At 72.6% G+C, this 57523-nt stretch carries 57 protein-coding genes (2 of these 57 only partly in view); 28 read left to right on the forward strand and 29 right to left on the reverse strand.

From position 1 onward, the window contains the following. The 10 genes from HC031_RS20740 to HC031_RS20785 form a co-directional block, all read left to right on the forward strand. A protein-coding gene (locus tag HC031_RS20740; RefSeq protein ID WP_167927032.1) for an HNH endonuclease crosses the window boundary here: on the forward strand, positions 1-327 show its 3' portion. 168 nt of this gene lie to the left of the window's left edge; 327 of the gene's 495 nt are visible here — the last part of the coding sequence; its start codon lies beyond the left edge, outside the window; it ends in the stop codon at positions 325-327. Positions 328-527: 200 nt separating this feature from the next. Beyond that, the gene (locus HC031_RS20745) at positions 528-845 is read left to right on the forward strand and encodes an SAV_915 family protein (RefSeq protein ID WP_167927033.1); all 318 of its coding nucleotides are present in this window, start codon (positions 528-530) and stop codon (positions 843-845) included. Continuing rightward, entirely contained in the window at positions 838-1155 is a 318-nt protein-coding gene (locus HC031_RS20750) for a DUF6317 family protein (protein WP_167927034.1), read from the forward strand. The genes HC031_RS20745 and HC031_RS20750 overlap by 8 nt, the downstream gene beginning before the upstream one ends. An 11-nt stretch (positions 1156-1166) precedes the next feature. After that, positions 1167-2471: a hypothetical protein gene (locus HC031_RS20755; protein ID WP_167927035.1), complete on the forward strand. Its 1305-nt coding sequence runs from the start codon at positions 1167-1169 to the stop codon at positions 2469-2471. Between the two features lie 167 nt (positions 2472-2638). Beyond that, positions 2639-3061, forward strand: coding sequence for a hypothetical protein (locus HC031_RS20760; RefSeq protein WP_205863015.1), 423 nt, complete (start codon positions 2639-2641; stop codon positions 3059-3061). Between the two features lie 931 nt (positions 3062-3992). Further along, the gene (locus HC031_RS20765) at positions 3993-4454 is read left to right on the forward strand and encodes a GntR family transcriptional regulator (protein ID WP_167927037.1); all 462 of its coding nucleotides are present in this window, start codon (positions 3993-3995) and stop codon (positions 4452-4454) included. Beyond that, positions 4451-5371 carry an ABC transporter ATP-binding protein gene (locus HC031_RS20770; RefSeq protein ID WP_167927038.1) on the forward strand — a complete coding sequence of 307 codons (921 nt, stop codon included), beginning with the start codon at positions 4451-4453 and terminating at the stop codon, positions 5369-5371. Before HC031_RS20765 ends, HC031_RS20770 begins: the two co-directional genes overlap by 4 nt. After that, entirely contained in the window at positions 5368-6435 is a 1068-nt protein-coding gene (locus tag HC031_RS20775) for an ABC transporter permease (RefSeq protein ID WP_167927039.1), read from the forward strand. The genes HC031_RS20770 and HC031_RS20775 overlap by 4 nt, the downstream gene beginning before the upstream one ends. 47 nt (positions 6436-6482) lie before the next feature. Then, on the forward strand, positions 6483-6761 hold the full coding sequence (locus HC031_RS20780) for a hypothetical protein (RefSeq protein WP_167926986.1): 279 nt from the start codon (positions 6483-6485) through the stop codon (positions 6759-6761). A gap of 47 nt (positions 6762-6808) precedes the next feature. Further along, positions 6809-7738 carry a hypothetical protein gene (locus tag HC031_RS20785; protein WP_167927040.1) on the forward strand — a complete coding sequence of 310 codons (930 nt, stop codon included), beginning with the start codon at positions 6809-6811 and terminating at the stop codon, positions 7736-7738. Positions 7739-7877: 139 nt separating this feature from the next. Here the strand turns inward: HC031_RS20785 and HC031_RS20790 are convergent, their stop codons facing one another. After that, the gene (locus HC031_RS20790; protein ID WP_167927041.1) at positions 7878-8495 is read right to left on the reverse strand and encodes a MerR family transcriptional regulator; all 618 of its coding nucleotides are present in this window, start codon (positions 8493-8495) and stop codon (positions 7878-7880) included. 73 nt (positions 8496-8568) lie between these two features. On the opposite strand from HC031_RS20790, the gene HC031_RS20795 reads away from it, so the two are divergent. From HC031_RS20795 to HC031_RS20810, 4 genes are all read left to right on the forward strand, one after another. Then, complete coding sequence (locus HC031_RS20795) at positions 8569-8823, forward strand: hypothetical protein (RefSeq protein ID WP_167927042.1); 255 nt, start codon at positions 8569-8571, stop codon at positions 8821-8823. A gap of 58 nt (positions 8824-8881) precedes the next feature. Next, the gene (locus tag HC031_RS20800; protein WP_167927043.1) at positions 8882-9313 is read left to right on the forward strand and encodes a hypothetical protein; all 432 of its coding nucleotides are present in this window, start codon (positions 8882-8884) and stop codon (positions 9311-9313) included. Between the two features lie 63 nt (positions 9314-9376). Beyond that, a complete protein-coding gene (locus HC031_RS20805) occupies positions 9377-10534 on the forward strand; it encodes a hypothetical protein (protein WP_167927044.1) in 1158 nt (385 codons plus the stop codon). A gap of 198 nt (positions 10535-10732) precedes the next feature. Then, complete coding sequence (locus HC031_RS20810; protein ID WP_167927045.1) at positions 10733-11071, forward strand: RNA polymerase-binding protein RbpA; 339 nt, start codon at positions 10733-10735, stop codon at positions 11069-11071. A gap of 92 nt (positions 11072-11163) precedes the next feature. On the opposite strand, the gene HC031_RS20815 is transcribed toward HC031_RS20810, so the two are convergent. The 9 genes from HC031_RS20815 to kdd form a co-directional block, all read right to left on the reverse strand. Beyond that, on the reverse strand, positions 11164-11682 hold the full coding sequence (locus HC031_RS20815; protein WP_167927046.1) for an FxsA family protein: 519 nt from the start codon (positions 11680-11682) through the stop codon (positions 11164-11166). Between the two features lie 16 nt (positions 11683-11698). Then, positions 11699-12499 carry a polyprenol monophosphomannose synthase gene (locus HC031_RS20820; protein WP_338090761.1) on the reverse strand — a complete coding sequence of 267 codons (801 nt, stop codon included), beginning with the start codon at positions 12497-12499 and terminating at the stop codon, positions 11699-11701. Further along, the gene (lnt, locus tag HC031_RS20825) at positions 12496-14136 is read right to left on the reverse strand and encodes an apolipoprotein N-acyltransferase (RefSeq protein WP_167927047.1); all 1641 of its coding nucleotides are present in this window, start codon (positions 14134-14136) and stop codon (positions 12496-12498) included. The genes HC031_RS20820 and lnt overlap by 4 nt, the downstream gene beginning before the upstream one ends. Before the next feature lie 496 nt (positions 14137-14632). Beyond that, positions 14633-16003 (reverse strand): glutamate mutase L, encoded by a 1371-nt coding sequence (locus tag HC031_RS20830; protein WP_167927048.1) that lies wholly within the window; start codon positions 16001-16003, stop codon positions 14633-14635. After that, positions 16000-16383: a 3-aminobutyryl-CoA ammonia lyase gene (gene kal, locus HC031_RS20835; RefSeq protein ID WP_167927049.1), complete on the reverse strand. Its 384-nt coding sequence runs from the start codon at positions 16381-16383 to the stop codon at positions 16000-16002. Before kal ends, HC031_RS20830 begins: the two co-directional genes overlap by 4 nt. Further along, positions 16380-17129, reverse strand: a complete 750-nt coding sequence (gene kamE / locus HC031_RS20840; RefSeq protein WP_167927050.1) for a lysine 5,6-aminomutase subunit beta — start codon at positions 17127-17129, stop codon at positions 16380-16382. Before kamE ends, kal begins: the two co-directional genes overlap by 4 nt. Before the next feature lie 106 nt (positions 17130-17235). Further along, on the reverse strand, positions 17236-18846 hold the full coding sequence (gene kamD / locus HC031_RS20845) for a lysine 5,6-aminomutase subunit alpha (RefSeq protein WP_167927051.1): 1611 nt from the start codon (positions 18844-18846) through the stop codon (positions 17236-17238). Continuing rightward, positions 18843-20375 carry an amidohydrolase gene (locus HC031_RS20850; protein WP_167927052.1) on the reverse strand — a complete coding sequence of 511 codons (1533 nt, stop codon included), beginning with the start codon at positions 20373-20375 and terminating at the stop codon, positions 18843-18845. Before HC031_RS20850 ends, kamD begins: the two co-directional genes overlap by 4 nt. Before the next feature lie 4 nt (positions 20376-20379). Further along, entirely contained in the window at positions 20380-21408 is a 1029-nt protein-coding gene (kdd, locus tag HC031_RS20855) for an L-erythro-3,5-diaminohexanoate dehydrogenase (RefSeq protein WP_167927053.1), read from the reverse strand. Positions 21409-21507: 99 nt separating this feature from the next. Here kdd and HC031_RS20860 point away from each other — a divergent pair, with 99 nt between their 5' ends. Both HC031_RS20860 and HC031_RS20865 read left to right on the forward strand, forming a co-directional pair. Then, positions 21508-22881 carry a KamA family radical SAM protein gene (locus tag HC031_RS20860; protein WP_420813658.1) on the forward strand — a complete coding sequence of 458 codons (1374 nt, stop codon included), beginning with the start codon at positions 21508-21510 and terminating at the stop codon, positions 22879-22881. A 311-nt stretch (positions 22882-23192) separates the two neighbouring features. After that, positions 23193-23450 (forward strand): hypothetical protein, encoded by a 258-nt coding sequence (locus HC031_RS20865; protein WP_167927055.1) that lies wholly within the window; start codon positions 23193-23195, stop codon positions 23448-23450. Here the strand turns inward: HC031_RS20865 and HC031_RS20870 are convergent. After that, positions 23420-24106, reverse strand: a complete 687-nt coding sequence (locus tag HC031_RS20870) for a Pr6Pr family membrane protein (protein ID WP_167927056.1) — start codon at positions 24104-24106, stop codon at positions 23420-23422. The two genes, HC031_RS20865 and HC031_RS20870, sit on opposite strands and share 31 nt — an antisense overlap. Positions 24107-24186: 80 nt before the next feature. Further along, a complete protein-coding gene (locus HC031_RS20875) occupies positions 24187-24906 on the reverse strand; it encodes an HAD family hydrolase (protein WP_167927057.1) in 720 nt (239 codons plus the stop codon). An 88-nt stretch (positions 24907-24994) separates the two neighbouring features. Between HC031_RS20875 and HC031_RS20880 the strand changes: the two genes are divergently transcribed. Continuing rightward, a complete protein-coding gene (locus HC031_RS20880) occupies positions 24995-25657 on the forward strand; it encodes a hypothetical protein (RefSeq protein WP_167927058.1) in 663 nt (220 codons plus the stop codon). A gap of 22 nt (positions 25658-25679) precedes the next feature. Here HC031_RS20880 and HC031_RS20885 read toward each other — a convergent pair whose 3' ends face one another. Continuing rightward, complete coding sequence (locus HC031_RS20885; protein ID WP_338090762.1) at positions 25680-26246, reverse strand: GNAT family N-acetyltransferase; 567 nt, start codon at positions 26244-26246, stop codon at positions 25680-25682. Between the two features lie 65 nt (positions 26247-26311). Here HC031_RS20885 and HC031_RS20890 point away from each other — a divergent pair, with 65 nt between their 5' ends. Beyond that, positions 26312-26884: a histidine phosphatase family protein gene (locus HC031_RS20890; RefSeq protein WP_167927059.1), complete on the forward strand. Its 573-nt coding sequence runs from the start codon at positions 26312-26314 to the stop codon at positions 26882-26884. On the opposite strand, the gene HC031_RS20895 is transcribed toward HC031_RS20890, so the two are convergent. After that, positions 26877-27320: a winged helix-turn-helix transcriptional regulator gene (locus HC031_RS20895; RefSeq protein ID WP_167927060.1), complete on the reverse strand. Its 444-nt coding sequence runs from the start codon at positions 27318-27320 to the stop codon at positions 26877-26879. The two genes, HC031_RS20890 and HC031_RS20895, sit on opposite strands and share 8 nt — an antisense overlap. 36 nt (positions 27321-27356) lie before the next feature. Then, positions 27357-28514 (reverse strand): acyl-CoA dehydrogenase family protein, encoded by a 1158-nt coding sequence (locus HC031_RS20900; protein ID WP_167927061.1) that lies wholly within the window; start codon positions 28512-28514, stop codon positions 27357-27359. 1048 nt (positions 28515-29562) lie between these two features. Here HC031_RS20900 and HC031_RS34460 point away from each other — a divergent pair. From HC031_RS34460 to HC031_RS20915, 3 genes are all read left to right on the forward strand, one after another. Next, positions 29563-32223: a winged helix-turn-helix domain-containing protein gene (locus tag HC031_RS34460; RefSeq protein WP_167927062.1), complete on the forward strand. Its 2661-nt coding sequence runs from the start codon at positions 29563-29565 to the stop codon at positions 32221-32223. Positions 32224-32428: 205 nt separating this feature from the next. Then, positions 32429-33592 (forward strand): PP2C family protein-serine/threonine phosphatase, encoded by a 1164-nt coding sequence (locus HC031_RS20910; protein ID WP_167927063.1) that lies wholly within the window; start codon positions 32429-32431, stop codon positions 33590-33592. 394 nt (positions 33593-33986) lie between these two features. Further along, on the forward strand, positions 33987-34814 hold the full coding sequence (locus HC031_RS20915) for a DUF7144 family membrane protein (RefSeq protein ID WP_167927064.1): 828 nt from the start codon (positions 33987-33989) through the stop codon (positions 34812-34814). 25 nt (positions 34815-34839) lie between these two features. Here the strand turns inward: HC031_RS20915 and HC031_RS20920 are convergent, their stop codons facing one another. The 3 genes from HC031_RS20920 to HC031_RS20930 all read right to left on the reverse strand — a co-directional run bounded on the left by HC031_RS20920 (position 34840) and on the right by HC031_RS20930 (position 38900). Further along, on the reverse strand, positions 34840-37503 hold the full coding sequence (locus HC031_RS20920; RefSeq protein ID WP_205863016.1) for a winged helix-turn-helix domain-containing protein: 2664 nt from the start codon (positions 37501-37503) through the stop codon (positions 34840-34842). A 616-nt stretch (positions 37504-38119) separates the two neighbouring features. Continuing rightward, positions 38120-38413 carry a hypothetical protein gene (locus HC031_RS20925; RefSeq protein ID WP_167927066.1) on the reverse strand — a complete coding sequence of 98 codons (294 nt, stop codon included), beginning with the start codon at positions 38411-38413 and terminating at the stop codon, positions 38120-38122. Between the two features lie 40 nt (positions 38414-38453). Further along, a complete protein-coding gene (locus HC031_RS20930) occupies positions 38454-38900 on the reverse strand; it encodes a DUF6325 family protein (RefSeq protein ID WP_167927067.1) in 447 nt (148 codons plus the stop codon). Positions 38901-39130: 230 nt separating this feature from the next. Between HC031_RS20930 and HC031_RS20935 the strand changes: the two genes are divergently transcribed. Continuing rightward, entirely contained in the window at positions 39131-40069 is a 939-nt protein-coding gene (locus HC031_RS20935) for a 5'-3' exonuclease H3TH domain-containing protein (RefSeq protein ID WP_167927068.1), read from the forward strand. A gap of 46 nt (positions 40070-40115) precedes the next feature. Here HC031_RS20935 and HC031_RS33990 read toward each other — a convergent pair whose 3' ends face one another. Both HC031_RS33990 and HC031_RS20945 read right to left on the reverse strand, forming a co-directional pair. Beyond that, entirely contained in the window at positions 40116-41561 is a 1446-nt protein-coding gene (locus HC031_RS33990) for a hypothetical protein (protein WP_167927069.1), read from the reverse strand. A gap of 527 nt (positions 41562-42088) precedes the next feature. After that, a complete protein-coding gene (locus HC031_RS20945) occupies positions 42089-44854 on the reverse strand; it encodes a DEAD/DEAH box helicase (protein WP_167927070.1) in 2766 nt (921 codons plus the stop codon). A 117-nt stretch (positions 44855-44971) separates the two neighbouring features. On the opposite strand from HC031_RS20945, the gene HC031_RS20950 reads away from it, so the two are divergent. Then, a complete protein-coding gene (locus HC031_RS20950; RefSeq protein ID WP_420813660.1) occupies positions 44972-45760 on the forward strand; it encodes an HAD family hydrolase in 789 nt (262 codons plus the stop codon). A gap of 15 nt (positions 45761-45775) precedes the next feature. Here HC031_RS20950 and HC031_RS20955 read toward each other — a convergent pair whose 3' ends face one another. The 4 genes from HC031_RS20955 to HC031_RS20970 form a co-directional block, all read right to left on the reverse strand. Continuing rightward, complete coding sequence (locus HC031_RS20955) at positions 45776-46711, reverse strand: diacylglycerol kinase (protein ID WP_167927072.1); 936 nt, start codon at positions 46709-46711, stop codon at positions 45776-45778. Between the two features lie 27 nt (positions 46712-46738). After that, complete coding sequence (tatC, locus tag HC031_RS20960) at positions 46739-47719, reverse strand: twin-arginine translocase subunit TatC (RefSeq protein WP_167927073.1); 981 nt, start codon at positions 47717-47719, stop codon at positions 46739-46741. A 10-nt stretch (positions 47720-47729) separates the two neighbouring features. Further along, entirely contained in the window at positions 47730-47984 is a 255-nt protein-coding gene (tatA, locus tag HC031_RS20965; RefSeq protein ID WP_167927074.1) for a Sec-independent protein translocase subunit TatA, read from the reverse strand. A gap of 117 nt (positions 47985-48101) precedes the next feature. Further along, positions 48102-48380, reverse strand: coding sequence for a hypothetical protein (locus HC031_RS20970; RefSeq protein ID WP_167927075.1), 279 nt, complete (start codon positions 48378-48380; stop codon positions 48102-48104). 140 nt (positions 48381-48520) lie between these two features. On the opposite strand from HC031_RS20970, the gene HC031_RS20975 reads away from it, so the two are divergent. The 4 genes from HC031_RS20975 to HC031_RS20990 all read left to right on the forward strand — a co-directional run bounded on the left by HC031_RS20975 (position 48521) and on the right by HC031_RS20990 (position 51535). After that, a complete protein-coding gene (locus tag HC031_RS20975; RefSeq protein WP_167927076.1) occupies positions 48521-50272 on the forward strand; it encodes an ADP-ribosyltransferase in 1752 nt (583 codons plus the stop codon). Positions 50273-50393: 121 nt separating this feature from the next. Beyond that, positions 50394-50675, forward strand: a complete 282-nt coding sequence (locus HC031_RS20980) for a hypothetical protein (protein ID WP_167927077.1) — start codon at positions 50394-50396, stop codon at positions 50673-50675. Positions 50676-50862: 187 nt separating this feature from the next. Then, positions 50863-51144, forward strand: a complete 282-nt coding sequence (locus HC031_RS20985; RefSeq protein ID WP_167927078.1) for a hypothetical protein — start codon at positions 50863-50865, stop codon at positions 51142-51144. Between the two features lie 25 nt (positions 51145-51169). Further along, entirely contained in the window at positions 51170-51535 is a 366-nt protein-coding gene (locus tag HC031_RS20990) for a hypothetical protein (RefSeq protein WP_167927079.1), read from the forward strand. A gap of 19 nt (positions 51536-51554) precedes the next feature. Here the strand turns inward: HC031_RS20990 and HC031_RS20995 are convergent, their stop codons facing one another. Next, positions 51555-52511 (reverse strand): WYL domain-containing protein, encoded by a 957-nt coding sequence (locus HC031_RS20995; protein WP_167927080.1) that lies wholly within the window; start codon positions 52509-52511, stop codon positions 51555-51557. Continuing rightward, positions 52508-53539: a WYL domain-containing protein gene (locus tag HC031_RS21000; RefSeq protein WP_167927081.1), complete on the reverse strand. Its 1032-nt coding sequence runs from the start codon at positions 53537-53539 to the stop codon at positions 52508-52510. Before HC031_RS21000 ends, HC031_RS20995 begins: the two co-directional genes overlap by 4 nt. A gap of 117 nt (positions 53540-53656) precedes the next feature. On the opposite strand from HC031_RS21000, the gene HC031_RS21005 reads away from it, so the two are divergent. After that, positions 53657-54730 (forward strand): DUF3866 family protein, encoded by a 1074-nt coding sequence (locus tag HC031_RS21005; protein ID WP_167927082.1) that lies wholly within the window; start codon positions 53657-53659, stop codon positions 54728-54730. A 32-nt stretch (positions 54731-54762) separates the two neighbouring features. On the opposite strand, the gene HC031_RS21010 is transcribed toward HC031_RS21005, so the two are convergent. The 3 genes from HC031_RS21010 to pafA all read right to left on the reverse strand — a co-directional run. Next, entirely contained in the window at positions 54763-55998 is a 1236-nt protein-coding gene (locus tag HC031_RS21010) for a Bcr/CflA family efflux MFS transporter (protein WP_167927083.1), read from the reverse strand. Between the two features lie 13 nt (positions 55999-56011). Then, positions 56012-56260 carry a hypothetical protein gene (locus HC031_RS33300; RefSeq protein ID WP_240942782.1) on the reverse strand — a complete coding sequence of 83 codons (249 nt, stop codon included), beginning with the start codon at positions 56258-56260 and terminating at the stop codon, positions 56012-56014. Positions 56261-56372: 112 nt separating this feature from the next. Continuing rightward, positions 56373-57523 carry the 3' portion of a Pup--protein ligase gene (pafA, locus tag HC031_RS21020; RefSeq protein WP_167927084.1) on the reverse strand. 208 nt of this gene lie beyond the right edge of the window, so the window shows 1151 of its 1359 coding nt (coding positions 209-1359); its start codon lies beyond the right edge, outside the window; its stop codon occupies positions 56373-56375.

The raw sequence follows: 57523 nt of genomic DNA on the forward strand, positions 1-57523 counted from the left end.
GCCGCGTACGTGGTGTTCGTCGGCGGATACGACCCCGCTCTCGACATCGACCACACCTGCGGGGTGAAGGACTGCATCGAGCCGACGCATCTGCGGCAGGTGACCCACGCCGAGCGCTGCCGTGACCGCCGGCAGCGGCCGTACTGCCGCAACGGCCACGTTCGCGAGTTCGACGAGACGACCGGCCGGTACCGGCGCGGCTGCCGCGCGTGCAATCGGGAGGCACAGCGGCGCTGGCGGCAGCGGCAGGCCGCCGAGGTCGCGCACGCCCGCGCCACCGCAGGCTGGCGACGAGGGGCCGACGTACCGCCTACCGGCACCCCCTGACGCTACGGCGAACTGCACAGTAGAGGTCTTGGCCGGTTCTCCATGGGCACAGCGCTTCGGCGGCGGTCCCCCGGCGGGCAATCAATGATCGCGGGTGGGTCGTGTCGGCACGCGAGCGAGAAGCGGACCTCATCGATCGGGCACGATATTCGTCAAGATCGCTGCTACCATGCGGGTCGCAACAGATCGTGGGGGGTGACGTGGACCTGCCTGAGGTGGTGTACGTGCCGGCGTACCCGGACCCGGAGGCGGGGCGTACCGGTGTGCGGTTCGAGACCCGCCTACTGAGCACCGGCGAGCCGGTCGGCGTCGGGTTTCGCAGCCGGGAGGGGTTGGTCGCCGCACTCGGGCCGGCACAGCCGTGGTTGGCGATCCGGCTGGACCGCCTGCAAGACATTTTCGGCGCGGCGAGGATCGGGCGGATTCTGATTGATCCGCCGGTGGACGAGGCGGCGGGCCGGTGGACGCCGGTCCACCTGAACGCTCTGGCCGGCGTGTTGGAGGGGCATCGTGGGTGACGGTTTCCAGGTGACGCTGCGCGACCTGGCCAACGCGGCGGGTTCGTTCCACGACGGCGCCGACCAGTTTTCCTGTGCCTTGGGCGATGTCAAAGGCCTGCGGGTCGACTCCGGTGACGGCGCGCTCAACAAGACGATTCACGCCACGTTGGAGACTTTGGACGCCCTGCACGTCAAAGTGGTCCAGGCGCTGCACCAGACCGGGAACAAGCTGACCGAGGTACACGACAACTACCAGCGCACCAACCTCACCGCCCGCGAGCTCTTCGACAGTGTCATGAACGTCGACCCGATCGACACGAAGAAGTAGAGGGGCCATCGATGGGCGATAGTTGGCTGGGCGGCGACATCGGCAGCCTGCACACAGCGGTCGAGGTGCTGGAACCGTGCCAGGCCAAGACCAAGACTGCGCTCACGTACATCGACCAGGACGTGCGCAAAATCTCGCAGGACGCGGGCTGGTCCGGCGACGCGGCCACCGGGTTCGCCGCGCACTGGGAGATCGCCTCGGTCGCCGCCAGTGCGGTAGGCACCTTCTGCTCGGCCGCCGCTACGACCCTGTCGACCCTCGCTGACCAGCTCACCCGCACGGAGAACGCCCTGCGGCAGGCTGCGGCCGCGGCCCGCGCCCAGGGGGCGCTCATCGGCGTCGACGGCCGGCCGCAGGCCGGGCCGATCAACCCCGCCGACCCGGCCCACGAGGCCATCACCGCCTACCAGATCGAGTGGCAGCAGGCCCACCAGCTGGCGCAGGGCTTCCGGGTCGAGGCCGACCGGGCCCTGCTGGAACTGCTGACCGAAATGATGAAGATCATCGACCACGGCGGCGACAGCGCCGGCCTGGCCAGCGCCGACAAGGTCGCCCTCGCCGACTACCTGCGCGGCATCGGCGCCGTCCCCGCCGCGGTCCGTGACCACCTCGACAAGCTGATCGGCGACGCCCGCGCCGACTACAACGAGGCGAAGGCGGAATGGAAGAAGGTCCGCGACGCGACCCCGCCCGGCCAGCGCATGCCGGACGACGTGAAGGCACCCCTGCGTGAGGCGATGAAGGAAATGCAGGGCCTGCAAACCGAGCTGGACGCGCTCGACCACGCCGCCCACCCGATGGCCAAGCTGCTCAACGTCGACGTCGGCGACGTGGTCGGCCAGTTGCCCCGCGTCGGCGGGGCGTTCGCCGACGCCGCCGACGGCTCGAAAGCCGTCAGGTTCCTCAGCGACGTGCCGGTCATCGACGTCGCGGCCGCCGGCCTGGGCACCTACTTCCAGGCCAAAGACGACATCGCCAAGGGCGAACACCCCACCAGGGCCATCGCCGAGGACGCCACCGCCAACGTCACCGGACTGGCTGTCGGCGCCGCCGTCGGCGGGGTCGCCATCGGCGCTGCCACCTTCTTGGGCGCCGCTCCCGTTGCGGCGGTGGCTGCCGGAGCGCTAATCGGCGGCACTGTTGCGGTCGGCGTGGGCGACATGGTGTACGAAGGCTTCCACGAACACTGGGACGAAGACTTCAAAAAGCACGGCGTCCTCGGCGGGCTCGCCACCGGCACCGGACACGTCGTCAGCAATACCGGCAAGGACCTGGCGAACCTGGGCAAGGGCATCTGGCACGGTGTCTTCGGCTGACACGATCGACGGCCAGAGGTGGTGAGATGGGACGCAGAGGACGACGGCGGGCTCTCGCGGAGGCGGTCGCGTCAAGTCCACATATCCGGTCGTTGCCGATCGTGGGCACGACCTGGTACGAGCGAGGCCCGGCGTACTGGTGCCGTCGGGCAGTCCTGTCATTGCTGATGTTCGGGATGCTCGCGGTCGATGTGCTCTTCGCCGGCCTGCTCCTCAAAGGGATCCGGGAGGAATCCCGTACCGGCTTCAACGTCATCGTCATCGTGTTCGGCATCCTTGGCGTCGTCACTGGCGTCCTGACGTGGCGGCGAGCTGGCAGGATCGACAAACCCAACCGGGTCTCGGCATCCCAGGCCCGCTGGGCCGGCCGGTCCGGCGCGGTCCTCGGCACCATGGCCCGCGCCGGCTCGACCCTGGCCGCCGCAGTTCTGTTCATCGGTTCGCTGGTGATGGTCGGCCCGTTCGTCGCCTTGTTCCTGCGCAGCTTCGACCGCGAACCGTACGCCGAACGGCGAGCCAGGGCGCGGCTGGGCCTGCACGCCAACGACGACCGGACGTCCGGGAAGACCGGCCGTCCAGCCCCGACATAAGTCCGATCGAATCCATCGCCTCACCGACGCATTCTTGGCCGGGGTGGATGCGCGGTTACGGGTCCGCTAGCCAGCAGTTGGGTCCACGTTGAGCGCGGCGCAGCCGTACGCTCCCCACCGGTCGGCTCGGTCCTGGTCCTGACGTACCGCCGGCCGGCGTTGGGTTCGCCCGGTGGCCGGACGCAGCCTCTCGCCTGATCGTGCCTGACCTGTTGCCGCGGTCCAGCACGTCGACGTCCGGCACACCGACCTCGCCGTGGCCGGCGGCCCGCCTCAGCGCGCGGTGTACCACGCCGAGCACCAACCCGTGGTGCGAGTGAGCCACCCGTACGCCCACACGACGCCACTACACCATGCTTATGCATTACGCACAATAACTGGCATTATGGTGTACTCGATTAATGGATTACCGATATTCCTAATCGACTTAATCGCGAGAGCTGCGCCGTGCGACGACGCGTGAGGACCGCGCGGGAGAACGGCACGCTGGGCCCGCCGGCCGACGCGGTACAGGAGGCGTGGCTGCGGCTCAGCGCCGGCTGGCTCCCGACGGTCGTGGTCGGGATCGGCGCGTGCGGGTCCTGGCCGTGGCCTCGGGCGACGGCCGCACCGCGACGATCGACCCGCAGATGTGCGGTGCCGTACCGGGACGAGACCGGCCGTGACCACAGAGGAACTGAGGTGGCGGGCGGTGCCCGCCGACCGGCCGTGCCGCTGCTCCGGCCCCTGTCCCCACGGCGAGGCGTGCGGGTCACAGACAACCCGGGAGTTCCTGATCGGGACCTGCGTGCGACCGCCGGCCGGGCGGACAAAGGGACGAGCGCTTCGATGCCGCCAGCTACTCGGGCACGTCCTTGCCATGCTGGTTAACTGGTGTTCTACTTTACCCAAACAATCTGCGGTGTCCGACGTGGATAGGGAGAGGCCACTAGTGATCAACTTTCGTGTCGACCGGTCCAGCAGCGTCCCCGCATACGCCCAACTGGTGCGGCAGGTGCGCGAAGGGCTGCGGGTCGGGACGCTACAGCCCGGGGACCAACTGCCCACCGTGCGCAGCGTGGTGACCTCGTGCACGGTCAACCCGACCACGGTGCTGAAGGCCTACCGGGAACTGGAGCTGTCCGGTCTGGTGGAGGCGCGGCAGGGGGCGGGCACCTTCGTCAGCGGAACGCTCGGCCACACGGATCCCCATGTCATGGCCCGCCTGCGCAGCGGCCTGGCCCGGTGGCTCGGCCAGGCCCGCGAGGCCGGTCTGGAAGACGAGGACGTCCAGGCGCTGCTCGCCTCGGTGATCGTGGAGAACTCGGCGCGCAGGGCCCAGGCCGGCGGCGACCGGCCGCAGGGAGAGCCGGCATCGGGCGCTGGCTTCCAGAAGAAGGAGGGTGCCGCATGAGCGAGCAGTCCATCGCCGTGGAAGCCCGCGACGTGAGCAGGCGCTACGGCAACGTTTGGGCGCTGCGGGAATGCGGCTTCCAACTGCCCGCCAACCGCATCATCGCGCTGGTCGGCGCCAACGGCGCAGGCAAGTCGACGCTGATGAGCATCATCGCCGGCACGTTGCCGGCCACCTCCGGCTCACTGCTGGTCCACGGCCGACCGGTGGTGAAGGGCAGGTCCATCGACAGGGGTGGTTCTGCCGCGAGCCGGGTCGCGATCCTGGCCCAGGACAAGCCGCTGTACCGGGACTTCAGTGTGACGGACATGCTCCGCTTCGGAAGGTCCATGAACCGCGTATGGGACCAGCGGCGGGCGCTGTCGTGGCTGGAGCGCTTCGACATCCCCCTGGACCGCCGCTGCGGCAAGCTTTCCGGCGGCCAGCGGGCGCAGGTCGCGCTCGCGGTCGCCCTGGGCTCCCGCCCCGCGGTGCTGCTGCTGGACGAGCCCCTGGCGAACCTGGACCCGGTGGCCCGCACCGACGTGACCGGCGAGCTCATGGCCGAGGCCGCCGACAGCGACATGACCGTCATGCTGTCGACCCACATCATCGCCGAGCTCAGCGGTGTCGGTGACCACCTGCTGCTGCTCGACGCGGGCCGGCCCGTGCTCACCGGCGACGTCGAGGAGCTGCTCGACAGCCACGTGCGGCTGACCGGACCCCGCGCGGACCAGCCACCGGGCCCGGGCGCGATCGTCCAGGCGCAGCACACCGACCGACAGTCCACGTTCGTCGTCCGGCAGCCCGCCGCACCGACGGCGAACGCCGTCGTCGCCCCCGGCTGGACCGCCCAACCCATCACCCTGGACGAGCTGATCCTGACCTACCTCAAGGCGTCGGCCAAGGCACACCATGATCTGGAGGCAGCAGCATGAGCCCGGTCACCGACGCGCCGGCCACCACGAACCGCGGGGACGATCTCGGGTCCGCCGGGGGCGTCCGCGGTCTGCTGTGGCTGACCTGGCGTCAGCACCGCTGGGCCCTGCTCGGCACGCTCGTCCTGGCCGCGGTCCTGGTGGGCTGGATGGTGTACCTGTCCGCCGAGATGACGGATCTGTATCACCAGTGCCACAACATGAGGTGCCCGCAAAACTCCCCGCAGGACCAGCGGCTCAGCGCGAATCCTTTCGGCCTGTTCCGGCAAGCCAGCTACACGGAGCGGCTGGTGCAGTACATGCCGCTGCTGATCGGCATGTTCATCGGCGTCCCGGTGTTGTCCAGGGAGCACGAGCAGCGGACCCTGCTGCTGGCCTGGAGCCAGGACGTCTCCCCGGCGCGCTGGCTGTGGACCAAGCTGGGCCTGCTCGGCCTGTTCGTGGCGGCCGTGACCGCGGCCGTCGCCGGCGTCAGCGACCACCTGGAGCACGTGTGGACCAACGTCGGCACCGAAGACCTGTTCAGGTACGAGGCATTCCTGGCCACCGGGATGCTCCCGGTCGCGATCAGCATCGGCTGGTTCGCGGTCGGCGTCGCACTCGGTGCCGCCATCCGGCGCACGCTCCCCGCCGCGTTCGGCGTCATCGTGGGCTTCATCGGCCTGATGCTGTTCGTGCAGTTCCGGTACCCCACCCTCATGAAGCCGCTGTCCGCGCACCTGCAAATGGGCGGGCCGGACAGCGGCCTGCTGCGCCACAACGCCCTGGTCGTCACGGGCGGCATGATCCGCTTCGGCATCGAAGGTCCGTCCGGCGCGTTCGACACCTCCGGGCGTCAGCTCAGCGGCGTCGACCTGCAACGCCTCTGCCCGCCCGTCAATGATTTCGGCAAGATGCTCTCCTGCTTCTCCACCAACCATCTCCAGCAGCACCTGCAGTACCAGCCCGGCAGCCGGATCCCCGACTTCCATCTGATCGTCGCGACCGGTTACCTGGGCCTCACCGCGATGGCCCTCGCCGCCGTCTGGTGGCTCGTCCGTCGCACCGACCTCAGCGCGGGCTGACTCCAGCCGCCAAGGTGTAACCAACAATTCCGGGAGTTCCTGATCCGGTGTTTGAGGTCGTCGATCCCCTGGAGTTGCGGCACAACGTCGAGATCCACAACCTGACCGGGCGGGTCGTCGAATGCCTGATCGACGAGCTCAGCCGGCCACGCGGTGCTGGCAAGGCGATGCTGCGCATACCGCCGAGCGCCGCCGAGGTCGCGGCGGCGGGGTACCGGGTCGGTCGTGTGATCTATCAAGGTGTCCGAGCGTGTGGTGTGTCGCGCTGTTTGCCCTTGGTAGGCGTGACGACGAAGTCTTGTCACCTACCGGGCAGTGTCGGATAGCCGCAAAGCGCCTCCCAGGTCCCGGAATTCCTTGGGACGCTGGGCGCATGTCCATCACCGAACAGATCACCGACGACGAACTCGTGGCGCGCGCGGTTGCGGCCGCGACGCGGCCGGCGCCGGACCCGTTCGTCGACGCAGCGCAGGAGGAGGTCCTCGCGTCCCTCGCAGCGGTCGAGGCACTCGCCGGTCGCGGTGAGCTGGTCGGCGACGAACTGAACGCACGCCGATCCGCGCTGGTGGACGCGTTGCGCGGCTCGGTCGTGCGCAAGGACCCAGCGTTCCGCTGGTACGTCGGGTCGGTGGAACGGCTCGGCGCGGCGCGCTTCTTCCAATGGATCTACCTGCCGTCGGACCTGCCGCCGGAGCCCGTCCCGGGCACCGGCCACCGGTACGAACTGGCCGCGACCGACCCGGATCCGTTGGACTTCACCCAGGTCAAGGTCGCCGACCTGGGGACAGGCAAGCTGTTCGCGCAGAACACGTTCCGGTCGGTGCCCGGCGCTACGTCGGGGACGGCCCGCGCCGGCCTCGGCGTGCTCGTGCGGCCGAACCACCAGTACACCCGGCTAGTCTTCCAGCCCGAGGTGCACTACGCGTTCGGCCACCGCGTGGACGTACCCACCGCGCAGGGCAAGGTGAACTCCGCGCACAGCCGGGGCGAGTTCGAACTACTCGCCCTCCGGCTCAACAGCTTCGGCGACTTCGAGTCGTACGCCGGCCGGTCGGTGCCGCTGTGGGACAAGTACACCGGCACGGGCACCGGCTACGGCTGGCAGAACGGCAAGGGCCAGTTCCCCGGCGGCGACCCCGGCCTGTCGTTCGTCGGGACGAGTGCGGACGTCTTCGCGATCTGGGTGTTCGTGAAGGTCACGATGTCCAAGCAAGACTACGACCCGACGTGGTTCACCACCGGCCAGGCGTACCTCGACTGCGAGGTCCCGCTGATGTGGGTCGAGCAGTCCGCGCTCCTGTGATGCGGGTGTGGCGGACGCGGCCGTCGGACTGGCGGGGTCAGGTCCACGCCGAGCACGACGGTGGTCCACTGCGCAGCCGCCGAACCGTGGTGCGACCGTCGGGCGCGGAAGCCTTTCCGCGCCCGACGGCGACGGTGGGTCAGCCCTCCTGGCCACCGGGCGCCGGAAGGCCACGCCGCTGCCGCAGCTCGGCGACCTGTTCGGGCGACAGGGTGTCGAAGTACGCCTGGCGCCGCTGCGACAGCTCGGCCAGCTGCTGTGGGGAGAGCTGTGCTGTCATCGCGCGGCGGTTGTCGGCCATCTTCTGCAGTTCCTCCGGGATGTAGGAGCGTTCCACGGCGGTCATCACCTCAATCAGTTGGATGAGCATGGGTGCGGACGGTTCGGCGGCGCTGTCCAGCGCGGTGAGCACGCTGTTCAGGCCGTCACGTAGCCGGTGTGCCCGGGCGATGCGGTCGTGCACCTGGTCGAGCTGCCGGCGCACGAGCTCGCGGACGTCGAGGTCGGCATCGTCGAGTACCTGTCCGATCTGGGCCAGGGTGAAGCCGAATCCACGCAGCGCGGTCACCCGGTGCAGCCGCCGTACGTCGGCTGCGGTGTACCGGCGGTGCCCGGCGCTGCTGCGCAGCGTCGGGGTCAACAGGCCGACCTCGTCGTAGTGGTGCAGGGCGCGGACGGTCAGGCCGGTGGCCGCGGCCAGCTCCCCGACGCTCCACGTCCGGACCGCTCCGGCGGGCGCCTGTTCATGAGCGCTCATGTCCGCCGACGCTAGGCCCTCCCGTCGCGTGAGGCGCAAGCGCTGACGGAGCCGACGCCCGTACAGTCCCGGCGTGACCCACCGGCGAACGCCGATCCGTGGGGTGCTCCTCGACCTCGACGGGACGCTGGGCGACCACACCTGGCCGCGTGGCGTGACGGCCGGGTCGGCTTCCCGCGGCAGCGACACCGACCGGCTGCGGGTCTTCCTGCCGGCGGTCGGTGTCGCGTACACCGACGACGACGCTTACCTCGATCCGCTGTTCGGCGGCTACCTGCGCCGGTACGAGGCGAGCTGGCGCGCTTCCTGGAATGACAGTGGGGATTGATAAACACCGTTACCTGCCGGTAACTTCTGCGGTACCCCCACCGAGCCCCGGAGGCGTCATGCGTACCGTCATCCTGCTGCTCGCCGCGACCGCCACGGTCGTGGAGGCGCTCGTCGTCGGCGGGGTGCTGTACGTGCTGGGCGTGGTGATCGGTGACTACTCGATGTCGATGGGTGGTCTGCCCGCGACCGGCGGACAGGTCGCGCTGTGGATCCTGGCGGTGGCGCTGACGGCGTTGCTCGCCGCTCCGGCGGTCCCCCTGGTGCGGGCCGCGGTACGCCACCGGCCGCTCGGCCGCCGGGCCCGCGCGCTCATCGTCGGCGCCCTCGCCTTGCAGGCCGTCCTCGGTCTGGTCGTCGGGCTCGCCTCCAGCGAACTGGCGGTGCTCGCGGTGCTGGCGGTGTTCAGCCTGCTGCTGTCGACGCTGGTGGTCGCCGCGGCGCCGGCGGGCGCCGACCGTCGCCCGGCCGGGCCGGCAACCGCCGGGTGACGCGCCGACGGCCCGCGTGTCCACGCCGCGGCCCGGCCGGCTTCACCCAGTAGATTCGCCCGGGTGACCGATCAGGCTGAGTCGACCCGACCCTGCGCGCACTGCGGGCGGCCGGTGCCGCAGCGCGGCAGCGCGGGGCGCCCGTTCCGGTACTGCCGCGACAACGACGGCGCCTGCCAGTCGGCGGCGCGGGCCGCGCGGATGCGCCAGCGCAACTCCCCGGGCCTGACCGGCCAGGTGGCGCGCGCGTTCGAGGTGGTCGACCGGCTGGAGCAGGTGGCCGAGACGCTCGCGCAGGCGCTGTACGACGAACTGTCGCCGGCCGGCGTGGAGCGGCAGGTGGCGGCGGTACGGGCGGAGACGGCCACCGCGGTGGCCGCCGCGCACGCCGAACGTGACGAGGCGCGCGAGGACGCGCAGGCGGCGCGCCGGCAGGCCCGCACGGCCCGGGAGGCCGCCGACGCGGCGCGGGCGGTCGCCGAACGCGCCCGGGCGGAAGCCGAGGAGGCCCTGGAGTCGGCCCGCGCCGAGGCCGCGCAGACGGTCGCGGCGGTCCGCGCCGAAACCCAGGCGTCGATCGAGGCCGCCCGGGCCGACGCGGACGCGGCGGTCACGGCCGCGCACACCGCGGCGCAGGCCCTGATCGACGGCGCCCGGGCGGAGGCCGACCAGGCGGCACGGCAGGCGGCCGCGGCCTCGGAGGCGCAGCAGCGGGCGCTCGCCGAGGCCCGGCGGGCCGCCGCCGAACGCGACGAGGCGCGCGACCGGGCCACCGCCGCGGAGGCGCTGCGGGCCGAGGCCCACCGCGACCGTGACGCCGCCCGCCAACGGGCAGCTGACGCGGAGGCCGCCCACGCTGCCGCGCTCCGCGACGCCGACGGCGCCGCCCGGGACCGGGACGCCGCGCTGCGGGACCGCGACGAAGCCCGCGCGCGGGCCGACCGGGACGCCGCGACCCGCGACCAGGCCCTCACCCGGGCACAAGACGCCGAATCCGAGGTCACCCGGCTGCGCGAGGAGCTGTCGGCGGCGCAGCGCCAGCTCGCCGCGATGACCGCCGAGCTGGCCGCGGCCAAGGGCCAGGCCGACGATCTGCGCCACCGGCTGGGCGCCGCGGAGCGGGAGCGCGACGCCGTCCGCGCCGAGCTGTCGGCGGCGAACGCGCAGGTCAGCCGCCTCGGCGAGCAGGTCGCGACGCTCGCGGCGGCCCTCGCGCCCTGATGTTGCCCGCCAAGGTCACAGGGCGTACGATTCGCCGCCACTAATGAATCATGAGTAGACTGGAGCAACCGACTCGCGTGCCAGCGGCCCCGGACAGCCATCGTGCGGCCCCGCGGCTCGTCGGCCCGGGAATCGTCGGACCGACCCGTGTCGTTGAACTGAACGAACCGCACACTACCCGAAGGGGAAGATCCGATCATGGGCGAGCGCATGTTGCGCGGAAGCCGCCTCGGAGCCGTCAGCTACGAGTCCGACCGCAATACCGAGCTGGCGCCGCGACAGACCCGCGAGTACCTGTGCGCCAAGGGCCACCAGTTCGAGGTGCCCTTCGCCGTCGACGCCGAGGTCCCGATGACCTGGGAATGCAAGTTCGACGGCAGCGTCGCACGGCTGGTCGACGGCAGCGAGCCGGAGCAGAAGCGGGCCAAGCCGCCGCGCACGCACTGGGACATGCTGCTGGAGCGGCGTTCGATCGCCGAACTGGAAGACATCCTCGCCGAACGGCTGCAGGAGATCCGCGCCCGGCGCGGACGCTGAGCCGCATCTGAAACGACAGACAGCCGCCCCGACGTCACGTCGGGGCGGCTGTCTGTCGTTTCGGCCGGAATCTCTGTCCGGTGTCGTCGACGTCAGGTGTCGTCGACGATCTCACCTTCGATGGCCGGCGGCGGCTGCTGCGGCGGAGGGGGCGGGGGTGGAGGTGGCGGTGTCGCCCGGCGGCCGCGGCGCACCCGTACGCGGACCCGGCGCGGGCCGAACAGGTGCCCGGCGAGCGCCGGTGACGTGAGCCGCTCCACGGAGCGCTCCACCCGGCCACGGGCGAACCGGCGCAGCGGCGGCGTCAGGAGCGCCACACCCGCCAGGCCGGTCACGAAACCAGGCACGGCCAGCAGCAGCGCCCCGATTAACCCGACCAGCCCGTCGGTGGCCTGCCGGCCCGGTGCGCGACCATCGACCGCGGCGGCGCGGAACCGGCGCCACGCCCGCACGCCCTGCCGGGGCACCAGCCACGCGCCGACCGCCGATACCGCCAGCAGCGCCACGAACGCCCACACCCAGCCGACGAGCTTCGCCACCGCCACGAACACGGCGATCTCCACCACGAACGTCACGATCATGGCGAGACCGATCATGGGCGCGCGTCGCATGCTGCCGGTTCTCCCGCTAGCCGGTGCGCCTACGGCCGCCGAAGGCCCGCTTCGCCGTCTCCAGCCGGGCCTGCACACCCCAGGTGGCCACCCGCCACAGCGCCTCGGCCACGATGTTGGTGCCCATCTTGCTCGCACCGTGCTCGCGTTCGGTGAAGGTGATCGGCACCTCGACGATGCGGAACCCCTGCCGGTAGGCCCGCCACCCCAGGTCGATCTGGAAGCAGTACCCCTGGGAGGCCACCTGGTCGAGCTCGAGCTTGTCGAGCACCGGCATCCGGTACACCCGGTAACCTGCGGTGGCGTCCCGTACCGGCAGCCCCAGCGCGATCCGGGTGTACAGCGACGCCCCGCGCGACAACAGCAGCCGGTGCGCCGGCCAGTTGACCAACTTGCCGCCGCGCACGTACCGCGAGCCGATCACCACGTCGGCGTCGCGGGCGGCGTCGAGCAGCCGGGGCAGCTCCTCCGGCGCGTGCGAACCGTCGGCGTCCATTTCGACCGCCGCGTCGTAGCCGTGCTCACGCGCCCACCGGAACCCCGCGATGTACGCCGCGCCCAGGCCCTGCTTGCCGGGCCGGTGCAGCACCCGCACCTGCGGGTCGGCGGCGGCGAGCTCGTCGGCGATCGCGCCGGTGCCGTCGGGGCTGTTGTCGTCGGCGATGAGCACGTCGACGGCCGGCGCGGACCGGCGCACCCGCCCGACGATCGACCGGATGTTGGCGGACTCGTTGTAGGTGGGGATCACGACGAGCACCCGGCCCACACCGGGGTAACCCTCCGCCGACCGGTCCGGCGTCTTGGCGCCCTCGCTCACACTTCCCCCTTGTTGTGCACGGTGGTGTCGGCCTCGGCGGGCCGCGGTCGTCGTCTGATGAGCGCCGCGCCGGCGATCGCGATGCCGGCGCCGACCAGCAGCACGTACTCCGGCACCGCGCCGAGCCCGGTTGCAAGCGTACGGTTCCGGCTCAACGTCACTTCGCGTGCCTCCACCGCCGGGGCGTTGAACGAGGTAGCGCCCTGCACCCGCCCGTCGGCCCCGACGAAGCCGGAGATGCCGACCGTCGACACCATCATCGCGTCCCGGCCGTGCTCGACCGCCCGCAGCCGCACCATCGCCAGCTGCTGGGCCGCCTCGTCCGCGTCGAACGTCGCGTTGTTGGTCTGGGTGACGATGAGCTCGCCGCCGCCGGTGACGGTGTCACGCACGATGTCGTCGTAGGCGATCTCGAAGCAGATGACGTCGCCGACGGTCGCCGGGCCGACCCGCAGCACCCCCGGCCGGTCGCCGGGCAGGAAGTCCTCCCGCACCAGGTCGACCTTGGTGGTGACCTTGCGGGCGAGGGACCGCATCGGCACGTACTCGGCGAACGGCACCGGATGGCGTTTGACGTACGTGTCGACCGGGCCGCCCTGCGGCGTCCACACCAGGCCCACGTTGCGCACGTGGTCGCCGGGGCCCTCCAGCAGCGCGCCGACGAGGATCGGCACACCGACGCTGCGGGCCGCCTGGGTGATCAGCTCACCCGCGTCAGGGTTGGCGACCGGGTCGACGTCGCTGGCGTTCTCCGGCCACACCACCAGATCGGGCCGGCGCAGCTCGCCGGCGGCGACCTTGCGCGCCAGCGCCTCGGTGCCCTCGACGTGGTTGCGCAGCACCTGTTCGCGCTGGGCGTTGAAGTCCAGTCCGAGCCGGGGCACGTTGCCCTGCACGAACGCGACCGTCACGCCGGTCCCGGACGGCCGCGCCGTCGGCACGGCCGCGGCGAGGGCCACCAGCGCGACCGCGGCCACGACGGGCCCGCCGACCGCCCGCAGCAGCCGCCGGCGGCCGGGCGTCCCGGCGGCCCGCACCCCGCTCAGCACCGCGGCGGCCAGCAGGCCGCCGATGAGCGCGACCATGAACGTGACGGCCGGCGCGCCGCCCAGCGCGGCCAGCCGCAGCAGCGGCGAGTCCGCTTGAGCGAACGCCAGCCGCGCCCACGGGAAGCCACCGAACGGCACCCGGTCGCGCAGCGCCTCCTGCGCCACCCACAGCACCCCGGTCACCGGCGCCACCAGCCCCGGCACCCGCCGGGTCAGCCGCCCGGTGTACGCGAGCGCCGCGCCGAGCAGCGCCAGGTACAGGGCCTCGAACCCCGACAGCAGCAGCCACGGCATCCAGCCGACCTGCATGTTGGTCCAGTGCAGCAGCGGCGGGAAGAACGCGACCCCGGTCACGGCGCCCACCCCGAGGCCGCCTACGACCCGCCGGCCGGTGGCCGCGAGGGTCAGCAGCGCCACCCCGACCGGGGCGAGCCACCACAGCCCGTACGGCGGGAACGACACCAGCAGCGCCAGCCCGGCGGCGACGGCCGCCACCACCGCGCCGGCCAGCCGGACCGCGCGCCCCGCGGGGACGTCCCGGCGCGCGGCAGCCGCCTCCACGGGTGCCGGGCGTGCCGCTGCGTCCATGCCTACCGCCGTCACGAGGGCCTCTCTCTACCGGGCTCTGGGCTGCCCATTCTGCCCGCAACAGCTGGGAAAACGCTGATAGGCCCCGACGGATGGTCCCGCAGACATGGAAATCGGGGCGCGGCCATGGCCGCGCCCCGTGCTCCCAGGCCCTCCTCCGCCGGGGAGGCAGCATGGCCTCCACCCGACCTTCGTTCCGGCCAGGAGTGGACCGGCTGCCCACCGCTGGCTCGTTGTCTACTGGCCGTGCGTGACCCGCTGCCCGTACCGGAACGCGACCGGTTCGCGCCGCCTCGCCGACCCCCGCCCACTGGACCTGGCCCACGCGTACCGGTTGGTACGGCGTACTGCCAGTGGGCGAAGAGGCGAAGCGAACAACAGCCGCTTGCCGAAGTAGGACTCAAAGAAGGTACGCGATCCGCCCCTGCCGCTGTCAACAGGTCAGGGGGGTGTCGCCCGAACGATACGGCGTGTCGTTCCGGCGTGTCCGCGCCTGTCACTGACCGTACAGTTCCCGTCGCGCCAAGGCTATGGCGGCGTCGGGAAAGTCACCCGCCAGTAGCCCCACCGCGGCCAGCACGTACGTCCGGTCCACCCGCCCGGCGGCCGCTCTCGGCAGCCGCCACCCACCGGCGTGGTCGGCCAGCACCGCGTCGAGGACCGTCGCCGACCGGTCGGCCGACGCGTGCCGCAGCACCCCGCCCGACCCGATCAGCAGCCGGACGCCACCGAGGTCCTTGCCGCCCCGGCGGGGCCCGCCGCCCGGCCCGCCGGCGGGCTCGCCCCGGGCGTGCCGGCGCACCGCCACCACCGCGGCGAGCTGCGCCAGCCGCAGATCCACGGTGACGTCGTCGGCCAGCAGGTCCGGCCGCTCGGCGCGGGCCGCCGCCGCGACGGCCAGGCGGTCGGCCTCGGCGTCGTCGATGAGCTTCTCGGCGCGCGCCGCGACCACCACGCCCGGCGCGCTCCAGCGCACCCCCAGGTCGCCCTCGACGGTACGGCTGCGCCACAGCGCCCCGGCCACCTCGCGGGCGGGCCCGTCGGCGCGTTCGGCGTCGGGCGTCACCACCGAGTACACGTCGGTCGTCGCGCCGCCCACGTCGACGACGGCGAAGTCCCCGGCGCCGGTGTCGGCCAGCAGCTCCACGGCGGTCAGCACGACGTCCGGGGTCGCCCCGCGCACCGCCGCCGCGAACCGGCGGTCCCGCGACAGCCGCTTCCCGCCGATGACGTGCCGCAGGAACACCTCCCGGATCGCCGCCCGCGCACGGGCCGGCGCCAGCACTCCGATGCGGGGCAGCACGTTGTCGGTCGCCACCACCGGCACGCCGCCCGCGGTCAACGCCGCCGCCACGTCGTCGCGGGCCTCGACGTTGCCGGCCACGACCACCGGCACCCGCAGCCGGGCGGCGGCCAGGCGACCGGCGTTGTGCCGGATCGTGTCGGCGTCGCCGCCGTCGGTGCCGCCGACCAGCAGCACCACGTCGGGCTCGGCCGCCCGCAGCGCCGCCACCGCCGCCCCGTCGAGCCGGCCGGCCGCCACGTGCACCACCCGCGCCCCCGCGCTGGTGGCGACCCGAGCTGCTGCCTCCGCGCTCACCAGGGCCTCGTACCCGACGACCGCGAGCCGCAGCCCGCCACCGGCGCTCGAACACATGTACACGGTCGACAGGTCGTGCCCGGGCAGCCGCCCGGCGAGCGCGCCGACGGCCGCGTCGACCCCGCGCATCACGTCCGTGCCGACCGTGGTCGGATGCTCGGCCCGGGCCACCAGCGCCCCGTCGGACACGTCGACCGCCGCCGCCTTCGTGTACGTCGACCCGACGTCGACGCAGACCGCCAGGGGCCCGCGCGGACCGGTGGTCACGGACGCGCGGGTACGACGACCGTGCCGGTGGCCGTCACGGCGACGATCGGCTGATCGAGCACGTCCGCGGCCGATTCGCCCTTGTCGGGCCGGCCCCGGCACACGACCGCGCAGGTGAAGTCGATGGTGCGGCTGCGGGTGCCCATCCGGGCCACCGTGGCGGTCACTTCGAGGACGTCGCCGGCCCGCACCGGCGCCTTGAACTGCACGTCCGAGTACGACGCGAACAGCCCCTCGTCGCCGTCGAGCCGGATGCACACCTCGGTGGCCACGTCACCGAACAGCCCCAGCGCGTACGCGCCGTCGACGAGGTCGCCGGCGTAGTGGGCGTGCGAGTAGGGCACGTACCGGCGGTGGGTGACGGTCAGACCGACGCTCATGCTGCCTTCGCTTTCTGCGTGATCAACGCGTGGACCAGGTAGCTGGCCACCTCACGGGGCGTGGTGCCCCGGCCGAAGATCCGGTCCACGCCCAGCTCGACGGCCATCAGCTCGTCGAACCGGGGGCCGCCCACGACCAGCAGCGGCCGCCGGTCGGCCGGCATGGCCTCCCGGAACGCCGCCGACATCTCCCGCGTGTTGTGCAGGTGCGCGTCGCGCTGCGTGACCACCTGGCTGACCAGCACCGCGTCGGCCTTCTCCGCCCGGGCGGCCTCGACGAGGTCGGGCACCGCCACCTGCGCGCCCAGGTTCACCACCCGCAGCTCCCGGTAGTACTCCAGGCCCTTCTCACCCGCGATGCCCTTGACGTTGAGGATCGCGTCGATGCCGACGGTGTGCGCGTCGGTGCCGATACACGCCCCGACGACCACGAGCTTGCGCCGCAGCCGCCGCTTGATCAGCGCGTTGACGTCCTTGGCCGACAGCAGCGGGAAGTCCCGCTCCACGACCTGCACCGCCGACAGGTCCACCAGATGGTTGACCCGCCCGTACACGACGAAGAAGGTGAACCGCTCACCCATCTGCTTGGCGTGCACCACCATCGCCGGGTCCAGGCCCATCTTGCCGGCCAGCTGCAGCGCCGCGCCCTCGGCGCGCTTGTCACACGGCACCGGCAGCGTGAACGACAGCTGCACCATTCCGTCGCCGGTGGTGTCGCCGTACGGGCGCACGATGTCGCCGCTCACGCCTCACCCCCCATCAAGATCCCTACAAGAAGTGACTTGTTGCCGTCATCCGCGGTGCTGAGCCAGCAAAGAATGACTCTTTGCCCGGATCTTGGAAGCGCGTGCCTCACGCTGCCGCCTCCAGGATCTCGGTCGCCGGGTTGTAGTAGTCCGCCTCGTGGCGCGCCACCCCGTCCAGGCCCTTGCCCCGGTCCGCCGGGCGCTTCATGATCCCGAACGTGCCGTCGGCAATCGCGTTGAGCAGCCCGTCGTCGACGATGCGCTCCAACAGCTCCACCGCCTCACCGAGGACCTGCCGCGCCCGCGACTGGATGAACCCGCCCGGCGCCGGCACGAAGTCCTCGCGCAGGCCACCGGCGGCGTTCAGCACGTACCGCACGTTCTGCAGCGCGATGTCCCGGTCGGACAGCCACGGCGTCACCACCGCCTCGGTCATCATCCCCACCAGCAGAATGCCCTGGCCGGTCATCGCACCGACGAGGTTGAAGAACCCGTCGAGCAGGTTGCCGCGGAACACGTCCCCGGTCATGTGCTTCGTCGGCGGCATCCATTTCAGCGGCGCGTCCGGGAACAGCTCCCGCGCCAGCAGCGCGTGCGCCAGCTCCAGGCGGAACGACTCCGGCAGATCCGGGTTGATCTCGAACGCGTGACCCAGCCCGAGCTGCCAGTCCGCCAACCCCGCCTCATGGGCGAAGTACTCGTTGAGCAGCTGCGACACCGTCACCGTGTGCGCGGCCTCCACCGCGTCCGCGGTGGTCAGGTAGTTGTCCTCGCCGGTGTTGATGATGATCCCGGCCCGGGCGTGGATCTGCCGCGAGAACCGCTGGTCGACGAAGGTCCGGATCGGGTTGATGTCGCGGAACAGGATCCCGTACATCGAGTCGTTGAGCATCATGTCCAGCCGCTCCAGGCCGGCCAGGGTCGCGATCTCGGGCATGCACAGCCCGGACGCGTAGTTGGTCAGCCGGATGTAGCGGCCCAGCTCCCTGGACGACTCGTCGAGCGCCGCCCGCATCAGCCGGAAGTTCTCCTGCGTGGCGTACGTGCCGGCGAACCCCTCACGCGTCGCGCCCTCCGGCACGTAGTCCAACAGGGACTGTCCGGTCGACCGGATCACCGCGATGATGTCGGCGCCCTCCCGCGCCGCCGCCTGCGCCTGCGGAATGTCCTCGTAGATGTCGCCGGTCGCCACGATGATGTAGATCCACGGCCGCTTACGATCAGTCTCGCTCGGCGCGTCTGACGCCGCGCCGCGACCGAGACCAATCGCCGGATCCCCGTGGCGCTTGATCAACCGGTCGCGTTCGGCGCGGCGCCGGTCGATACGCCGGATGCCCGCCGCGACCGCCCGCCGGGACGCCCGCTTCGCGGCCGTGGCCGCCTTCCCGGCCGGCACCTCGAACCGCACCGACCCCGCCGCCGCCTTCTGCGCCAGCAACGTCACGTCGTCGAGGCCTTCCCGGGCCAGCGCGTCGAAGACCGGCAGCGCCGCCCCGTGGCCCAGCCCGACGTCGGCGACCACCGCGTCGACGAGGCGGTTGACCCACGGGATGCCGTCGGCGTCCGCCCCGGTCACCCCGGCCAACCGCAGCACGGCCCGCTCCACCGACATCGTCGTGTGGCTACGCGCCAGGTCCACCACCGGCCGGCCGGCCTTCTGGGCCAGTCGCCGCGCCCGGCGCACCACCACCGGGTCCAGGTCGAGTTTTCCGCTCACGCGTCCTCCACGTCGTAGATCACCTCGCCGCGCAGCACCGTACGCCGGCACATCGGCAGCGGGTCGTCCTCCCTGAGCGCGGGCAGACCGCCGTCCAGCGACCCGGTCACGTCCCACACCGCGAACGTCGCCGCCGTCCCCGGCGCCAACCGCCCGTCGTCGTCCCGGCCGACCGCCCGCCACCCGCCCCGCGTGTGCGCCGCGAACGCCGTCCGCGCGCTCACCCGGTACACCGGGTTGTGGTGGCACATCGCCGCCCGGATCGTCCCCCACGGGTCCAACGGCGTCACCGGCGAATCGGAGCCGAACGCCAGCGCCACCCCGACCCCGGCCAGCGCACCGAGGGGGTTGGCCGCAAGGGACCGCGCCACGCCGAGGCGCTGGGCGTACATGCCGTGCTCACCGCCCCACAGCCGGTCGAACGCCGGCTGCATGCTCGCCGTCACCCCGTACTCGACCAGGCCGCGGATCAGCTCCCGGTCGAGGATCTCCAGATGCTCGATGCGGTGCCGCCCGGCCCGCAACGCGTCGAGCCCGACGACCGCCGCGGCCTGCGCGAACCCGTCGAGGACCGTCGCGATAGCCGCGTCACCGATGGCGTGGAACCCGCCCTGCACGCCCGCGCGCACACAGCCCACCAGATGGTCGGCCACCTGCTCGGCCGTCACGTACCCGTGCCCGGACGTGTCCGCGTCCAGGTACGGCTCCCGCAGGTGCGCCGTGTGCGAACCGAGCGCCCCGTCGGCGTACAGATCCCCACCGGCCCCGACCGCGCCCAACTCGCGGGCCTTCGCCGCCGCGCCCAGCTCACCCCAGTACCCGTACACCTCCGGCAGGCCACCCTCGCGCGCGGTCGCCAGCAGCGCCTGGAACCCCTCCTCGTCGGAGGTTCCCGGCCCGCCGCACTCGTGCACCGCCGCGATCCCCAGGCTCGCGGCGTGCCGCAGCGCGGCCTCCTGCGCCCGGCGCCGCTGAGCCGCGGTGACCGACCCGTGGGCGACGGCCCGCACCACGTGGTGCGCACTGCGCCGCAGCCACCCGTCGGCCGCGTAACCCGGCTCGTCCGGCGACACCCGCGCCAGCAGCGGCGACGACACGAGGGCCGAGTGCACCGACGCCTGCGACAGGTACACCGCCCGGCCGCCGGCGGCCCGGTCCAGCTCGGCCGCGGTCGGCGGCCGCTGGTCGGCCCAGCCCGACTCGTCCCAGCCGTGCCCCACCACCACCGCGTCGCCCGGCAGGTCCGCCACGTACCGCGCGACCGAATCCAGCACGTCCTCCCGGGACCGGGTACCGGCCAGGTCCAGACCCAGCAGCGTGATCCCGGTGTCGAGAGTGTGCACGTGCGCGTCGACGAACGCCGGCGCGATCAGCGCGCCGCCCACGTCGACGACCCGGTCGGCGGCGGGAGCGGCGTCGTCGGCGCCCAGCCAGCCGACCCGGCCCTCGTCGGTGACGAGAAGGGCGGTCGAAGCGGGGACCGAGGCGCTGTAGATCCGGCCGTTGCGGTAAAGGGTGGCGGGAGTCATGGCCTCAGTCTGCCGAAAGCCGCGCCTCGAACAGACCGCGCACCGCCGGCTCACCGCGCAGCAGGTCCAGCGCGAAGTCGGCGTGCCCCGGCGCGTACCCGTTGCCGATCAGCATCGTCACGTCCGCCGCCAGGCCCTCCGCGCCGAGCGCCGCGGCCGGGAACGACGTGGCCATCGAGAAGAAGATCACGGTGCCGCCTTCGGCGGTCGACAGGATCGCCCCGTGCTCACAGCCGGGCACGTCGACGCAGACGACCGTCACGTCCGCCGGGCCGCCGAGACTCTCGCTCACGGCCGTGCTCAGCGCGACCGGGTCGCGGGCGTCGGCGAGGGCCACCGCGTCCGCCACGCCGGCGTGCGACAGCAGGTCGCGCTCCGCGGCCGTGGGGACCACCCCGACGGTACGGGCGCCGGCGCGCCGCGCGGCTGCCAGGGACAGCGACCCGCTCTTGCCCGCACCGCCGATGACGGCGACCCTCGGACTGTCGTAGCGGCGTACGACCCGGTCGGTGAGCGCCGGCGCGCCGCACACGTCGAACACGGCCAGGGCGAGCTCCGCCGGAAGGTCATCGGGCAGCACCGCCGCGATCGACCGGCCGAACAGGATGGCATGCCCGTCGCAGGGGACCTGCTCGCTCAGGCCGTCCCAGCGCGCCAGTCCGTCGGTCACCGCGAGCGGGGTCAGGGTCAGCGACACGAGCGTCGCGACCCGGTCGCCGACCTTCAGCCCCAGCGTCGAGGCCGGGCCGACCGCGTCGACGGTGCCGATGAGCATCCCGCCGGAGCCGGTCACCGGGTTGTGCATCTTGCCCCGCGCCTCGATGATCCCCAGCACTTCGGCCCGCACCGCCGCGCCGTCGCCGCCGTGCTTGGTGGCCAGCTGGCGGAAGCTCGCCGCGTCCAGGTTGAGCCGCTCAACCTGGACCCGCACCTCGTCGGCGCCGATCTCCGGCCGGTTGTCCAGCCGCTGCGCGGCCTGGGGCAACACACCGTGCGGGGCGAGTACCCGATGCAACCCGACGGGCGAGGTCATGAAAACTCCTACGTTTGATACGGGTGATGACGACAAATCCTATGGCAGGTTAGTCTATCTGCCGGATATTTTCATCGTCATCGTGTTGTCGACGTCGTCGTGAAGGAGCCCGCCGTGAACGAGACCGGCCAGCCCTACCAGTACCAGCGCCGCGAGCTGGTCGAACCGGACTGGACGCGACTGCCCGGTTGGCGCCACGTCACCCGCGAGCAGTGGGAGTCCGCGCAGTGGCAACGCGCCAACTGCGTCAAGAACCTCAAACAGCTCCGCGCCGTCCTCGGCGACCTCATCGACGAGCGCTTCTACGCCGACCTCGCCGAAGACCAGCAACAGCACGCCACCATGTCCATGCTGGTACCACCGCAGATGCTCAACACGATGGTCCCGCACGAGGCACCCACCACCGAGGCGCTCTACGCCGACCCGGTCCGCCGCTACATGATCCCCGTCGCCTCCGACCGGCGCCCCGACTGGCCGTCCCACCCCTACGCCACCCGCGACTCACTCCACGAGCACGACATGTGGGTCGCCGAAGGACTCACCCACCGCTACCCCACCAAGGTCCTCGCCGAGCTGCTCCCCACCTGCCCCCAGTACTGCGGCCACTGCACCCGCATGGACCTCGTCGGCAACTCCACCCCGACCGTCGACAAGCTCAAGCTGACATTGAAGCCGGTGGACCGCTACGAAGGCATGATCGCCTACTTGAAGACCCACCCCGGCGTCCGCGACGTCGTCGTCTCCGGTGGCGACGTCGCCAACGTGCCGTGGAAGAACCTCGAGTCGTTCCTCATGCGCCTGCTCGACATCGAGACCATCCGCGACATCCGCCTGGCCACCAAAGCCCTCATGGGCCTCCCCCAGCACTGGCTGCAGCCCGACGTCGTCGAAGGCATGGAGCGCGTCGCCCGCACCGCCGCCCGCCGCGGCGTCAACCTCGCCATCCACACCCACGTCAACCACGCCAACTCCCTGACGCCCCTGGTCGCGAAGGCCGCGCAGACCGCCCTCGAAGTCGGCGTCCGCGATGTCCGCAACCAGGGCGTCCTCATGCGGGGCGTCAACGCCACCTCCGCCGACCTGCTCGACCTGTGCTTCGCCCTGCAAGGCGAGGCCGGCATCCTGCCGTACTACTTCTACATGTGCGACATGATCCCCAACGCCGAGCACTGGCGCGTCGCCGTCTGGCAAGCCCAGCAGCTCCAGCACGACATCATGGGCTACCTGCCCGGCTACGCCACCCCGCGGATCGTGTGCGACGTGCCGTTCGTGGGCAAACGCTGGGTCCACATGCTCACCGAGTACGACCGCGAGCACGGCATCTCGTACTGGACCAAGAACTACCGCACCTCGATCGAGGCCGACGACGCCGAGGCGCTGTCGCGCCGGTACCCCTACTACGACCCGATCGACACCCTCCCCGAGTCCGGCCAGAAGTGGTGGCGCAAGCAGGAGGCGACGGTAGCCGTCTGACCCTCACCCCGCCGTCAGGAATCGGTGCGGCCCCGAGTGTCGGGGCCGCACCGATTCTTTTTGCCCACGGTCGACCGGGCGCGTGGGAAAACCGGGAGATCCGCCGCGTAGCGGCGTTTTCGTGTGATGTGGCGGTAGCCACATCCGCTCAGGGCGTCCTAGGACGCTAGGTTGTAGGTCGGAGCGCCCGTCCGGGCTGTCCCATGATCGTGCCCGGGTCCGCGTTGCTGAGGTCTGCCGGCCGCTGACACCTCGACAACACGGACATCGGCAGGATCTTGCGAACCACGCTCTGCCGGTAGGGTCCTGCCATGCCGCTGCCATCGCGTCCGACCGCGCCCCTGGGGGTTCGTGAGATCGCCGGGTGGAGTCTGAAGGTCTACGGCATCGCCGCCCATGACCCCGTTCCGCGCTCGAGCCTGGTCGCGGCCGCGCTCGAGCACGCCGCCGACGTGCTGCCGGCCACACAACCAGGACACGGGTTCGTCATCGCGCACGAGGCGCGGGCCTGGGCGCGACACACCGATGACCCGGCCGCCTACCTCGCCGACGTCTTCAGCTCCCGGTAGGGCGCCACCTCGTCCCCGGCCGTCCCTCTCCCCCGGCGCGCCAGCCACCGGTCCACCCCGTTCACGCCCAGCGCGACGAGCACGAACAGGACCGCGATCACCAGCGAGTTGAGCAGGACGCGAGCGTATCCGAGGTGGGCGACGTCGAGGAACGGATACGGGTACCAGTCGATCAGCCGGCCCCGGATCAACGTGACCGCCAGGAACAGCGCCGGGTACACCAGCGACAGCAGCGCCGTCCGCCACGAGGCAAGCCGCCGCGGGCCCGCGAACACCCAGCCGGCGACCGCCAGTACGGGCACCACGGTGTGCAGGAACAGGTCGGTCACCACCCACCAGCCCGTGAGGTGCGCCAGCCGGGCCAGCACCACGTGGTACACGACCGCGGTGATCACGATCCCGACGATCGCCGCCCGCCACAGCACGCCGAACGCCGTCGAGGCGCGGTCGCGCCGGATCGCCAGCAGCAGCGCCGTCACCGCGACGAGCAGGTTCGACTCGATCGTGAAGAAGAACAGCTCGTTGACGGTCCGGGCGGCGGCCGAGCCGAAGTGCGGAACCGGGTGTGAGCCGTACAGGCCGAGCTGGACCGCGACCGCGGCGAAGCCGACCAGCGCCGTCGCGCCGAACCATACCCTCGCCCACCGGTCAGACATGGCGGCGAGAATAGCCGGCTATCGATGCCCGTTGCCCGTTCCGGAGATCAAGGTCACGACCGCTAAGGCGTCCTAGGATGCTAGGTATGGTCGGTAGGGGCGACGGCCACCTCGGCGATGGCGGCGAGCACCGCCTGCGTGTCGGCGAGGCTCGCCAGGACGCGGTGCGCCCCGGCCGCGCGCAGCTCTGTGGTGGTGTAGCTGCCGGTCGCGACCGCGACCACCGACGCGCCGGTGGCGAGGGCCGCCTCCACGTCGCGCGGGGTGTCCCCTACGAGTACCGTCGCCCGACCGCCGAACGCCCGGCCGTGCCGGGCACGCGCCGCCGACCGGGCCAGGTCGACCAGGTGCGCCCGCACCGGATGCGCCCACCCGTACGCGCCGATGTCCAGGTCCAGGTGCTCCGAGAGGCCGAACGCGCGCATCTTCGCCGCGGCGAAGGCGCGGATGTTGCCGGTGAGCAGCGTCTGGACCGCCGCGGTCTCAGCGAGGGCCGTGAGCGCCGCCGCCGCGCCCGGCAGCGCCCTGCCCTCCGTGCGCAGCAGCCCCTCCAGCTCGGCGAGCGCCTTCTCGGCCGCCGCCCGGAACTCCTCCAGGTAGCCGTCCGGCTCCGGCACGCCGTTGCCGATCAACAGGTCGATGGCGATCGCCCGGTCGGTACGCCCGGCCATCGGCGGCACGTACCCGAAGTCGCGGCCGAACACCTGCCGGAACGCGGCCTGGAAGGCCCTGTGCCCCAGTCCGGCCGCATCCACCAGCGTGTGGTCGACATCCCACAGGACCAGCACTCCCCCGCTCATGAAACCGACTCTAGCGGTGAGCTGTGTCAACTTCTGGTTCACGCCGACCGATAGGCTGTGAACCCCTGGTTGTCGAAGGAGCGTGTACGTGGACCCTCTCACCGGCGCGCTGCCCGCCGCCGACCGCGCCGAGCTCCGCCACCTGGCCCGCGACCTCATGGAGCAGCTGACGCAGCGGCTGGCCGCCCACCCGGGCATCGGCGAGCTCCAGCCCATCCCCCGCACCGGCGACGCCGACGACGAGTACCGGCAGCGCCGCGACCAGCTGATGCGGGTACGCGCAGCCCAGGTCGCGAGCGCCCTGGTCGAACGGGCGGCCGCCGAGTTCACCGCGGCGGAGGCCGCGGACGCCGTCTGGCTGGGCGCCAGCCTCGCCGACCTCGGGACCACCAGCGGCAGCACCCGGCAGGCCGCCCGCAAGCGCTGGCCCGACCTCGGCCGGATCTACCGGGTACGGCGGTGGCTCGGCGGGCACCACGACGACCTCGTCGCGGTGATCGGAATGATCCTCGCGCGGGCCGCGGACGTGAGGGGTGTCGGCCTGGACAACCTGCAGGCGCTACGGGACGCCCTGGCAGCCGACGAGCCGCAGGCGACGCGCTGGCGGCGGCTCGCCGAGGCGGTCGACCGGCATGTGCGGCACGTCGCGGAGCGGGCGGTGCCGGTCACGGACGAGGCTGCGGAGGCCGTGGACGCGGCGCGCGGCGTCGTCGCGCACTTCGACGCGGTCACCGCCGGAGCCGGGCGCTGACCGTCGGAGCGGGGGCAGACTCCTAGGCGCTCGCTGCCGGGCCCTGCCGTACGTACTCGTCGCGGCTGAGCGCGTACACCCGGACCGCACGGCCGCACGACGGCTGGACCGTCTCCCGGTCGAGGCTCATGCCGAGCTTCCGCATCACGCGCTCCGAGGCGACGTTACCGACCTGGTGCACGCTCACGATGCGGTCCAGCCCCCGCTCGAGGAAGGCGAAGCGCAGCGCCGCCCGGGCCGCCTCGGTGGCGTACCCCTGTCCCCAGTGCCGCCGGCCCAGCCGCCAGCCGATCTCGACGGCCGGCATGATCTCCGGCAGGAACGTGGGAACCGCCAGGCCGGTGAAGCCCGCCAGTTCGCCGGTGCGACGGACCTCGACGGCGAACAGCCCGAAGCCGTGCTCATCCCACTCCCGCTCGCACGCGGTGATGCCGGCCGCCGTCCGGTCGTGGTCGGAGACCGCACCGTCGCCGATCCACCGCATCACCTCGGGATCGGCGTTGATCTCGGCCATCACCGCCACGTCGTCGGATCGCCATCGGCGCAGCACGAGCCTTGCGGTCTGCACGGTGGTCACATCGCGGCACACGGCAGCGACAGTAATCCGTCGGTGCCGCCGGACTCCGCCGGAGTGCCCGGGCGCATGATTACCGGATGGCAGAGATCGTCCTCATCCGCCACGGCCAGACCGAGTGGAGCAAGGCACACCGGCACACCTCCTACACCGACCTGGCGCTGACCGCGGAGGGCGAGCGCCAGGCGAAGGCGGTCGAAAAGGCCATCGCCGGCCGGCGGTTCGTCGCGGTGATCTCCAGTCCGCGGCGGCGGGCGTTGCGGACCGCCGACCTCGCCGGGCTCGCCGTCACCGCGGTCGACGACGACCTCGCGGAGTGGAACTACGGCGAGTACGAGGGGGTCACCACCGAAGAGATCCGCCGGTCCCGGCCCGGGTGGACGCTGTGGACCGACGGATGCCCCGGCGGCGAGTCACCGGAGCAGATCGGCGCCAGGATCGACCGCCTCCTGACCCGGGTACGACCGCTGCTCGCCGACGGCGACGTGGCCCTGGTCGGCCACGGCCACTGCCTGCGGGTCGTCGGCGCCCGCTGGGTGGGGCTGCCGCCGTCGGCCGGCGCGCTGCTGCGACTGGACACCGCGACGCTGTCCGCCCTCGGCTTCGAACGCGAGCAGCAGGTGATCCAGCGCTGGAACGCGCCCGTCACCTGATCTGCGGCGGGCGGCCCTCGTACGGGGTGGACAGCACCACCGTGGTGCGGGTCGCCACGTTCGCGGCCTTGCGGATCTCCTGGAGCAGCCGCTCGAGATCGGCCGGGCTCGCGACGCGGACCAGCAGCAGGTAGAAGTCGTCGCCCGCCACCGAGTAGCACGCCTCGATCTCGGGCAGGTCGGCCAGCCGCTCCGGCGCGTCGTCGGGCTGCGACGGGTCGATCGGCCGGATGGCCACGAACGCGGTCAGCGGCAGGCCCAGCGCCTCGTGGTCCAACCGGGCCGCGTACCCCCGGATGACGCCGCGCTGCTCGAGCCGGCGCACCCGTTGGTGCACGGCCGACACCGACAGCCCCACCTTCTCGGCGAGGTCGGTGTACGACTGCCTGCCGTCGTCGGCGAGCGCGCTCAGAATGGCCCGATCGGTCTCTTCCACGCGGGGAAAACTACACTGCCCACCCCGTCGGCCGCCTCACGGTTTGGTCACCGAGCGCGAGATCACCAGTCGCTGGATCTGGTTGGTGCCCTCGACGATCTGCAGCACCTTGGCTTCCCGCATGTACCGCTCGACCGGGTGGTCGCTCACGTAGCCGTACCCGCCGAGCACCTGCACGGCGTCGGTGGTGACCCGCATGGCCATATCGGTGGCGAACAGCTTCGCCTTGGCCGCCTCGACGCTGTACGGGCGGCCGGCGTCGCGCAGCCGCGCGGCGGCGAGCACGAGCGCGCGGGCCGCCGAGACCTGCGTCGCCATGTCGGCCAGCAGGAAGCCGATGCCCTGGAACTGTGCGATCGGGCGGCCGAACTGCTCCCGCTCGCGCGCGTAGGCCACGGCGTAGTCCAGCGCCGACTGGGCGAGGCCCACCGCGCACGCCGCGATCCCGAGCCGCCCGCCGTCGAGGGCGCTCATGGCGATGCGGAAGCCCCGGTTCTCCTCGCTGACGAGGCGGTCGGCGGGCACTCGTGCGGCGTCGAACACGATCTGGGCGACCGGCGAGGCGCGCAGGCCCATCGTGCGCTCCCGCGCCTGCGGCTCGATCCCCGGCGTCACGGCATCGGCGAGCAGGCAGGAGATGCCGCCCGCGCCCGGCCCGCCGGTACGGCAGAAGATGTTGTAGAAGTCGGCCTGGCCCGCGTGGGTGATCCACGCTTTCGTACCGGTCACGACGTAGTGGTCGTCCTCGCGGACGGCCTTGGTGGTCATCGCCGCGGCGTCGGAGCCGCCCGCGGGCTCGGACAGGCAGTACGCACCCAGCAGCTCACCGCCGACCATGTCGGGCAGGAACCGCTTGCGCTGGGCGTCCGAGCCGTAGGCAGCGATCGGGTAACACGCGAGGGTGTGTACGGAAACCGCCTCGGCGACGGCCAGCCACCGGCGGGCCAGCTCCTCGAGCACCTGCAGGTACACCTCGTACGGCTGGGCGCCGCCGCCGTACTCCTCCGGGTACGGCAGGCCGAGGAGGCCGGTGCGGCCGAGCACGCGCAGCAGTTCGCGCGGGAACTCACCGCGCGCTTCGAAGTCGTCCGCGCACGGCGCCAGTTCGGCATCGGCGATGTCGCGGGTCAGGTCGAGCAGCGCCGCCGCCTCATCGGTCGGCAGGATGCGCTCGACGTGGGAGTGGACGTTCACAGGCTCACCGGATCCATGGGGAAGGCGTCGTCGACCACACCTGACAGCTTAACGTTCGTTTGGGTCCGCGGTCAGCCGCGCCACGAGCGCGTCGGCGGACCGGGCGCGGCGCATGGCCGAGCGGCCGGCCGCGGGCCGGCGAAATGGTCGTCCGGGCGCTGACGGGACGGTCGCCGACGGGCCGGCGAAATGGTCGGCCATACGCTGCCGGAATGGGCGGCCGGCCGCTGTCGGAATGGCGCTGCCCACTGGCGGAATGGGCGGTCGTCGGCGGCCGGAAACAGCCGCCCGACGACGGTCGGGGCATCGCCCACACAAAACGTCCGGCGCCCCAACGTCCTTTTCCGCCATCTGAGGAACTTGTGAAACGGGAGGGTTGGCGGGTGGGTATGTGAGACGACCGGCCGCGAAGTGTGGCGCCCGCTATCGGGAATGTCGGAAAAGACCCTGCGCTCCGCGACGCCTCTCTGAGTAATGATCCGCGACTGTCTCCCGGTACGTGGGTAACCATGGCGCGCGGCCTAAGCCCTACTTTCGGGTAGCACCATTCGCACGGAGTGTTGTCGCAGCCACCCGCATCCCAGCCGGCCCGGCGATACATCGGACCCGCGAGCAGGCCCCGACGCGGAGCACCCGGATCACGCTCCGGCGCGACCGTCTCCCCTTTTGCGCGGATGGGCAGAATTTCCGGTACTCATGCTGCGGATTGTTACCGCGACAAATACCTTCTGTAGCCAGGCGTCGATGGTGAAACGTGCGTACCCGCCCGCTGGGATGGCGACGAAATGGAGGCCGCCCGCGGGCGCCGCGCATTCATGGCCGCTCGACGACGTTTAAGCCCGGCCACGGTGGCAAGAAACGCGGGCCGAGAACACTCCGTACCCACGCCCTGACGACGGGTATGGGGTGAGCCAGTGCCATTGGAGGGAGGTGGGGGCCGATATCCGCGACACGCGTGGGAACGGGACCGGACGGCCGCCGTTCCACGAATGAGGCCCCATTAGCCGGATCGGACCTACCCGCACCGCGCCGCCTCGGCGCGACGAGGGTGGGCCGGTCCCACCGCGACTCGGGTACGCCGATCGGCCGGCGCAAGGGGATCGTCCCGAAACCCCCCGACGCGCCGGGCGACCATACCCGCTGGCCGCAGCCGACATCCCGGTACCTGCCCCCCGAGCTGCCGGCGACCTACGTACCCCGCCCCCACCTGCTCGACCGGCTCGACCTCGCGCTGCGCAGCCCGATCACCGTGGTCGTGGCGCCGGCGGGGTCCGGCAAGAGCGTCCTGCTCAGCTCCTGGGCCCGCACCGACCGGGCCACGGGCCCGGTGGCGTGGGTCGGACTCGGTCCCGCCGACGGGTTCCGCGGCTGGCACCAGATCGTGGCCGCGCTCGGCCGGGTCGGCGTCCACGTCCGGGGCGACAGCGCCGAGCACGACCGCACCGACGATCCGGGCGACGCGCCGGCCGTACTCGTCCTCGACGATTTCCACCACGTCACCGACCGGGCCGTCCTGGCCAACGTCGAGCGGCTGCTGCACCACGGCGGGTCCCGCCTGCGCGTGGTCCTGCTGACCCGCAGCGAACCACAGCTGCCGCTGTACCGGTGGCGCCTGACCGGACAGCTCGCCGAGCTACGCACCGAGCAGCTGTCGTTTCGCCCTGGCGAGGCGGAGGACCTGCTTCGCCGCCACGGGCTCGACGTACCGCGCCCCACTGTCCGCAAGCTGCTGGCCGTCACCGAAGGCTGGGCAGCCGGCCTGACCCTCGCGGCCCGGGCCATGTCGTGGCACGGCGAGCCGGACCGCGTCGTCGACGAGCTGGGCGTCGGCGACCACGCCTTCATCGACTACTTCGACCGGGAAGTGCTGCGCCTGCTCGGCGACGACGCGCGCGAGCTGCTGCTGTGCACCTCCGTCCTGGACTACGTCTGCCCCGGACTCGTCGAGGCGGTGACCGGCCGGCGCGACGGCGCCCGGATCCTGGGCGACCTGGAGCAGGCGAACGCGTTCGTCGTCTACTGCGGCGGGTCGCACGGCTGGTACCGGTACCGACACCTGCTGCGCCGGGCGATGCGCGCGGAACTCGTCCGGCAGGCGCCGGACCGGATCGCCGCGCTGCACACCGCCGCCGCCGCCTGGCTGTCCCGCAACGGGATGCCGGCCGAGGCGCTGCGGCACGCGCTCGCCGCCGGCGACTGGGACGGCGCGAGCGTCCTGCTCGTCCGGCACTGGCGGGAGCTGCTGACCGGAAGCGGCCACGCCAGCCCGGCCGCGGCCATACCCGCGCCACCCGAGGCGGTCCACGCCGACACCCGGTTGGCGCTGGCCTTCGCGGTGGCCCACCACGAGGCCGGCGACCTCGACGGGATGCGGGCGTTCCTGCGCCGCGCCGAGGAGAGCCCGCACGTCGACGAGTCGGTGTCGCCCATCCTGAGCGCCGCGCTCCTGGCCCAGGCCCGCGCCTCGTGGGACCCCGAGCGCACGCTCACCCTCGCCGACCGGTTGCTCGACGGCGTGCGCGGGGCACCGGCCGCCGTGGTCGACGAGGTACGGGCGATGGCTCTGACCGCGACCGCGGACGCCTCGTTCGCCCTCGGCCGCGCCGACGCCGCGGAGGCCGCCCTGCGCGAGGCGCTGCCGCTGGCGCGGCGCAGCGGCTCACCCCGCGGACACCTCGCCGCCCTGCGCCAGCAGGCGCTCATCGACCTCGCCCGGGGGCGCCTCGGCGCGGCGGTCCACGCCTGCCAGGCTCTGCTCGGCGTGGTGTCGCGCGCCGGACTGACCCAGGCCAGCGAGGTCGACTGGGCCCGGCTCATCCTCGGCAGCGCCAGCCTGCTGCGCGGCCGCGTCGACGAGGCCGCCTACCACCTCGACCAGAACATGGCCGGCCCGGAACACCCGGACGCCGCCATCCGGACGTTCACCGCGACGGTCCAGGCCCGCCTCCACCACCTGCGGGGCGAGCCCCTGCGCGGCCTGGAAACGATCGTCACCGGCCGCCTCGACGTGGACGCCCACGGCCTGCCGCCGATGTTCAGCGCCGTCCTGGCGCTCATGGAGGCCGAGCTGCGGCTGGCGCTCGGCGATGAGCGGGAGGCCGGACGGCTGATCGACGCCGCCACGACGGCGGCGCCGTTCGCGGCGTGGACCGCGATCGTCCGCGCCCGCCTGCACCTGACCGCCGGCGACGCGACGGCGGCGATGGCGGCGATCAGCCGGTACGCCGTGAGCCCCGCCGGTGCGTCGCTGCGCTCGGCCGAAGCGTGCCTTCTGCACGCCCAGGCTCTCCGCTGCCTCGGCAACCACGACGCCGCGTCGCACTTCCTGGAGCGGTCGCTGCGCATCGCCAACGCCGAGGGGCTGCGGCAGCCGTTCGCCGTGAACGCCGCGCTCGTACACGACCTGCTGGTGGCCCAGCTGACGGCCGGCGTCGGCTACGCGCCCCTCATCACCGACCTCACCGGCGTCGCCGTCGACGAACCCGGCGGACGGCCGGCGCCCCGGCCGTCCGGGATCGAGCCTCTCACCGAGCGGGAGCTCATCGTTCTGCGTCACCTGCGCAGCACGATGTCCAACCCGGAGATCGCGTCGATGCTGTGCGTGTCCGCGAACACGGTCAAGACCCACGTCAAGAACGTGTACCGCAAGCTCGGCGTCGGCCGGCGCCGCGACGCCATCCGCCGGGCCCAGGAGGTGGGGCTGATCTGAAGCCGGCCGGCTCGTCCGTCCGGTCGACCCTGGCTCGACCGAACGGACGGTATTCGGGCGCGTTCGCGCGAGCCGGGACCACCCGGTTCGGGTGGACTACTGCGGCAACAGGGGAAACAGCCGAACATCACCCGGTTCGGGGGAGCCGGGGTCACCACACCGCGCCAACCATGGTCTGTCAGGCGGACCGAGCACGGGAGGTGCGATGGATGAGATCCGCGCCGGTGCGCACAGCGCGGTGGCGATCGACCCCGGCCCGGGTACGGCGGACCAGGGGCTCGGCTGGGGAGCCTGGCACCTGGACACCGACCACGTCGAGTGGTCCGAGCGGCTGTACCGGCTGACCGGCCGGCGGCAGGACGACGGAGCGCTGGCGCTACCGGGCTTTCTCAACCTCGCCGCGCCCGGCGACCGCGGACGGGTCGTGGCCGCCGTCGACCGGCTCTTCTACGACGGCGCGCCCGTCGACATCGAGTACCTGATGCGCGCGGCGGACCGGTCCCGGCCGATCCGCGCGACCTTCGAACTGCACCGCGCGCACCAGACCCTGTACGCGGTCGTCAACGACCTCACCGAGCTCAACCGGGTCCGCGACCGGCTGCTCGTCAGCCACCGCACGGTCGTGGCGCAACAGCGCGCGTTGGCACAGCAACGCGAGATCAACGGCCAGCTGCAACAGGTGATCCTGCCGGTCCCGACGGCGGTCACGGAGCTGGCCGGGATGCGCGTGGCGGTGCGCTACCTCGCCGCCGACGACACCACCGAGGTGGGCGGCGACTGGTACCTCGCCCTGCCGGTCGCCGACGGCGACGTCGTGTTCGCCGTCGGCGACGTCGTGGGGCACGGACTCGCCGCCGCCCCGCCGATGGTGGCGCTGCGCCATGCCGCGACGGCGTACGCGCTCGCCGGCCACGAGCCGGGTGAAGTGCTGTCCGCGCTCAACCTGCTGCTGTGCCGGCAGGGCGGCTGGGCGACCGCGACCGCCGTGGTGGCCCGCTACCGCCCGCGCACCGGCGAGCTGACGTGGGCGCGCGCCGGCCACCCGCCCATCATGCTGGCCGGCCGCGGGCGGGTGGACACCCGGTACGAGCCGACCGGCATGCTGCTGGGCGTCGACCCCACCACCGGGTACGAGCACGCCTCGGCCCGGCTGCACCCGGGCGACCTGGTGCTCATGTACACCGACGGCCTGATCGAGCAGCGCGGCCGGGGCATCGACGAAGGCGTCCGCGACCTCGCCGAAAGGGTGGGCGAAGGCCTGGCCGCGCCGGCCGACGACCAACTGCCGTCCATTCTGGACCGTCTACACCGCAGCAACCCGTACGACGACGCGTGCATGCTCGCCGCCCAGGCGACAGCGTCGCCGTAAGCGGCGGCATCGAATTTCACCCGGCGAGGGTGATGGTCACTCACCCCGCGATGGCGTTGCATATCAGCAAGGCACGACGGAGTGCCGGGGGTGGAGGCGTTCATGGCGGCAGTGGAGACCCGGACATCGGTTCGCGGTGGGCGCGAGCACGCGGGCCACCCTGCTCCGGTATCCGCACAGCACCGACCCTTGCCGATGGCGGCCGGTGTTGTCGCACTCGCCGCAGGGTCCACGCCGCTGGACGGACCTCCGTTGGTGTGCCGGCCGCGATCGCCGCGCGGCCGGCACACCGCTTGACTTTACTGTCCGGGGGGTACGAGCGCGCCGGTCCGGTTAACGCCGGGCCGGCGCGTTCGCGGCTGCCCACCGAAAGGTTGCCTGCCGAAAGGTTGCCATGGGTTACAGCGGATGGGCGGAGTGGAGGAGGTTCAGCGCCGCGATGCTCGCCCTCATGGGGGCGTTCAACGTGGCGGAAGGTCTCGTCGCGCTCTACGACCGGCGCGCGGTGCACGTCGACCCCGACCGGCTCCTGCTGCTCGGCCTGGCCGGCTGGGCGCGGGTCACCCTGATGCTCGGCGCGCTGCTGCTGGCGCTGGGAATGTGGCTGTCGGTCGTGACGATCCGGGTGCGGCCGGCCGCCCTGTCCGTGGTCTGCGTGCACGCCCTCAGCCAGCTCGGCGTGCTGGCCGCGCTCCCCGCCTGGGCGCTACTCATGATCTCGTTCGACGTCGTCATCATCTTCGCCCTCACCGCGACCCCGGCCGGAGCCGCCGCGAGCATGGCCCGCGGGTCCACCGGTGCCGGGGCGGGGCGCGCCACCCCGGCCGGTCGGGCCGTCACCTGCCGGCATCCGCCCGCCATGGTCGGTCCCGGCCGGGCCGGTCCCGTCGGCGCCGGCATCCGGATCCGGTACCGGCCGCGCCACGAGGTGCCCGCCGCCGACACCACTCTCGTCCTGGGCCCGCCGCTGACCGACGACGATCCGCGGCCTGCCGACCCGGTCGCGACCGGTGCCGCTGCGGTCGTCACCGGTACGGCGGTCGTGCCCGACGCCCGCGCCGCCGTCTCACGCGGCGACACCGCACCGCGCGCGCTGCCGAGCTCACCGCAGCAGGCGGCCCCCGACAGTCCGCCGGTCGCGCCCACGACCGCGACGAAGCGGCCGGCGCCACCCATCATCGGTGCGATCTCCGGCCGGTGGCCGGATGCGCGCCAGCGCTGACGCGCATCCGCGCATCCCTCCGGCGTCACAACAGATTCAGCTCGCGCGCCCGCTGGATGACCTCGCGGCGCCGGCCGGCGCCGAGCTTGCGGTAGATGCTCTTCATGTGTGTCTTCACGGTGTTGACGGACACGCACAGCATCGACGCGATCTCGGCGGCCGACAGCATGCTCTGCAGGTACCGCAGGACCGTCAGCTCCCGCTCGGTCAACGGCTCCGGCAGCCGGCTCGCCGCGGTGTTGTGCCGGGCCGCGCCCTGCGCCAGATCACCGGCGAGGTCGTCGGCCAGGCCGCGGTAGCTGCTGCCGGCCGGCACGTACGTGGTGAGCAGCTCCCGTACCGCGTGCCCGCCCTCCAGGAAGGGGCGCCGGATCCCCTCCTCGTCCGCGAGGCGCAGCGCCTGCTCCACCGACCGTCCGGCCTTCGTCCGGTCGCCGAGCGCCCGCATCGCCCGCGCGTACGTCAGGTTGGCCTCGATCGTCCACAGCAGTGAGACGCCACCGGGCTCGAGGTGCGCCACGACCGCGGACGCCGCCGGCGACGGCCGCCGCTCGGCCAGGTGCACCTTCGCCTGGACCAGCGTGTACCACAGCGACAGCGGCTCCGGCGGCGGTACGCCCAGCAGCCGCTTCGCCGCGGCCGGCTCGCCCGCCTGCACGTGCAGCTCCGCCTCCGCCAGGGTCAACCAGTGCCACAACAGACCGGAGATCTGGCAGTCGATCAACTGCCGACGCACCGCCGACAGCTCACCGGCCGCGCCCGCCACGTCGCCGTTGGCGGCCTGCAGGCGGGACCGCACGATCGCCGCCGAGGCGACCATGCCCGGCTCGACGAGGCCGCCGCTGTTGACCGCGCGCTCCAGGTAGTACACGGCCGGGCGGAGCCGGTTCTGCTGGTAGCAGACGTCGGCGAGGACCAGCAGCGTCCAGACCAGGTCGGCGCCCTGGGTCAGCCCGTGCTGGTCGGCCAGGCTCACCGCCTCCTTGGCGTACCGTACGGCGAGGTTGAGCCGGCCCCGCATCGCGCTGAGCGCGGCAAGCTGGCGAAGGGACGCGATCTGCACCTGAGCCACCCCTGACCGCCGGGCATGCACGAGCCCCTCCTCCAGCGGCGGCTCGGCCGCCTGCAGGTCGCCCTGGCTCAGCCGCGCGCCGCCCATCGCCGTGAGCGCGAGCGCGCGTACCTGATGGCTGTCCCCTTCGGACAGCGGCACCTCCTCCTGCAACAGCAGGGGCGCCGTCGTGAGGACGAGCTCCTGGTCGCCCGACAGGTGCGCCTCCGCCACCCGGAACGCGGTGACGATCGGGCGGAGCCGGTCGCGCGTGGACTCGTCGGCGCCCGCGTACGCCGACCGGTCCACCAGGTGCAGAAACGCCTCTGTCGCCCGCGGATCGCTGGCGTCGAGGCGCTCCGCGGCGAACGCCAGCGCGAGCCTCGGGTCGTGCTGGACCTGCTGCGGCGGCGCCGGCACGATCTCTTTCAGGGTACGCACGCGGGCACCCGGTACGAGCTCGTGCCAGCTGGCGTCGACGACCGCGACGGCCTGCGCCCACTCGCCCGCCGCGAGCGCGTGCCGGATCGCGTCGGCCGGCAGGTCGTGCGCGAAGTACCACTCGGCCGCCCTCCGGTGCAGCTCCGGCAGCTGCTCGGGCCGCCGCTGGCGCACCTCGTTGTAGAGCATGAGGCCGAACAACGGGTGGCAGCGGTACCAGCCACGGCTGCCGGTGCCGTGGACGGCCAGCAGGTTGGCCTGCTCCAGCGAGGCCAGGATCCGGTCGCAGTCGGGCCGCCCGGTCAACGCCTGTGCCAGCTCCGGGCGCACCTGCTCCAGGATCGACGTGACCAGCAGCACCTCCCGGACGTCGCCGGGCAGCTTGCCGAGCACCTCACCCATCAGGTACTCGCCGAGCGCCCGGTCGTGCACCGCGAACTCGGGTACCAGGCTGTCCGGGTCGGGGTGGTCGGCGAGCGCGAGGGCCGCCAGGCGCAGGCCGGCGGCCCACCCTTCGGTCATGGCGTGCAGGCTCACCAGCGCCGGCTCCGCCAGCCGCACCCCGTGCGCGGCGAGCAGCTGTCCGGTCTCGCCCAGCGAGAACGCCAGCTGCGGGCCGCGGACCTCGGTGACCGCGCCGCGCATCCGCCACCGGTACAGCGGGAGCGCCGGATCGGCGCGGCAGCCGAGCACGAGCCGCAACCGCGACGAGGCGCGGCCGAGCACCGCCTCCAGTTCGGTCCACACCTGCGCGTCGGTGACCTCGTGCGCGTCGTCGACGACCACGACGACGATCGGTCCGGGCGCCTCGAGCGCGGTGCCGATCTCGTCGATGATGGCGGCGCGGCTGTCGGCCCGCCGGGCGAACGGCTCGACCGTGGACAGCGCTGCGGCGAACTGCTCCCAGAACTCCCCCGAGCGCGCGGCCTCAGCGGTCATCCAGGCCACCGGGCCGGGCGCGCGGCCGGCGCGTACCCACGCCGCCAGCAGCGTCGTCTTGCCCCACCCGGCCGGCGCGGACACGATGGTCAGCGGATGCTCGCCGGCCTGGTCGAGCAGCTCGAACAGGCGCGGCCGCTCCACGAGGTTCGGTGGCGGCTGCGGCACGGGCGGCCGTGGTAGCAGGGACTCGAGTGTGCTGGGCGGGATCGCGTCGATGACCGCGACGGTCGGCTCCGGCCGGCTCTCAGAGACCATGCCGGCCCCCACCGGTCGCCGCCGGTACGCGGACGCGCTCGCCCGGTCGGCCACCCCAGCGGCCGGCCGGGTGCCACCGCCCCCGGCCGTCACCGCCAAACCTGTCGTTCACCCAGCGGTCCCCCCGCACGTTGATGCGCAACACGCCGGGAATTCTTTAGGGACCCGAGGTGATCCGTCTTCACCCCTCGAAGGTGAAGCGCACACGCTCCCCGCCGCGCGCCCCGGAGCAGGCGCGACGCGCTCGGCAGTGGTGGTTGCGAGCGCGCCTATCATCCGCCGGACCGGGGTGAGCGCGCCTCGCTCCGCCGGACGAAGGCCCGGCTCCGGACGCGGGCCGAAGCGACCACCCCACACAGGTGACGTACGGTCACCCCGGCCGCCGAGACGATCGGTACCGTCATGGTCCGACCCGCGTACCCGAGGGAGGTGGCCGCCGCAGCAGGCTCGCCAGGCGGGCCGCGACAGGGAGCATGTTCACCCGCCGGGCGGCTCACCGGCCGACAACGCCGCCCGCTCCTGCCGCACGCGGTACGCCACGGTCCGCCAGCGAGCCCGGTCGGGTCGCCGCCGCGACGCCCGGGGGCGTGGACCGCGGCGCGCGGGCCGTACGCGCTCACCACCACTGCTCGTGGCGCAGTACACGGGCTTTCGCGGCCGCGAACTCCGGTGCTGTCAGCACACCCCGCTCGGCCAGATCCACCAGTTGGCTCAGCTGGACGACCACATCGTCGCCGCCGTCCGCGAGCGACGGCGGCGTGGAGATCGGGCTCACCGGCACCGGACGCGACGGCGTGCGCGCCAGCCAGCCGGCCGACAACGCCGCGACGGCCTCCTCCGCTCTGCGGTGCGCCAGCCCGACACTGAGGGCGCCGCGCAGCAGCGGCGCTCCGCGTCGACGGGTCGCCATGGGCTTCCTCCTCGTCACAAGGGCAACAATCGGTCAAGGGTCAATGGACGCGGTGGCCGGGCACGTCCCGGCTGGCACGCGCCTCGGCCACGTACGCCTCGGGGATCCGCACCGCGCCGACCAGCGCGCCGCCCTGCTCACGCACGACGGCGTCGGCCTGACGCGCCCAGGCGTGCTCGACCAGCACGGCGAGCGCGACGGTGCCGGCGTCCAGCGCCTGGCCGACCTCGTCGACGTCGGCGGCGTCGATCAGGCACACACCCGGCTCGGCGAAGCCGCGCTCGACGCCCAGGCCGGCCACGGCGGGCACGTCCACGAGCTCCGCGCTGCGAACCCGGCCGTCGCGGTCCTTCGCCACCGCGAGCGCGTCGACGACCCGGACGTCGCCGCCGCGCTCGACGGCGTACAGCACGGCCGCGATCCGATCCGGCAGCTCCTCGCCCGGAAACGCGAAGACCAGGAACTCCAGTGGACCGATACCCGTCATGAGCGGCTCCCGTCGAGCTGTGGTGAGGCCCGGCCGACGGCCGGGGCGTTGCCCGCGATCGTGGGCCTCGATCGGGTGACCCTGCTTCACCCGGAACGGTCACCACCCGCCGCGCGCAGCCCTCACCCGGGCCGCCACCGACCCCCGCCGCGCACTCATCCGGCGACGCTGATGCCGACGTACGGTGGGAGCCGCCCCGTCGAGGCGCCGACTTCACTAGGCTTGCCGCCGTGACGCCACCTCTGCTGCTCGTCGATACGGCCAGCCTCTACTTCCGCGCCTACTTCGGGATCCCCGAATCGGCCGTGACCGCGCCGGACGGCACCCCCGTCAACGCGGTACGCGGCTTCCTGGACATGCTCGCGACCCTCGTCCGCACCCGGCGACCGGGGCGCGTGGTGTGCGCGCTCGACGCCGACTGGCGCCCCGCCTGGCGGGTGGCGCTGATCCCCGGTTACAAGGCGCACCGACTGACCGACGGTGGCGGCGAACAGACCCCGGACGGACTCGCGGCGCAGGTGCCGATCATCCTCGACGTCCTGGACGCGCTCGGCGTGCCGGCGGTCGGAGTCGCCGGATACGAGGCCGACGACGTCATCGGCACGCTCGCCGCCCGCGAACCCGGCCCGGTCGAGGTGGCGTCCGGCGACCGCGACCTGTTCCAGGTGATCGACGACGGCCGGGGCGTGCGCGTGCTGTACTGCGGTCGCGGCGTGGCCAAGCTCGAGGTGTTCGACGACGCGGCGGTACGCGCGCGGTACGGGGTGCCGGCCGCGGGCTACGCCGACTTCGCGGCGATGCGCGGCGACCCGAGCGACGGGCTTCCGGGGGTCGCCGGCGTGGGTGAGAAGACCGCCGCCCGGCTCATCGACCGCTACGGCACCCTGGCAGGTGTACTCGCCGCGATCGACGATCCGGGCGCGGGGCTGGCCCCGGGGCTGCGCACGAAGCTCGCGGCGTCCCGCGAGTACCTGGGCGCCGCCCCGGAAGTCGTACGGGTGGCCCTGGACGTGGCGGTGCCGCCCGTCGACGGCAGGCTCCCGGCGCCCGTCGAGGGCGAGCGATTGCTCGCCCTCGCCGAGAAGTGGAACATCGCCGGTGCCGCGCGGCGCGCCGTCGACGCGCTGAGCGCCCGCCCCGGCGCCGTCGACGCGCCGGACATCCCCTAGCCGCGGTGCAGCCCGCCGGCCCTAGCCGCGGTGCAGCCCGCCGGCCCTAGCCGCGGTGCAGCCCGCCGGTGCCGGAGCCGGGGTTGGCGACCGGCGTCCAGGTGCGGTTGAACGGAGGGGTATCGGGTGGCGCGGCGTGGCGCGGGGCGCTGACGGGAGCCGGCGCGGGGGCGCCGCCGGAACCGTGCACCGCGCCGCCACCCGGGCCGGGCATCGGACTACCACCGGGACCCTGCATCGGGGCAGGCATCGGCACACCGCCCGGCGCAGGCATCGGCATACCGCCCTGCGCAGGCATCGGCATGCCGCCCGGCGCCTGCCCCGGCGCGCCGTTGTGAGGTGGCGTCGGCGCGCCACCCGGAGCCTGCGCCGGCGCGCCGCCGGAACCGTGCACCGCGCCGCCACCCGGGCCGGGCATCGGACTACCGCCGGGACCCTGCGTCGGGGCGCCGCCCGGCGCCTGCGGCATGGCGTGGGCCGGGTGCCTCGGGGCGCTCCCGGAGGCCGACCGGGGATCGGCGCCCCACAGGGGGCCGTCGTGCCGTTCGCCCACGGGCGCCTCGTTCGCCAGCGGAGGGCCCGCCGGACCCGCCACCCGCACCACCGCCCGTACCGCCTGCTCCGCCTCGTCGGTCCGGCCGGGTGAGACGGGCTGTGCCGGCGCGGACTGCCCGGCAGGTCGCGTGGCGGGTACACCAGAGCCGTTCCGGTTCGAACGGTCCTCGGTGGAGACGCCCGCCAGCTTCTCCCCCGGAATGGCCGCCGCCGCCTCCAAGGACGGCAGCTCGTCGATGCGCCGCTGCACCCCGCCGAGCTGTTCCGACAGTGCGTCCCGGTGGGCGCCCAGCGCGTCGACCAGCCACCGGGCGGACGCGATCACCTGGCTGCTGACGGCGCCAGCGCGTTCGATGACCCGCCGGGCTGTGTCCCGCGCTTCGTTGACGTGGCGCTCCGCCCAGCCCTCGATCGCCGCACGACGCTCGGCCGCCGCGGCCTCCTCGGCGGCCCGGCGGTGGGCCAGCATGGCCTCCAGCGCCGAGCTCGCCTGTTCGGCCTGCTGGCGGGCGCCTGCGAGGAGGTTCTCGGCCTCCTCGCGCATGGCGATGGTCTCCGACTCGGCACGCTGGCGCAGGTCGGCCGCCTCCGAGCTGGCGATGTCGATGATCTGGCGCAGCCGGGCACCGACCACGGACGACTCCGGCTTGTTCGGGTCGCAGCTGCACATCGCCACCTGCTTGGTCAGCTCGTCGACCCGGGCGGAGAGGATCTGCTCGTTACGGCGGGCCGTGGTCAGCTCCGCGGTCAGCTCCTCGAAACGCTTCTGGGTGCGCTGCACGTACTTGTTGACCTGCCGCCGGTCGTACCCGCGCAGCGCCCCGTCGAACCCGGCAGACGCTTGCAGGTCGCTCTCTTCGCCCATCGCGTGGGCGTCCTCGCCGGCCATCTCCGGTACAGCTGCCGTCGCGGCGGGTTGCGCGGGTGACTGGTCCATGAATGCTCCTTCATTACCGGTAAGGGGTGAATTCGTCGGCAGCGACCGGGCCTTACGCCCGCCCCTGTCGGTCGAGGTGGCGTCAGGCCGACGCTTTCGTCCGGTGGGTGGGGCGGCGCGACCACCGGTTCGGGGCGGCATCCGCGAGGTCGCTTGGCGCGTGATGGAAGCGGCGCCCGAGACGCGTCAGCGGGGGGTCGGTCGATGGCAGGCCCGGCGCGGCCTTCTCGGGTGGGGATGGCCGCGGGTCGACCGCCGACCCGTACAGTGCCGACCGCTCCAGGCACCCGCGCGCGGGCGGCATGAACCGCCGGATCGCCTCGCTGGTCGCCAGGGAGCGCACACCCATGGGGAGATACCCCTTCCCGCGCTCGGGGTCTGCCATGTCGAACGACGGCGATATATCGCCGATCGTCCGCAACGCCCAGAACGGTAGGGGCGGGACGGGTTCGTCATCATCACCCGGACCGGGTGAACCTCCGCCAGCGGTTTCCTAGCTCAATCGGTGCGGGTGCGACACCCGGATGTCACGCCAGCGCGGTGTACGCGAGCACTCCGTGGTTGACGGCGGCGACCGCCTGCCGCGCCGTCGCGCGGACCGCCTCGGAGGCACCCTCCGCCTGGACGATCTGCCCGAGCAGGTCGACGACCTGCCTGGCCCACCGCACGAAGTCGCCGGCCGGCATGTCGCCGTCGATGCCGTGCGCACTTCCGAGGACCTTCGACAGTGACTCACCACGGGCCCACCGGTACATCGGCCAGACGAAGCCGAGATCAGGCTCGCGGGTCAGCTGAAGCCCCAGGGCCGACTCGGCGCGCTCCAGCTCCGACCACAGCTTCAACGTGTCGTCCACGGCGTCGGACAGCGCCCCGCGCGGCACCGAGGCGCGGTCCTCGGTCTCCCGCCGCGACTCGTACAGCACCACCGACACGGCCGCCGCCAGCTCGGCCACCTCCAGGCGTTCCCAGACGCCCAGGCGCAGGCACTCCGCGACAAGCAGATCAGCCTCGGTCCAGATCCGGGCGAGCATCCGGCCGTTCGGCGTCACCGCACCCTTGTCGCCGAGGTAACCGCGCTCGCGCAGCAGCGTGCAGACCCGGTCGAACGTACGGGTCAGCGACCCCGTACGGCTGGAGACCTTCTGCTGCAGCGCCTCGTTCTCGCGGCTCAAACGCCAGCGTCGCTCCGCCCACCGGGCGTGCTCCTCACGATCGGGGCAGGCATGGCAGGGATGCCGGCGCATCCGCTCACGCAGCCGCGACAGCTCCGGGTCGTCACCTTCGTCCGGGCGGCGCCGCCGCGACCGCCGGTGCCCGTCGACCTCCCCGGCCGCCGAGCGCAGCATCGACGCAAGATCGCGGCGCTCCTGCGGCGAGCGGTGGTTGAAGTGCTTGGGTACCCGGACCCGGGTCAGCGGCTCGACCGGCTCGGCGAAGTCACCCGACGAGATCCGGCCGGCCCACCGGTCCTCGGTGAGCACGAGCGGGCGTGGCTCGCCGAACCCGGCCGAGCCGTTGTCGAGGACGACCGCGAGTCCGGCCCGGCGCCCGTGCGGCACCCGGATCACGTCACCAATGCGCAGCCGCTCGATAGATTCCACCGCGGCGGCGCGGCGCTGCGCCTTGCCCTGGCGGGCCAGCTGCCGCTCCCGGTCCGCGATCGCCACCCGCAGCGCGAAGTACTCCTCGAAGTTGCCGAGGTGGCAGGTCATCTCCTTGAGGTAGCTGCGCATCGCGTCCGTGTTGCGCTGCACCTGCCGGGCGAAGCCCACGACCGATCGGTCGGCCTGGAACTGCGCGAACGACGACTCCAGCAGCTCGTGTGCGGTCTCCATGCCGACGCTGCCGACGAGGTTGACGGCCATGTTGTACGACGGCCGGAAGCTGGACTTGAGCGGGTAGGTACGGGTGGAGGCCAGCCCGGCGACGTGCCGGGGGTCAACCTCCGGCGCCCACACGGCGACCGCATGCCCCTCCACGTCGATGCCGCGCCGACCGGCCCGGCCGGTGAGCTGGGTGTACTCCCCCGGGGTCAGGTCGACGTGCGCCTCGCCGTTGAACTTGACCAGCCGTTCGAGCACCACGCACCGCGCCGGCATGTTGATGCCCAGCGCGAGGGTCTCGGTGGCGAAAACGGCCCGCACCAGACCGCGTACGAACAGCTCCTCGACCGTCTCCTTGAACGCCGGCAGCATCCCGGCGTGGTGGGCGGCCAACCCCCGCTCGAGGCCGTCGAGCCACTCCCAGTAGCCGAGCACCTGGAGGTCCTCAGACGGGATGTGCGCGGTGCGCTCCTCCACGACCCGGCGGATCTCGGCGCGCTCGTCCGGCGCGGTCAACCGCAGCCCGGCCTGCAGGCACTGCTGCACCGCCGCGTCGCAGCCGGCCCGGCTGAAGACGAACACGATCGCCGGCAGCAGCCCTTCCCGGTCGAGCCGGTCGATGACATCCGCGCGCGCGGGTGGCAGCCAGCGCCGGCCCCGGCCGCCGCGGCGGGGGTCGTACTCGCCGAGTCGGCGCAGCGTCTCGCGGGTGTAGCGGAGCAGCTCGGGGTGCACCTCGTGCTTCTCGGCCGCCTCCGGGTCGTGGAACAGGTCGAACATGCGCTTGCCGACGAGCATGTGCTGCCACAGCGGGACCGGCCGGTGCTCGCTCACCACCACCTCGGTGTGGCCCCGCACCGTGACCAGCCAGTCGGCGAACTCCTCGGCGTTGGAGACGGTCGCCGACAGCGACACCAGCGTCACCGTCTCGGGCAGGTGGATGATCACCTCTTCCCAGACCGGGCCGCGGAACCGGTCGGCGAGGTAGTGCACCTCGTCCATCACGACGTACGCCAAACCGTGCAGCGCGCTCGATCCGGCGTACAGCATGTTGCGCAGCACCTCGGTCGTCATCACGACGACCGGCGCGTCACCGTTGATGGCGTTGTCGCCGGTGAGCAGCCCCACCTGGTCGGCGCCGTAACGCTCGACCAGGTCGTGGAACTTCTGGTTGGACAGCGCCTTGATCGGGGTGGTGTAGAAGCACTTGCGCAGCGGTCCGGCGCCGTTTCCGTCGGGTCCACCGCGCAGGGCGAGGTGGACGGCGAACTCACCCACGACCGTCTTGCCGGCCCCGGTCGGCGCGCACACCAGCACGCCGCTGGCCTGTTCGAGGGCCTCGCAGGCCTCCCGCTGGAAGTCGTCGAGCGCGAACGACAACCCCTCGGCGAACTCGTGAAGCGCCGGGAAGCGGGCCACCTCGGCGGCGCGCTTTCGGGCCGCGGCGTACCGCTCGGCCGGGCTGGTCATGACCCTAAGGTTATCCGGGCCACACGGCGGAGCCGGTGGGCAGGTCGGCAGCGGCGGAACCCGCGCCGACCATGGTGGCGTGCAGGCCCTGTCGCCGCGGTCGGTATGGTGCTCGGCGTGTCGCACCGCCCCGCCACGCCGAAGGGCAACCACGATCCGGTCCCGGACCGTGCCCCCGCAGCAGCACCTGCGTCGGTCGCGGCACGGGAGCCGGCGCAGCCGCCGCAGGCGGTGCTGTTCGACTTCCAGGGCACGCTCACCCAGGTCGAGGACGCCGTGACCTGGGTACGCGAAGCCGCCCACAGCTGCGGAACCGAGCTGGACCGGTCGCGGGCGACCGTCATCGCCGACCGGCTGGTCACGGCCGGCCGGGCCGGCGGCCCCGTGCCCTGCCGCGTACCGCCGCAGCTGGCGGAGGTGTACGCCGACCGGGACCTGTATCCGGAAGCGCACCGCGCGGCGTACACCGGGCTGGCGCAGACGGTGGACTGCGGCGTCGACGGGCTCGCGGAGGCGCTGTACGCGCGGCTGCTCAGCCCGACCGGGTGGGTGCCCTACACCGACACCGTCCCGACGCTGAAGGCGCTGCGCGCCGCCGGCGTACCGGTGGCGATCGTGAGCAACATCGGCTTCGACATCCGACCGATCACGGCACAGCACGGGTTCGCCGACCTCATCGACGCGTTCGTGCTGTCGTACGAGGTCGGGCGGTGCAAACCGGATCCGGCGATCTTCCAGCAGGCTTGTGGCCTGCTGGGTGTCGACCCCGAACGCGTGCTGATGGTGGGCGACTCGCCGGCGGACGCCGGCGCCGTGGCGGCCGGCTGCCGGGCGCTGATCGTCCCGGCCGCGCCGCCGGGCGGGACGAACGGCATCGGGGCCGTGCTGGACCTCGCCGGTTTGTAGGCGGTTTCGCGCCCGTCAGGTGAGCACGGTCAGTGCGCCCGGCACGCACGTGACGGCCACCGGGAGCGGGAAGGCCCGCTCGCCGTCGGCGTAGCCGACGATCCCGTCGCAGGCCAGCTCGACGGTGCGGGCCCGAAGAGACGTCACCATCGGGTGCTCGACATGGGTGCCCTGGTAGACCCGGGGCTTGATCCGCATCAGCGCCATCCGGCCCACCGCGCCGGCGATCACCACGTCGAGCAGACCGTCAGTGACATCGGCCGCCGGGCAGATCCGCATCCCGCCGCCGTAGCTGGCCGTGTTGCCCACCGCCACCAGCACGGCCTCGACGGAGTGCGCCACACCGTCTAGGCGCAGTGTGTACCGGCGGGGCCGCAGCCGGACCAGCTCACCGAGGATGGCCAGGTCGTACCGTCGGGGACCGCGCGGGAAGCGCATCGCGTTGGCCCGTTCGTTGACGATGGCGTCGAACCCGGCGGCGAGCACCGCCCCGTACCAGCGGCGCCGGCCGTCGTCCGCCCGCATCTGGGCCAGGTCGACCGTGCGGGTACGGCCGGCGGCGAACGCCGCGGCGACGGCGTCCGCGGCAGCGAGGGGCTGGGTGGGAAGCCCGGTGGCCGCGGCGAAATCATTGCCGGTACCGGCGGCGACGATCCCCAGCGGCACCGGCGTGCCGGCGACGGCCTGGAGCGCGGTGTGGACGGTGCCGTCCCCACCGACGGCGACCAGCGCTGCCGCGCCGTCGGCGACCGCCGCCCGGCAGGCGTCCTCGGCCCCCGCGGCGTCCGGAGCCTCCAACAGCCGAACGGGAGCGCCCGCGGCGCCCAGCCGGGCCAGGACGTCGGGCAGCAACCGGCCGAGCCGGCCCCGGCCAGCCGCCGGGTTGGCCAGCACGGCGATCTCCCCCGTACGGGCCGAGCCGGTCGTGCCGCTGGTCGCGCTCTTGGTCACGGCCAGCAGCGTACGGCCGCTGCGGCTCTACGTGAAGTCGTCGTAGCCACTGTCGAGGGGGCGCGGTCGGGTGACCGGGGTGGGCGTCTCGGCCGGCGGGACCGTGTCGATCGGGCCGGCGGCCTCGATCGGATCCACCGCGTACTCCAGCGGCGAGATCTCGTCGTCACCCACGTCGCCGAACTCTGCCCGGCGGCGGCGCGAGCGTCGGCGGTCGTTGAGGAACGCGAACCCGACCGCCGCGAAGTACAGCGCCGTCAGCACCATGGCCAGCGCAGTCATGCCGAACGGGTCGGGCGTCGGCGTGGCGATGGCCGAGAACGCGAAGAACAGGAACACGGCAACCCGCCACCAGCCGAGCAGCCGGCGGGCGCTCGCCATACCGGTGACGTTGAACAACACCACGATCAGCGGGAACTCCAGCGCCACCCCGAATAGGAGCATCAGGTTGGTGATGAAGGAGACGTACCGGGTGACCTCGAGGTTGGTCGACACGTTGCTCGGCGTGAACGACAGCAGGAACTCCAGGCCCTTCGTCACGACGAAGAACGCGAGGACCGCGCCCCCGGCGAACAGCGGCGCGGCCGCGCCGACGAACGCGTACGCCCAGCGGCGCTCGTGCCGGTGCAGGCCCGGTGCGATGAACGCCCACAACTGGTACAGCCAGATCGGCGCGGCGAGGATCAGAGCGACCCACAGCGCGACCTTCATCTGCAGGACGAAGTAATCGGTCGGGCCAAGCACCTGCAGCGGGCATTTCCAGTCGGGCGGCAGGTGGTGGCTGCTGTCGAGCGCCATTTTGCGCATGAGATCGCAGTACGGCGAGTTCAGGGCGCTTAGTACCGGTTTGGCCAGCAGGAACCAGCTGATGATGAAGCCGGCGAGCACCCCCAGACATGCCTTCAACAGGCGGCTGCGCAGCTCCTGAAGGTGCTCCATGAGCGTCATGGAGCCGTCGGCGGCCCGGTCGAACTGGGACTGACGTTTCCGTCGGACGGGAAGTGCCACGGGCCAGGTGCTACTTGTCGCGAACCCGCTCGACCGGGTCCACGACGCTCGGCCGGTCGTCCTCGGTCGAGGCCAGCGGCTGACGGCCGTGCTGCGCGTCCGCCTTGGCGTTGACGTCGTCGTCGGCCAGGCCCTTGGTCTCAGCCTTCAGGATGCGCATGGAGCGGCCCAGGCCACGGGCGGCGTCGGGCAGGCGCTTCGCTCCGAACAGCAGGATCAGGACCACCACCAGAACGGCGATGTGCCACGGTCGAAGACTACCCATGTGAAGCCACCTCACAGTGTTTGTCAGTGCCAGCTCATCGTACGTGTGTTTGCGCGCTCGACCCAGCCCGCTCGCGATGAGCCGCCGATGAAGTCTCAGCCAGCCGACTCGAAGGCGTCAACCATCGGACAGCTTTGTTAACGGTCCGCTCGGCTGACGTACACCGCGCGTCCGTGCCACCTTCGCCTGCACCGCCAGCAGCTCATCGCGCAGCAGCTCGACGCGGTGCTGCAGCGCCGTCACGGCCGGCACCAGCCGCTGCGCCTCCACCAGGTGCAGCCGCAGCCGGCGCGCGGTGACGCCCACCTCGCCGAGACGCCGCAGCAGCGGCGCCGCGACCACCGCAAGGGCGAGCAGCGGGCCGGCCACGAGCACGATGACGATCCCCCAGACCACACGACGACTCTAGTATGTCGATGCGCGTGCCCGCGCGGGACGCGCCACTGTACGGGACCGCGCCGCGGCGCCGGATTCACTATGGTGATCTTCTCCGAGACCCCTGTCGGGAGGACCATCGTGAATTCGGGACGCGGCCGGTGAGCGCCCCGGTCAACCCGCTCATCGCGGAGCGCCACGACACGACGCGCGGCTGGACCGGTATCGGCATCGTCGAGGATGTCCACGACCTGTCCGCCGCGTTCGAGTCGGGAAGCTGGGTCGACGGCAGCCTGGCCGGGCTGTCCGCCTCGCTGGACACGCTCGGACTCGTCGTCGACCCACTCGGGACCGTCGTCTCATGGGGCGTGTCCTGGCTGTTCGAGCACGTCAAGCCACTGTCCGACGCGCTCGACCGGCTCGCCGGCGACCCCGACCAGATCACCGCGTACGCGCAGACCTGGAGCAACGTCTCGGCTGCGGTCACCGCGCAGGCCGGCGACCTCGGCGCCGCGGTCGGCGCGACGGTGTCCAGCTGGACCGGCGCCGCGGCGGACGCCTACCGTGCGCAGGCCCACGACCTGCAGACCAATGTGCAGGCCGCCGCCAAGGCCGCCGAGGTCATCGGCAAGATCGTCGAGGGTGCGGGCGTGGTGGTGGCCCTCGTGCGGGGGCTCGTGCGCGACCTGATAGCCGAGTTCGTATCCGTGCTGGCGGTACGGCTGCCGGAGTGGCTGGCGGAGGAGGGTTGCACCCTCGGCATCGCCACCCCGCTCGTCGTCACCCAGGTCGGCTCGCTCGTCGCCAAGTGGGCCGCGAAGATCAGTGAGGTCGTCCGCGCCCTCACCCGCAGCTTGCGCAAGCTGTCACAGATTCTCGGCCGGCTGCACGAGCTGCTCGACGGCGTGTTCGCCGCGCTCCGGTCCGGTCGCCGCGCGGCCGCCGGTGCCGACACCCTCGGGGTGGTCGACTCGTTCGGCGCCCTGCCCTCCCACGGTGCCCTGCCCGACGGCCTCCCCTCCCACGGCGGCCTGCCGCACTCCGAGCCGGCCGGATGGCACACCGGCGCCGGCTCCCCGGCCGACGGCACATTCTGGCCCCCGGACTCCGATCTGGGCTCCGCCCCACATGTCGGTAGCCCGGACCCGGGCGTACCCACACTCGCCGGCCAGGTCGAGACGCCGCCCGTCCCGCACACGCCCCACACCGCCCCGACGCCGACCGGCACGGTCCCACCCGACCCGTACTACATCAACCGGATCGACGAGGCGCTCGGATCGGGCGGCCCGCCTCGTCGCACGCCGGACACGCCGTCACCGAGCCCCCACGAGCCGACCGGACCGCGCACTTTCAGCAGCAACGCCGAAGGGGCCAGGTACGGACAGACGACCTGGGAACAGGCCCAGAACCAGCTGACCGACGACCAGCGCCATTTCCTCAACGGCTACACCCGGGAGCGGGATCCCAGGCCCGGAGAGGCACCCAACTACAAGGACATCAACGGGTACCTCCGGGGCCGGTCACCGGGCGATCCACAGGTCGAGGCGGCCGTGCGGCACATGGACGAGGCGATGCGCATTCAGCCCGTACCCGAGGACGTCGTGGTCCTACGGGAAACCGGATACGAGGCGTTCAACGCCCCCATGCGCCGTTTGGACGGCACAGTGCAGTGCGATCCCGCTTACTTGTCGACGGCGCTCGGCAACGAGCCCAACTTCAAACCCCAGGCACCGGTGGTTCTCCACCTCCAGGTGCCCGCCGGCACTCCCGCGATGTACATGGAAGGCCTGTCGGTATACGACAGCGAACATGAGCTGCTACTCGGCCGCAACCTGCCCTACCTGGTAGAGCGTTCAGAGGAGGTCGGCGGGCGCTGGCACGTCTACGCGCGCGTCATAACAGAGTCGAAGTAGCGACTGATGGAAGAGGATTGCGATGCTTCAAGGCCCGATGTCGGAGGATCCCCAGTTTCAAACAGTCTGGGCGCCCGACGAATACCCGTACACCACGACGTCGGCAGTCCGGTATGTGCCGGTGACCCTTGAGGGCGGCCTCATCGGCTATCTATGGGCGGCCGTCACCGACGACGCCCTCGATTTCATCCCTTGTACGTCCGGCGGCAGCCGCGCCAACAACGCCAGCGTGAAGTGGGTGCACCGCCTGCGGTGGGCGAAGGCCAACGGGATCACCCCACTGCAGGCCCTGCGGCACTGGGCCGGGCGGCCGGAAGAACCGCTGACCGGGTACGTACCGGTGGGCGCCGAGCAGGAAGCGCCGAGCCTAGCAACGCTCGAGGCCCTGGCCGCCTCCGCGTGAATGTCGGCCGGGACCTGGCACCACCAGCGCCGGGACCATTTCATTCCGAGCAGGCTACGGCCGGAGTCGAAGGAAGGAAGAAGGCTGCATGCCGCGCGGCCCGATGTCGGAGGACCCCAAGTTCCAAACCATCTGGGAACCCGACCAGTACCCATACACCACTACCTCTTCGGTCAGGTATGTCCCGGTGACGCTGCAGGGAGACCTGATCGGTTACCTGTGGGCCGCCGTCACCGACGACGCGATCTCCTTCGTGGTCCGCGACAAGGGTGGGGACGCCGCGTACAACGCCGCCGTGAGGTGGACGCACCGCCTGCGGTGGGCGAAGGCCAACGGGATCACCCCACTGCAGGCCCTGCGCCACTGGGCCGGGCAGCCGGAAGAACCGCTGACCGGCTACGTACCGGAGGGCGCCGAACAGGAAGCGCCGAGCCTCGGGGCGCTCGAGGCCCTGGCCGCCTCCGCGTGAGGACGACCTGACGGTGCACGACCCGATGTCGGAGGACCCCCAGTTTCATACGGTCTATCTGCCCGACAACTACCCGAAGACCACCGACGCGGCTGTCCGGTACGCTCCGGTCACGCTGACCGGCAGACCTGTCGGCTACGTCTGGGCAGCGGTCACTGACGACGCAGGCGGCTTCGTCGGGCTGGGTTCGTCCGGAGCAGACGGGTTCAACGCGCACGTCGGTTGGGTCGCCCGCTTCCGCTGGGCGAAAGCCAACAACGTGTCACCACTCCACGTGCTACGCCACTTCGCTGGCCTGAAAGAGGACGAGCGAGCCGGATACGTACCAGACGGCGCCGAGCAGGAAGCGCCCAGCCTGGACGCGCTGAAGGCGGTGGCGGCCGCCGGCTGATCACCGGCCGCCAGCGCCTTCAGCAGGGAACCTGCTCCTCGTACGCCGAGAGCGCGGTGCGGGCCTCGGCGCCGACGGCCTCGATGAGCTCCGGCGGCCCAACCACCGTCACCTCCGGCCCGAGCCCGAGGACCAGCCGGCGCGCCCACGACAGGTCGGAGGCGCGCAGGGACACGAGCCAGTGCTGGCCGGGCTCGGCGCGCACCTCCTCGCACGGGTAGTACTCGGTGATCCACCGCGCTCCACGGCTGACCCGCAGCGTGACCAGCGGCTGATCGGGCGTGGCGTGGAAGAGTCCCTCGCTCACGTCGGTGGGCTGGGCGTCCGGCGGGGGTGCGGCCGGTTCGTCGAGCTCATCGAAGGCGTCGATGCGGTCCACGCGGAAGAGCCGTACCGCCTCGGCCCGGCGGCACCACGCCTCCAGGTAGGCGCGGTCCCCCACGACGAGCACCCGCATCGGGTCGACGACCCGGTCGGTGGTCTCGTCGCGGGCGGCCGTGTAGTACGTCAGCCGCACCGCGTGTGCGCGCTCGACAGCGCCGCGCAGGCCGGCGAGCCGGTCGCGGTTGCCGGGCAGCCGGACGGCGACCGGCGGGCTGGCCTCCTCGCCCGCCGCGCTCTCGATCTTGGCAAGGGCCCGTTCGATGGCGTCCCGGTGCCCCACCCCGGGCGTCTCGGCCAGCAGCCGGAGCGCCACCACCAGGGCCAGCGCCTCGTCGCGGGTCAGCCGCAGGGGCCGGTCGATGCCGGCGTCGTAGGTGATGGTCACCCGGTCGCCGTCGAGCGCCATGTCGATGAGGTCGCCCGGGCCGTAGCCGGGCAGCCCGCACACCCACAGCAGCTCCAGGTCGTCGCGGAGCTGGCGCTCGGTCACACCCAGGTCCGCCGCCGCTTCGGCGACCGCGATGCCGGGCCGGGCCAGCAGGTAGGGCACCAGGTTGAGCAGCCGGGACAGCCGGTCGGTGGAGCCGCTCACGACCGATCACTCCGCCCGCCGTGCGCCGCCGCGATGACCCGGTCGCCGGGTGCTGCCGCGCCGGGATGGGCGGCAGCGATCTCATGGAGCCGCTTCACGACGAAGTCACGTACCTCCGGCGGGTCTTCCACGACGAGGTCCGCGCCGTAGCCGACGAGCCAGCCGGCCAGCCGCTCGGCGTCGGCGTACTTGAGCACCACGCGGTCGCCGTCCTCGCCGGCGACGACCCGGTCGGCGTAGCGGCGGATGCCGGTGGCACGCCCCTTCCGGACCAGCACGGTGGCCTCCCGCGTGCGCTCCGGCGGTCCCGACCACCGGGCGACGTAGCTGATGAGATCGACTTCGGGTGGCTCGTAGGCGCCGGGGCTGCCGGCCCGCCGCACGGCGCCGACGACCCGGGAGAGCCGGAAACAGCGGGGCGCGTCGCGCCCCAGGTCGTGGCCCACGACGTACCACCGGCCGCGCCAGCACACCACGCCCCAGGGCTGCAGCTTGCGCGTCTTCGGCTGGTCGTCCTCGGGTGTGCGGTAGTCGAACGTCACCGCCTGCCGGTCGCGCACCGCGCCGGTCAACGGCTCGAAGGCCGGGTCCACCCGCACCACCGGCTCCACCCCGAGCGTGGCGTGCGGGTCGACGTCGATGCCGGCGGCGCGCAGCTTGGTCAGCGCGGACGACGCCGCCGCGGCGAGGCCGGCGTGCTGCCAGGTCCGCGCGGCGATGCCCACGGCGGCCGCCTCGTCGGGCTCGAGATGGATGTCGGGCAGCGCGTACTCGCCCCGGGCGATGCGGTAGCCGGGCTCGCTGTCGAAGATGCTGGCGGTGCCGATCTCCAGCGGGACGCCGAGGTCACGCAGCTCCGCCTTGTCCCGCTCGAACTTCCGCTGGAACGCCTCGTGGTCGCGAGGATCCCGCGGATCGTGCTCGTAGCCGGGCACGGTCGCGGCGATCTGCGCCGCGGTCAGGAAGCGGCGCGTGGACAACAGGCAGATGACCAGGTTGACGAGTCTTTCGGTGCGGCTGCGCGACACGCTAGCGACGCTAGCAGCGTCAGCCTCGATCCGCCGACGCCTCCCGGGTATTTCCGAACACTCGTACGACGAACGCGCCTTCCGGGCCGGGCAACCAGCGTGCGCTAGCGTGACACGGTGATCCAATGGCGCCAGGGCACCGTGACCGGACTGCGCCGTCGCTGGCGCGGCACGGTCGAACTCGACGTGGCGCTGCGGCGTCGCCGGCCCGAGGACCCCGCATCGGTACGGGCGCTGGCCTACCCGGCGCTGGTGGGTGAGCCGGAGCCGGGCGACACGGTCCTGCTCAACGTCAACGCGCTCGCGCTCGGGTTGGGCACCGGCGGGTACGCCCTGGTCGTCGCGCTGCCGGACCGGCTGCCACCCGACGACGACCGCCCCGGTCACGTCGTGAAAGCGCGGTACACGCCCCAGCAGGCGGTGGTGCTCGCGGCCGACGAGGAGGCCTCGCCGCACCGGGACGTCCTGGCGGCGGCGGACTCGCTGGACGGAATGCCGGTGGTCACCGCCGACCTGCACTCCGCGCTGCCCGCGGTCGTCGCCGGCGTGCAGGCCGACCGGCCGCAGGCGCGCATTGCGTACGTGATGACCGACGGCGGCGCGCTTCCGGCCTGGTTCTCGCGGACCCTCGACGCGCTGTCCGACCGGCTCGCCGGAGTGGTCACCGTCGGGCAGGCGTTCGGTGGTGATCTCGAGGCCACGAACGTGCACAGCGGCCTGCTGGCCGCCCGCCACGCCCTGCGCGCCGACGTGGCGGTGGTGACCCAGGGTCCGGGCAACCTCGGTACCGGTACGCCCTGGGGCTACTCCGGCGTCGCCGTCGGCGAGGCGGTGAACGCGGTGGCGGCGCTGTCCGGGCGCCCCGTCGGTTCGCTGCGCATCTCCGCTGCCGATCCCCGGCCCCGCCACCACGGCGTGTCCCACCACAGCCTGACCGCGTACGGCAGGGTCGCCCTCGCGGCCGCCGACCTGGTGGTGCCGGCGGGCGTCGACTCCTGCCTGGGCGTCCACGAGGCGCTCACCCCGTTGCGGCAGCGGCACCGGATCGTCACGGTCGCCGTCGACGGCCTCGACGCGGCGCTGCGGGCGCTGCCGGTGAAGCTGTCGACGATGGGCCGCGACCTGGACGCCGACACGGTCTACTTCCTGGCCGCCGCCGCGGCGGGCCGGCACGCGGCCGCGCTGCTGTAGCCGCCGCTGCGGCTGACCGACCGGCGCGGCGGTCAGGCGTCGGCGGTGGCCTCACGGTCGGCCGGTACGGCCGTCCCGCGGCGGGCCACCAGAAGGAAAGCGAGCACGCCGCCGCTCGCGGCGGCCGCCATCGCGACCCCCATCGGCGTGGCGCTGCGTGCGCCGGCCAGGCCGACGAGCGGCGCGACGACCGCGCCGCACACCATCTGCGCCGCGCCGAGCAGCGCAGACGCCGTGCCCGCCTGTTCCGGATGTAGGTCCAGCGCCAGTGCGGTGGTGTTGGGCAGCACCATGCCGAGCGACGACATGAAAACGAACAGCGGCACAGCCGCCGCGAGCAGGCTGCTGTGCCGGCCGGCGGCGAGCAGCAGCGCGGCCGCCGCTCCGAGCAGGATGACCAGGGCGACCGCGAGCACACGACGCGGTGCCATCCGCCGGACGAGGCGGCCGTTGAGCTGGCCGACGAGCACGAAACCCAGGGCGTTCAGCCCGAACAGCACGCCGTACCGCTGTGGTGAGGCTCCGTAGACCTGCTGCAGCACGAAAGACGAGCCCGAGATGTACGCGAACAGTCCGGCGCCCGCCATTCCTAGCGTGAGCACGTACCCGACGTACCCGGCGTCCCACAGCAGCGACCGCGCGCCGCGCAGTATCTGCGTCAGGCCGCCGGCCTGACGGCGCGCCGCTGGCAGGGTTTCCGGCAGCCCGGCCCAGGCGGCGGCGAAGACCGCCGCGCCGATCGCGGTGAGGACGACGAAGACCCCGCGCCAGTTGGCCATCCGCAGGACGAGTCCGCCGACGCTCGGAGCGAGAACCGGGGCGACGCCGAAGATCAGCATCAGCCGCGAGAAGTACGCGGCGGCGGCCGAACCGCTGTACAGATCGCGTACGACGGCGCGCGCGATCACGATGGCGGCGCCGCCGGCGACGCCCTGGCCCAGCCGGGCGGCGGTCAACGCCCCGGACGACGAAGCCACGGCGCACAGCAACGAGGCGACCGAATACAGCCCGAGGCCGGCCAGCATTGGACGTCGCCGTCCCCAGCGGTCACTGAGCGGACCGGTCAGCAACTGCCCGGTCGCGAGCCCGACCAGGCAGGCAGTGAGGGTGAGCTGGGCCCCTGACGGTCCGGCGTGGAACTCGGCGGCGATCCGGGGCAGCGCCGGCAGGTACATGTCCATCGAGAACGGCCCGACACCGGTCACGGTCCCGAGGAGGACCATGAGCCAGCCCGGCCGCGGTACCCGCCCCTGCTCCTGGGACGTCACCGGCGGAAGGCGGTCACGACAGCAGCACCACGGCTGCCCAGGCGCCCAGGATCGCGATCAGCGCCACCGCGAGGATCCAGGTCGGTATCGCGGGCTCACCGCGCCGGTTGCGCTCGATCTCGGCGGCGATCCTCGACCTCCGCCGCTCGATGCGGCGGACGGCCCACGCGACCATGTCGAGCCGTGACGCCTCCGTCCCGGCTCGCCCGTCGGGCGCGGTGTGGGCGGCGGCGGGCTCCGGCGCGGTCGCGTCGTCAGCCACCGGAGGCTCAGCCGGTGGCGGCTCAGCCGTGTCGGCAGCCGCTGTCGGCTCGGCCGCGGAGTCGTTGTGTGTCATCGCGCCGCCGAGCCTACCGGCTGCCGGCCCGCTCCGGTCACATACTCGCGATCAACCGGTCCACCCGCTCGTCGTACGCCCGGAACGGGTCCTTGCACAGGACCGTACGCTGCGCCTGGTCGTTGAGCTTCAGGTGCACCCAGTCGACGGTGAAGTCGCGGCGCCGTTCCTGAGCGTGCCGGATGAACTCCCCGCGCAGGCGGGCGCGGGTGGTCTGCGGCGGCGTCTCCTTGGCCTGGAAGATCTCCACGTCCGTGGCGACCCGGTCGACCGCGCCGCGCTTCTCCAGCAGGGCGTACAGACCGCGACCGCGACGGAGGTCGTGGTAGGCCAGGTCCATCTGCGCCACCCGGGGGTGCGACAGCGGCAGGTCGTGCTTGCGCTGGTAACCCTCGATCATCCGCAGCTTGGTCACCCAGTCGATCTCACGCTCCACCCCGGACAGGTCGCCGCTCTCGACCGCCTGCAGCACCCGGCCCCACAGGTCCACGACCCGCTTCGTGGCCGCGTCGGCGCCGCGCCGCTCGACGAACTCGGTGGCCCTGGTGAAGTACTCCTGCTGGATCTCGAGCGCGCTGCACTCCTTGCCGTTGGCGAGCCGTACCTTACGCCGCCCGGTGATGTCGTGGCTGACCTCCCGGATCGCCCGGATGGGGTTCTCCAGGGTCAGGTCCCGCACCGGCACACCGGCCTCGATCATCCGCAGCACGATGTCGGCGCTGCCGACCTTCAGCAGCGTGGTGACCTCGTTCATGTTGGAGTCACCCACGATCACGTGCAGTCGCCGGTACCGCTCGGCGTCGGCGTGCGGCTCGTCGCGGGTGTTGATGATCGGCCGGCTCCGCGTCGTCGCCGACGACACGCCCTCCCAGATGTGCTCGGCCCGCTGCGACAGGCAGTACACCGCGCCCCGCGGGGTCTGCAGCACCTTGCCGGCGCCACAGATGAGCTGGCGGGTGACCAGGAACGGGATGAGGACGTCAGCCAGCCGGCCGAACTCCCCGTGGCGGCTGACGAGATAGTTCTCGTGGCAGCCGTACGAGTTGCCGGCCGAGTCGGTGTTGTTCTTGAACAGGTAGATCTCGCCGGCGATGCCCTCGTCGTGCAGGCGCTTCTCGGCGTCGACGAGCAGGCCTTCGAGGATGCGTTCGCCGGCGCGGTCGTGTACGACGAGATCGGGAACGGAGT

Origin of the sequence: Planosporangium thailandense (assembly GCF_011947195.1) — a bacterium.
Taxonomy (GTDB): Bacteria; Actinomycetota; Actinomycetes; order Mycobacteriales; family Micromonosporaceae; genus Planosporangium; species Planosporangium thailandense.

Bases quoted from the DNA above. Each gene is read 5' to 3' on its own strand.
- HC031_RS20755 (WP_167927035.1), top strand. From the start codon at position 1,167: ATGGGCGATAGTTGGCTGGGCGGCGACATCGGCAGCCTGCACACAGCG.
- HC031_RS20760 (WP_205863015.1), top strand. From the start codon at position 2,639: ATGTTCGGGATGCTCGCGGTCGATGTGCTCTTCGCCGGCCTGCTCCTC.
- HC031_RS20770 (WP_167927038.1), top strand. From the start codon at position 4,451: ATGAGCGAGCAGTCCATCGCCGTGGAAGCCCGCGACGTGAGCAGGCGC.
- HC031_RS20775 (WP_167927039.1), top strand. From the start codon at position 5,368: ATGAGCCCGGTCACCGACGCGCCGGCCACCACGAACCGCGGGGACGAT.
- HC031_RS20785 (WP_167927040.1), top strand. From the start codon at position 6,809: ATGTCCATCACCGAACAGATCACCGACGACGAACTCGTGGCGCGCGCG.
- HC031_RS20790 (WP_167927041.1), bottom strand. From the start codon at position 8,495: ATGAGCGCTCATGAACAGGCGCCCGCCGGAGCGGTCCGGACGTGGAGC.
- HC031_RS20800 (WP_167927043.1), top strand. From the start codon at position 8,882: ATGCGTACCGTCATCCTGCTGCTCGCCGCGACCGCCACGGTCGTGGAG.
- HC031_RS20810 (WP_167927045.1), top strand. From the start codon at position 10,733: ATGGGCGAGCGCATGTTGCGCGGAAGCCGCCTCGGAGCCGTCAGCTAC.
- HC031_RS20815 (WP_167927046.1), bottom strand. From the start codon at position 11,682: ATGCGACGCGCGCCCATGATCGGTCTCGCCATGATCGTGACGTTCGTG.
- lnt (WP_167927047.1), bottom strand. From the start codon at position 14,136: ATGGACGCAGCGGCACGCCCGGCACCCGTGGAGGCGGCTGCCGCGCGC.
- kal (WP_167927049.1), bottom strand. From the start codon at position 16,383: ATGAGCGTCGGTCTGACCGTCACCCACCGCCGGTACGTGCCCTACTCG.
- HC031_RS20850 (WP_167927052.1), bottom strand. From the start codon at position 20,375: ATGACTCCCGCCACCCTTTACCGCAACGGCCGGATCTACAGCGCCTCG.
- kdd (WP_167927053.1), bottom strand. From the start codon at position 21,408: ATGACCTCGCCCGTCGGGTTGCATCGGGTACTCGCCCCGCACGGTGTG.
- HC031_RS20865 (WP_167927055.1), top strand. From the start codon at position 23,193: ATGCCGCTGCCATCGCGTCCGACCGCGCCCCTGGGGGTTCGTGAGATC.
- HC031_RS20870 (WP_167927056.1), bottom strand. From the start codon at position 24,106: ATGTCTGACCGGTGGGCGAGGGTATGGTTCGGCGCGACGGCGCTGGTC.
- HC031_RS20875 (WP_167927057.1), bottom strand. From the start codon at position 24,906: ATGAGCGGGGGAGTGCTGGTCCTGTGGGATGTCGACCACACGCTGGTG.
- HC031_RS20890 (WP_167927059.1), top strand. From the start codon at position 26,312: ATGGCAGAGATCGTCCTCATCCGCCACGGCCAGACCGAGTGGAGCAAG.
- HC031_RS20910 (WP_167927063.1), top strand. From the start codon at position 32,429: ATGGATGAGATCCGCGCCGGTGCGCACAGCGCGGTGGCGATCGACCCC.
- HC031_RS20915 (WP_167927064.1), top strand. From the start codon at position 33,987: ATGGGTTACAGCGGATGGGCGGAGTGGAGGAGGTTCAGCGCCGCGATG.
- HC031_RS20920 (WP_205863016.1), bottom strand. From the start codon at position 37,503: ATGGTCTCTGAGAGCCGGCCGGAGCCGACCGTCGCGGTCATCGACGCG.
- HC031_RS20925 (WP_167927066.1), bottom strand. From the start codon at position 38,413: ATGGCGACCCGTCGACGCGGAGCGCCGCTGCTGCGCGGCGCCCTCAGT.
- HC031_RS20930 (WP_167927067.1), bottom strand. From the start codon at position 38,900: ATGACGGGTATCGGTCCACTGGAGTTCCTGGTCTTCGCGTTTCCGGGC.
- HC031_RS33990 (WP_167927069.1), bottom strand. From the start codon at position 41,561: ATGGACCAGTCACCCGCGCAACCCGCCGCGACGGCAGCTGTACCGGAG.
- HC031_RS20945 (WP_167927070.1), bottom strand. From the start codon at position 44,854: ATGACCAGCCCGGCCGAGCGGTACGCCGCGGCCCGAAAGCGCGCCGCC.
- tatA (WP_167927074.1), bottom strand. From the start codon at position 47,984: ATGGGTAGTCTTCGACCGTGGCACATCGCCGTTCTGGTGGTGGTCCTG.
- HC031_RS20990 (WP_167927079.1), top strand. From the start codon at position 51,170: ATGTCGGAGGACCCCCAGTTTCATACGGTCTATCTGCCCGACAACTAC.